This window comes from Enterobacter sp. Res13-Sevr-PEC09-46, from assembly GCF_015672585.1.
Classification (GTDB): Bacteria; Pseudomonadota; Gammaproteobacteria; order Enterobacterales; family Enterobacteriaceae; genus Enterobacter; species Enterobacter hormaechei_C.
In genome coordinates, this window is sequence record NZ_JADABR010000035.1 from 1 (window position 1) to 43,572 (window position 43,572).

At 48.0% G+C, this 43,572-nt stretch carries 47 protein-coding genes, 3 tRNA genes and 1 pseudogene; 29 read left to right on the plus strand and 22 right to left on the minus strand.

Annotated features, from left to right (window positions below):
• From IMQ56_RS22050 to IMQ56_RS22075, 6 genes and pseudogenes are all read right to left on the minus strand, one after another.
• Positions 1–425 (minus strand): annotated as a pseudogene (locus IMQ56_RS22050) (hypothetical protein); the annotation flags it as partial.
• Positions 422–1,099: a metallophosphoesterase gene (locus IMQ56_RS22055; protein WP_001354545.1), complete on the minus strand. Its 678-nt coding sequence runs from the start codon at positions 1,097–1,099 to the stop codon at positions 422–424. The gene IMQ56_RS22055 and the pseudogene IMQ56_RS22050, both read right to left, overlap by 4 nt.
• On the minus strand, positions 1,096–1,722 hold the full coding sequence (locus tag IMQ56_RS22060; protein WP_000484112.1) for a hypothetical protein: 627 nt from the start codon (positions 1,720–1,722) through the stop codon (positions 1,096–1,098). Before IMQ56_RS22060 ends, IMQ56_RS22055 begins: the two co-directional genes overlap by 4 nt.
• A 501-nt stretch (positions 1,723–2,223) precedes the next feature.
• Positions 2,224–2,379, minus strand: a complete 156-nt coding sequence (locus IMQ56_RS22065; RefSeq protein WP_000096174.1) for a hypothetical protein — start codon at positions 2,377–2,379, stop codon at positions 2,224–2,226.
• Positions 2,380–2,445: 66 nt separating this feature from the next.
• Entirely contained in the window at positions 2,446–3,024 is a 579-nt protein-coding gene (locus IMQ56_RS22070; protein ID WP_000943609.1) for a VRR-NUC domain-containing protein, read from the minus strand.
• Between the two features lie 2 nt (positions 3,025–3,026).
• Positions 3,027–3,272, minus strand: coding sequence for a hypothetical protein (locus IMQ56_RS22075; RefSeq protein ID WP_000840931.1), 246 nt, complete (start codon positions 3,270–3,272; stop codon positions 3,027–3,029).
• Between the two features lie 146 nt (positions 3,273–3,418).
• Between IMQ56_RS22075 and IMQ56_RS22080 the strand changes: the two genes are divergently transcribed.
• From IMQ56_RS22080 to IMQ56_RS22105, 6 genes are read left to right on the plus strand one after another with little or no spacing between them, the layout of a single operon-like run.
• Positions 3,419–3,796 (plus strand): hypothetical protein, encoded by a 378-nt coding sequence (locus IMQ56_RS22080; RefSeq protein ID WP_000235786.1) that lies wholly within the window; start codon positions 3,419–3,421, stop codon positions 3,794–3,796.
• Between the two features lie 9 nt (positions 3,797–3,805).
• On the plus strand, positions 3,806–5,023 hold the full coding sequence (locus IMQ56_RS22085) for a hypothetical protein (RefSeq protein ID WP_023155374.1): 1,218 nt from the start codon (positions 3,806–3,808) through the stop codon (positions 5,021–5,023).
• 3 nt (positions 5,024–5,026) lie between these two features.
• Positions 5,027–5,755, plus strand: a complete 729-nt coding sequence (locus IMQ56_RS22090) for a hypothetical protein (protein ID WP_000896801.1) — start codon at positions 5,027–5,029, stop codon at positions 5,753–5,755.
• Positions 5,742–6,527 (plus strand): hypothetical protein, encoded by a 786-nt coding sequence (locus IMQ56_RS22095; protein ID WP_000602717.1) that lies wholly within the window; start codon positions 5,742–5,744, stop codon positions 6,525–6,527. The genes IMQ56_RS22090 and IMQ56_RS22095 overlap by 14 nt, the downstream gene beginning before the upstream one ends.
• 1 nt (position 6,528) lies before the next feature.
• Positions 6,529–7,545 carry a hypothetical protein gene (locus IMQ56_RS22100; RefSeq protein WP_000212015.1) on the plus strand — a complete coding sequence of 339 codons (1,017 nt, stop codon included), beginning with the start codon at positions 6,529–6,531 and terminating at the stop codon, positions 7,543–7,545.
• Positions 7,538–8,170 carry a hypothetical protein gene (locus IMQ56_RS22105; protein ID WP_000535203.1) on the plus strand — a complete coding sequence of 211 codons (633 nt, stop codon included), beginning with the start codon at positions 7,538–7,540 and terminating at the stop codon, positions 8,168–8,170. Before IMQ56_RS22100 ends, IMQ56_RS22105 begins: the two co-directional genes overlap by 8 nt.
• A gap of 46 nt (positions 8,171–8,216) precedes the next feature.
• On the opposite strand, the gene IMQ56_RS22110 is transcribed toward IMQ56_RS22105, so the two are convergent.
• The 10 genes from IMQ56_RS22110 to IMQ56_RS22155 form a co-directional block, all read right to left on the minus strand.
• On the minus strand, positions 8,217–9,215 hold the full coding sequence (locus IMQ56_RS22110; protein ID WP_023155375.1) for a hypothetical protein: 999 nt from the start codon (positions 9,213–9,215) through the stop codon (positions 8,217–8,219).
• Positions 9,215–10,579, minus strand: coding sequence for a replicative DNA helicase (gene dnaB, locus IMQ56_RS22115; protein WP_196065255.1), 1,365 nt, complete (start codon positions 10,577–10,579; stop codon positions 9,215–9,217). Before dnaB ends, IMQ56_RS22110 begins: the two co-directional genes overlap by 1 nt.
• Positions 10,580–10,865: 286 nt before the next feature.
• A tRNA-Ile gene (locus IMQ56_RS22120) sits at positions 10,866–10,941 on the minus strand.
• Positions 10,942–11,051: 110 nt separating this feature from the next.
• Complete coding sequence (locus IMQ56_RS22125) at positions 11,052–11,216, minus strand: DUF3927 family protein (protein ID WP_000234831.1); 165 nt, start codon at positions 11,214–11,216, stop codon at positions 11,052–11,054.
• Positions 11,216–11,641 (minus strand): tellurite/colicin resistance protein, encoded by a 426-nt coding sequence (locus tag IMQ56_RS22130; RefSeq protein WP_000900640.1) that lies wholly within the window; start codon positions 11,639–11,641, stop codon positions 11,216–11,218. Before IMQ56_RS22130 ends, IMQ56_RS22125 begins: the two co-directional genes overlap by 1 nt.
• Positions 11,642–12,372: 731 nt before the next feature.
• Positions 12,373–12,448 (minus strand) — tRNA-Thr (locus IMQ56_RS22135).
• Between the two features lie 2 nt (positions 12,449–12,450).
• Positions 12,451–12,526: transfer RNA gene (locus tag IMQ56_RS22140), tRNA-Asn, on the minus strand.
• 673 nt (positions 12,527–13,199) lie between these two features.
• A complete protein-coding gene (locus tag IMQ56_RS22145; RefSeq protein ID WP_196065257.1) occupies positions 13,200–15,218 on the minus strand; it encodes a Dam family site-specific DNA-(adenine-N6)-methyltransferase in 2,019 nt (672 codons plus the stop codon).
• Positions 15,215–16,120: a recombination-associated protein RdgC gene (gene rdgC / locus IMQ56_RS22150; protein WP_000472529.1), complete on the minus strand. Its 906-nt coding sequence runs from the start codon at positions 16,118–16,120 to the stop codon at positions 15,215–15,217. The genes IMQ56_RS22145 and rdgC overlap by 4 nt, the downstream gene beginning before the upstream one ends.
• A complete protein-coding gene (locus IMQ56_RS22155) occupies positions 16,113–16,397 on the minus strand; it encodes a hypothetical protein (protein WP_001177860.1) in 285 nt (94 codons plus the stop codon). Before IMQ56_RS22155 ends, rdgC begins: the two co-directional genes overlap by 8 nt.
• Before the next feature lie 462 nt (positions 16,398–16,859).
• Here IMQ56_RS22155 and IMQ56_RS22160 point away from each other — a divergent pair, with 462 nt between their 5' ends.
• From IMQ56_RS22160 to IMQ56_RS22215, 12 genes are all read left to right on the plus strand, one after another.
• Positions 16,860–17,648 carry a hypothetical protein gene (locus IMQ56_RS22160; RefSeq protein ID WP_001561116.1) on the plus strand — a complete coding sequence of 263 codons (789 nt, stop codon included), beginning with the start codon at positions 16,860–16,862 and terminating at the stop codon, positions 17,646–17,648.
• A gap of 39 nt (positions 17,649–17,687) precedes the next feature.
• Positions 17,688–18,110, plus strand: a complete 423-nt coding sequence (locus IMQ56_RS22165) for a hypothetical protein (RefSeq protein ID WP_000007766.1) — start codon at positions 17,688–17,690, stop codon at positions 18,108–18,110.
• 177 nt (positions 18,111–18,287) lie between these two features.
• Complete coding sequence (locus IMQ56_RS22170) at positions 18,288–18,647, plus strand: Gp49 family protein (RefSeq protein WP_001561118.1); 360 nt, start codon at positions 18,288–18,290, stop codon at positions 18,645–18,647.
• A 70-nt stretch (positions 18,648–18,717) separates the two neighbouring features.
• Entirely contained in the window at positions 18,718–19,119 is a 402-nt protein-coding gene (locus tag IMQ56_RS22175) for a hypothetical protein (protein WP_000458377.1), read from the plus strand.
• Between the two features lie 326 nt (positions 19,120–19,445).
• Positions 19,446–20,306 carry a replication protein RepA gene (gene repA / locus IMQ56_RS22180; protein WP_001076427.1) on the plus strand — a complete coding sequence of 287 codons (861 nt, stop codon included), beginning with the start codon at positions 19,446–19,448 and terminating at the stop codon, positions 20,304–20,306.
• A gap of 399 nt (positions 20,307–20,705) precedes the next feature.
• Positions 20,706–21,911 (plus strand): AAA family ATPase, encoded by a 1,206-nt coding sequence (locus IMQ56_RS22185; protein WP_000817632.1) that lies wholly within the window; start codon positions 20,706–20,708, stop codon positions 21,909–21,911.
• Positions 21,908–22,873 carry a ParB family protein gene (locus tag IMQ56_RS22190; protein ID WP_000725192.1) on the plus strand — a complete coding sequence of 322 codons (966 nt, stop codon included), beginning with the start codon at positions 21,908–21,910 and terminating at the stop codon, positions 22,871–22,873. Before IMQ56_RS22185 ends, IMQ56_RS22190 begins: the two co-directional genes overlap by 4 nt.
• A gap of 266 nt (positions 22,874–23,139) precedes the next feature.
• Positions 23,140–24,846 carry a hypothetical protein gene (locus IMQ56_RS22195; RefSeq protein WP_000067710.1) on the plus strand — a complete coding sequence of 569 codons (1,707 nt, stop codon included), beginning with the start codon at positions 23,140–23,142 and terminating at the stop codon, positions 24,844–24,846.
• Between the two features lie 60 nt (positions 24,847–24,906).
• Positions 24,907–26,496 (plus strand): hypothetical protein, encoded by a 1,590-nt coding sequence (locus tag IMQ56_RS22200; RefSeq protein WP_000085146.1) that lies wholly within the window; start codon positions 24,907–24,909, stop codon positions 26,494–26,496.
• Positions 26,497–26,505: 9 nt separating this feature from the next.
• Positions 26,506–27,321 carry a hypothetical protein gene (locus IMQ56_RS22205; protein ID WP_000041761.1) on the plus strand — a complete coding sequence of 272 codons (816 nt, stop codon included), beginning with the start codon at positions 26,506–26,508 and terminating at the stop codon, positions 27,319–27,321.
• A gap of 152 nt (positions 27,322–27,473) precedes the next feature.
• Positions 27,474–27,938, plus strand: coding sequence for a hypothetical protein (locus tag IMQ56_RS22210; RefSeq protein ID WP_001514460.1), 465 nt, complete (start codon positions 27,474–27,476; stop codon positions 27,936–27,938).
• Between the two features lie 11 nt (positions 27,939–27,949).
• Positions 27,950–28,459, plus strand: coding sequence for a hypothetical protein (locus tag IMQ56_RS22215; protein WP_000509939.1), 510 nt, complete (start codon positions 27,950–27,952; stop codon positions 28,457–28,459).
• Positions 28,460–28,575: 116 nt separating this feature from the next.
• Here IMQ56_RS22215 and hokD read toward each other — a convergent pair whose 3' ends face one another.
• From hokD to IMQ56_RS22245, 6 genes are all read right to left on the minus strand, one after another.
• The gene (hokD, locus tag IMQ56_RS22220; protein WP_001352007.1) at positions 28,576–28,731 is read right to left on the minus strand and encodes a type I toxin-antitoxin system toxin HokD; all 156 of its coding nucleotides are present in this window, start codon (positions 28,729–28,731) and stop codon (positions 28,576–28,578) included.
• Positions 28,732–28,912: 181 nt separating this feature from the next.
• Positions 28,913–29,158, minus strand: a complete 246-nt coding sequence (locus tag IMQ56_RS22225) for a hypothetical protein (protein ID WP_001369095.1) — start codon at positions 29,156–29,158, stop codon at positions 28,913–28,915.
• Positions 29,159–29,208: 50 nt separating this feature from the next.
• Complete coding sequence (locus tag IMQ56_RS22230) at positions 29,209–30,054, minus strand: helix-turn-helix domain-containing protein (RefSeq protein WP_001408987.1); 846 nt, start codon at positions 30,052–30,054, stop codon at positions 29,209–29,211.
• A gap of 29 nt (positions 30,055–30,083) precedes the next feature.
• Entirely contained in the window at positions 30,084–30,884 is an 801-nt protein-coding gene (locus IMQ56_RS22235) for a phage antirepressor KilAC domain-containing protein (protein ID WP_001187875.1), read from the minus strand.
• Positions 30,885–31,047: 163 nt separating this feature from the next.
• Complete coding sequence (locus IMQ56_RS22240) at positions 31,048–32,091, minus strand: phage antirepressor Ant (RefSeq protein ID WP_000743159.1); 1,044 nt, start codon at positions 32,089–32,091, stop codon at positions 31,048–31,050.
• Positions 32,088–32,309, minus strand: coding sequence for a host cell division inhibitor Icd-like protein (locus IMQ56_RS22245; RefSeq protein WP_000245703.1), 222 nt, complete (start codon positions 32,307–32,309; stop codon positions 32,088–32,090). Before IMQ56_RS22245 ends, IMQ56_RS22240 begins: the two co-directional genes overlap by 4 nt.
• Before the next feature lie 580 nt (positions 32,310–32,889).
• Between IMQ56_RS22245 and IMQ56_RS22250 the strand changes: the two genes are divergently transcribed.
• From IMQ56_RS22250 to IMQ56_RS22300, 11 genes are all read left to right on the plus strand, one after another.
• A complete protein-coding gene (locus IMQ56_RS22250; protein WP_024245582.1) occupies positions 32,890–33,207 on the plus strand; it encodes a hypothetical protein in 318 nt (105 codons plus the stop codon).
• Positions 33,208–33,214: 7 nt separating this feature from the next.
• Entirely contained in the window at positions 33,215–33,994 is a 780-nt protein-coding gene (locus IMQ56_RS22255) for a hypothetical protein (RefSeq protein WP_000765490.1), read from the plus strand.
• 209 nt (positions 33,995–34,203) lie between these two features.
• Positions 34,204–34,770 carry a hypothetical protein gene (locus tag IMQ56_RS22260; protein ID WP_000188919.1) on the plus strand — a complete coding sequence of 189 codons (567 nt, stop codon included), beginning with the start codon at positions 34,204–34,206 and terminating at the stop codon, positions 34,768–34,770.
• Positions 34,771–34,780: 10 nt separating this feature from the next.
• On the plus strand, positions 34,781–35,392 hold the full coding sequence (locus tag IMQ56_RS22265) for a hypothetical protein (protein ID WP_000523980.1): 612 nt from the start codon (positions 34,781–34,783) through the stop codon (positions 35,390–35,392).
• Between the two features lie 14 nt (positions 35,393–35,406).
• Positions 35,407–36,288: a morphogenetic protein gene (locus IMQ56_RS22270; protein WP_196065259.1), complete on the plus strand. Its 882-nt coding sequence runs from the start codon at positions 35,407–35,409 to the stop codon at positions 36,286–36,288.
• A gap of 81 nt (positions 36,289–36,369) precedes the next feature.
• Positions 36,370–39,762, plus strand: coding sequence for a lytic transglycosylase domain-containing protein (locus tag IMQ56_RS22275; protein ID WP_000440170.1), 3,393 nt, complete (start codon positions 36,370–36,372; stop codon positions 39,760–39,762).
• Positions 39,762–40,118 (plus strand): hypothetical protein, encoded by a 357-nt coding sequence (locus IMQ56_RS22280; protein WP_000002800.1) that lies wholly within the window; start codon positions 39,762–39,764, stop codon positions 40,116–40,118. The genes IMQ56_RS22275 and IMQ56_RS22280 overlap by 1 nt, the downstream gene beginning before the upstream one ends.
• Positions 40,115–41,548 (plus strand): bleomycin hydrolase, encoded by a 1,434-nt coding sequence (locus tag IMQ56_RS22285; RefSeq protein ID WP_000047918.1) that lies wholly within the window; start codon positions 40,115–40,117, stop codon positions 41,546–41,548. Before IMQ56_RS22280 ends, IMQ56_RS22285 begins: the two co-directional genes overlap by 4 nt.
• Entirely contained in the window at positions 41,548–42,384 is an 837-nt protein-coding gene (locus IMQ56_RS22290) for a hypothetical protein (protein ID WP_001189832.1), read from the plus strand. Before IMQ56_RS22285 ends, IMQ56_RS22290 begins: the two co-directional genes overlap by 1 nt.
• A 78-nt stretch (positions 42,385–42,462) precedes the next feature.
• A complete protein-coding gene (locus IMQ56_RS22295) occupies positions 42,463–42,897 on the plus strand; it encodes a hypothetical protein (RefSeq protein WP_001286325.1) in 435 nt (144 codons plus the stop codon).
• An 11-nt stretch (positions 42,898–42,908) separates the two neighbouring features.
• Positions 42,909–43,572, plus strand: a 664-nt coding sequence (locus IMQ56_RS22300; RefSeq protein ID WP_196065261.1) for a phage tail protein, incomplete at its 3' end; no start/stop codon positions are given.

Genomic DNA, 43,572 nt, shown 5'->3' on the forward strand with positions numbered 1-43,572 from the left:
ACACAACGAGAAATCCAACCTTCCGGATCTTGCCAGAATGAACTCCAGATATGCGCTTTAACACTATTTGGTATCCACAGGGCACCGCTGCCACGATATTGTGGATGGTAAAAATCCCTAAGCATGGTGAAGCTGGTTGGTGGATGCTCTAGGATTGGGCGTATATCACCGGCAATAACCGTGTCCAAATCCAGATAGAACAGATCATCGGTTATATCCGGTCGGAACAACTCGATTTTCGCCCACCAGCCACGGCACTTTTGCCACTGGTTGATCAATGGGACAACTTTGACGCCAGGTACATGTAAACGCTTCAGGTCTGTCAGGCAAATAATTTCATAGCCTTTTGGCAGTTGATTAACCAGCCACTGCACATCGGAAGCGTTATAGTCACCACCAGAGCGAAAAACTAAAGCAATCTTCATGCTGCACCATCACCTTTCACTTTCATCAATGTCAGGTTTCCGCAAAATACGGCACCAGTGTCGATATACTGCTGATTCCAGAATGTCTTCGGGCTTTTCACCGGAGTGTGACCAAAGATAAAACGATCTGCGCCCGAAATTTCGCCACCAATATCATCCATCGAATCACTGATACGCTCGCGCGCCCAGACAACGTTGAAAAGCGGCACCTCCTTACCGAATTGGTATTCATTATCCGGATAGTCGGCATGGGCTATAACGATAGTTTCTTGCCCGGTGTTCAACTCAATGATATAGGGCAGACGCTTTACCAGCTCCACCAGCGCCCAGGCTAATATTTCCTGATCAGTGTCCAGCATGAAGAACCATTGTCCGCCATTCATTAGCCAGTTATTCACGTTGCCATCTGGACTTAACGCATCAATCATCAGCCGCTCATGGTTCCCCATCACTGCCCTGAACCAGGGCATCTGCAATAGTTCCAGACATTCGACATTTTCAGTACCGCGATCGATAAGGTCGCCGACCGATATCAGTAAATCCTGCGCCGGGTCAAAATCCACACGATGGAGTTCGGACATCAGTCTGGTGTAGCAACCATGCAGATCACCAACAACCCAGACATTCCTGTATTTGGTACCGTCGATACGGTGATAAATTGTGGGTGCCATCATGTATTCTTCAGCCATTCTTTAAGAGTCATCTGCGGAATACCTCCCATTTTCCCGCATGAAACAACGTCAATCCGTTCACGCGCAGACTGGAATAACAAAGGCAGGTGACTTAGATTTTTTGGCGTGCCGCCGGAGTGAACGCGTGGTTCTTGTGTAGCGTCAACGCCCACCAGGGCGACATGTTTGAATCCGATATGGAAAGCCAGGTTCAGAGCGCCATATGCACTATTGCCGCTGGCAATTTCATTCTCATCTTCGCAAAGTCCGAAATGTGCGGACCAGCGCCACGCCCACCACTCGGGAGAATTCGTATTTTTTGGCTCCATGCCACGTTCAGCCACACGACGGAAGCACAGAACGCCGTCTCTGACTTCACGTTCTTTAACATCGGGTAGTGCCATGCAATAACAAACACCACGGCGACGGCGGCCACGACCAACGCGCCGCATATTGTCTGGCGATGGATCAAGTGTGAAAAAATAAGAAGCGCGGTTCAGCCAGTCGATGGCCCCATTGACCGCTATAATCGGCACTCCGCGCGGCGCAACAAAGTTTGCGGCGCTTGGGCCACTGCCGACGATAATAACGCGATCACTGCCTCTAAATTTATTCTTGGGAAACATTGAATTGCACTGCTCCTACTTGCATTCAAAATATGTAAATCTGCGTGTTTTTTGCGGGTATCCAGGAACTGCTGTTGCCATTTTGAAATAGACACCTGCGTTGGATTCCGTAGTGCTTGAGGGTGCGCGCCATGCCAATGAAGGCCGTTTTGCAGAGAACAGTCATAGCCGACTAATACCACTACTTCAGCCCCTGATTCAGCAGCCAGACTGATAGCCTGCGCGCCGCTATTTACCCCTTCCGCCGGTCCACAATATCGCCTGTACTCCAACGAAAATGATTTCGCCGCCGCCAGGTTGGCTGTCACTTTGCGGAATCTCCCTCCCGGTATGGTGGATCCGTATTGCTTCCACCATGACAAATCACCGGCGTATAAGGCATAAATGTCATCGAACATCTGCCAGGAATTGTTAACCGCGATGATTGAACAGCCAGTTTTTTCTATAGCAGCACAGTCCTCACGAGTGAGTGACGGACCGCTACCGACACAAAAAACAGTCCTAGTCGCCCTGGGTGGTATGTTCATTCTCAGCTGCAAATTCAGCCTCCAGGCGAGCATTCATTTCAGCGATTACAGGGTCCACTACAGCATCTGTTTCCTGTTCATTACGCGGCATGACCGATGCCAGCGACTCATAATTAACCTTGGATGACACGATTATTCTCCCGATGTTAAAGTGCACTACCACAAAGAGCGTACATGCACTAATTAATTTATTATTTTAAGCAGCATACAACCACTTGTCGCCGTTCAATACATGCTCAATAGCCTCACCCTTTTTAAGGCTTATGTATTCCAGGATGGCGGTTATCGCTTGTTCTGCACCATACGCAAGAACGACGTAGTAACCTTCCTCTCTAAGCCTGCGCATCCAGGCGATCTGCTCTTTCGTCGGGGCTTTACCATTTGGTTCTTTAAGCTCAATTCGCATGCCGTGATAAATACCGCATGCTTTATCGAGACTCATGTCCGGATAACCTTTTTTCTGCCCTTCAGCCTTCATTTTCCCGGCGGTTGCTTTTGAACGTTTCCCTCCGTTAGGCGTTGCATGCAACAGCTCATAGATGTCAGGGTGCTTGCGTTCGAAGTAATCAAAAATGAAAACCTGCTCGAAGTGCTCGCAATTTCCGTCGCGCAGGTCTGGGTTCTTTGCAAGTGCTGCAAGTGCCTTCGCATGTGGAGAAACTTCTTTTACCGGCGCAAGCGATAAGAATGGATCCTTTTTGGTTTTTGGTCTGGACCGCCCCTTATTTCGACGCTCACTAAAAGCCTGAAACTCTTCCTCAGTAAAGCGCAACATAATCAGTCAAATCCTGCCGGTCGCATGCCATATTTACGCTGTTTTGCGGCCTGCTCTTCCCTGTGCCATTGCGCACATTCAGCGTCACAATAAATGCCTGATTCAATCGATTCATTGCAGTAACGACACTTCCCTGTAAATACCTGGCTCACGACCTGTGCCTGCTTTCTGATGTTATCGATGGCCATGTCTTTGAGAGCTTCTAACTGATTCATGCTCAGCTCTGCATCATCAACACGTTCTGCCAATTTTGTTTCCTCGTGAAGAACCTACTTAAGGGCAGAATGATACATTTCACAATCAAAATTGCACTAATAATTTTCTTTTATTGAGTTAAATATTCAACAAATGACTAGCGGTAGAATCACCATCATCTATTTCTGGCAGGCTGACTATGGCTACATCAATCACTACAACCCAAAGCACCCGGCAATATCCTCTGTCGCGGTATGACGACCGCAACATAGCCGATCCAATACTCAGGGCAGAGCTACGCAAAGAGGTGATGCTTATGTGTGAATCGAACGACAAGAATCTGACGATTTATTACGTTCTTCCCGATGAGCAATATCGCCCGGATTTGCTGGCTTACCGTATGTGGGGCATAGCAGAGCTACGCTGGGTTGTGACGCTCGCCGCCGGGCTTGAGGATGAGTCTCAGGGTATGACTGTTGGCAAAAAATTAAAACTCCCACCTGCCACCTGGATCCGCGAAATGATTCGCCATTTCCAATACGACGGCCAGGTAATAGGGACATTATCCATTGCGTAAGGGAAATGAATGCCAACTGAATATGCTCGCGACAACCTTGGTCGCTATCAGACTGATGGATTAAGTGCAAAAGACTTTAACAAGGTCTTCGATCTTATCCGTAAACAGCAGCGTCAGAATCGGCGAAACGCGCGACGTACACTCACCCCAAGGATTATGGGGATGCGTAACCGCGAACTTGAGGCATTCCTCAGCCTTGGGAAAAAGAAAGATGGCACCTACTTTACGCCCGAAGATATACGCAGTTTCAACACCTCAAGGCAGGCTCATAAAACCAAATTCAAGAGCACGGTACCCGGCATTACCTATGCTCAGCTGGTGGCGCAGTCCACCAGCATTGATATAAAACGCGCTAACAACAAAGTTTCTGATGGCACAGGGATCAAAGCCGCGACATTCCTCGGGCTAAAACACAACCTTGCATTGATATCTGTTAATGCCTCGGATGAGTCGGTCCACCAGCATCACCGTGTCAGAATTCGATTTGAGGAATGGGATAAAGCCGTTGAGGAAATTGCTGAAGACGGTGCGAAAAAAGCCCGAATCGCTGCCGTTCTCTGCAAGGGCCGGGTATCTTTCGACTGTGATTGTGGACGCCATCAATACTGGTATCGTTATATGGCCACGGCTGGTAACTATGCTGTCGCGCCGCCAAAAGAGTATGCATTCCCCAAGATCCGCAACCCTGATCTGACTGGTGTGGCCTGCAAACATGTGTTGCACGCTATGACGCGTTTTCAGTCTCCCACATGGCACAAGGCCATCATTATTGCCCTGGAAAAAGCAGCTGAACAGGTAGCCTTCGGCGATGACAAGCGGAAGACAACAACCTATTTCAAAGGCGAACTGGCTAAATCGCTCGCGCGCAACCGGACAACAACGACGGATCAGGCTAAAGCTGCGCGTGAGTATGAGCTGTATCTGAAATCTCAGGATGCATTAGGCAAAAAACTACGCGCAAAAGATAGCGCCACGGACAACGTTCGCCGGTTGTTAAAAAAAGCTCGCACCACGGCAAACAGGAAGAATGCCGAACTAAAAGCATCGCGGGTGAGGGAAGCCCAGGCTCGCGCTGAAGCCGACGCTCTCAAAAAAGCCCTGCAAACGCAGGCGAACAACCTCATAAAGTTTTTCATGAGTCAGGGAATGGACAAGGCCGCTGCCACTGCGCAGGCGCGAAGCATTCTTGAGACACAAATTAACGAAGCCCGTAAACGGAAAGGATAATCGATGGCTGGTTTCTTTGATGACATGTTTGAGGACACAGAACCATCACAACAAGTGACTGGTGATAACCTCCCGGACACCGAATCGGATCCGGATATTCCAGGCGAAGGTTCTGAACTGATTGAAGAGGAAGATATTGATGCTGAAATCGAAACCGATGGTGTTAACGTTGGTAATATTGTTGATCCTGTGGAGGACAATCACCTTCCCAATCTGGATCACGGCCTGCTTAGTGATTCTGGTGTGCGCCACCGTTATCAAGGTCATGCAGTTTTTAATAACCTTGTGCGGATGGACTGGCTCAAAGCAATCAAGCTAGACCCTGACTCATTCGATGCGGTTCTGTATCGCGCAATACCTTACAGAGACAAAAATGCACCTGAAACGGCATCTGAAATAATAGAACCGAACCAACGCATATATGACTATCAGGATCCAGAACTGATAACGGCCCTCGACTGCCCGGATGAGATGGACGCCTTCTACGCGCTATACGACGGCAGTGATAATACGGGAATTAGCGACAGTGCTTTAATCCTTCGGTTGGCCGCCGTTAATGTGCCAGTGGGTTCTATGCTCGAATGGCTGGAACAGCTGTCAGACGGCACAACCATTCGCCGCTTCTGGTACATCCATAAAATATTCAATTACGGCACTGCCAGGGTAGGCAGTTTGTTTTATTGCGTGCCTTCACGCGCCTTTGAAGGGAATTTCATCGGTGATTCTGAATAATCAGGAATGGCTACTGGCCATCTTTAAGAAAAAAGGTCTTACTCCAACCGGTAAGCTGGAATTTGCCACTATTGATGGCATTGATTCGGCGCTCGCACAGGCTTTAAACGAAGCATTCGACTCACAAGTTGTCAGCTTTAATGATCGCACTAACCAGTCATTCAGGGAGTTCCTGAAACGCACACCAAGAGATCGCATAACGCTCGGCACTTTTAGTGATGTGAAGGAGTGGTTGTCGTCATTTGAAGCCGATCGCGCCGGGCGCAAAGATACAGCCTCTGCTGGCCCAGTAAATAAGCTGGCAATGCCGCTTGTGAATCTGTCTCGTTCTCCCGCGTTTTCAATTTATGAAGGTGAATTGTGCCGGGATAATTACGATGAAGGGCATGTCACCAATGAAAATGATGAGATTGAAGCCCTGGTATCGACTATCCCTTTCTCACTGGAATATTCGCTATGGATCGCCAGTGACGAGAAGGAATCTCTTGGGATGGTTACAACTGCATTAGCATTCTGGCTACGAATGTATGCCAGCCTCGGGCAGGCATCTTTCACTCACATTGCCAATGTCGGCGGTTATGAGATACCGGTTACCTGTTACATAGAAGGGCAAAAATCAATCGCATTTCAGGATCTGACCACCGGCACCGCCGACAACAGGCTGTTCGCGGTTGGATTGAACCTCACCGTTGTGGCGGAACTTCCTATCCTGGCTTATATGCAGCAAACCACCGGCACCATAACGGTAAAAGCGAAAATTCTGGAGGAATGAGATGGCCACAAAGACCACCACAGCCCCGGAAACTGATTCAAAACGCACTCAGCTATTCCTGCAATCTGTTTCAATTGGGCAGAACGAAATCCCTCGCGAAATGATCGTAGGATGTACCTATGTCGAACCTGGGGAGCTATCTGGTCCCCAGCTTATGCTCATGATCAGGGATTCAACGGCTTACGTGGTCAATAAGCTGGGGGTGAAATTTGGTACAATACTGACAGTTTCACTTGGTGATCCGGAAGGTCATGGCGGCATCCTCTTCTCGGAAGAGTTCTTTGTTCTTAAAGCGCCGCGCAAGGACGATACTGTACTGATTTACGCGTTTAGTAACCCGGTGCGGTTATTAAAAGTTCCGTCCACCAGCGCACAGTATTTTGTTGATAAGCCACCATCAGCCGTAGTTTCCTCTCTTGCCCCTGGTCTGAAGGTAAATGCTGACTCATTCAGAAAAACATCCACATACCACCTAAATGTTGGAGAAAAACCGACCAAGGTATTGCAGGAGATAGCCCGGGATACCGGTTCTATGTGCTGGGCATCCAGGGGGACGATCAATTTTAAAAGTATGGAAAAAATGGCAAACGCCGCTCCATCGCTTACTTATGAGTCCGCCAATCCCAACACATCCGGATTTACAATTAGTCAGTTCAACATCCTGAATGCCGATTATGAATACCAGCGCCGCCACAATTACAGAATGGCCAGTTATGACATGACCAAAGGTGTGGTTTACTCAGGTAACCAGGAAGACCCCATTAAATTTACGAGCAATCCCGATCCTACCGCGCTGGCGAACTACAACAAATTCATTCTCCCCCGCCTCGATATGCTGGTGGAAGGAAATGCCGCGCTAACTCCGGGTACGACGCTGAAAATTGTCGTGCATAACACGGCAGGTGACGGAGAACTCGATGAATCTATCCCTGACAAAATGATAGTGATGTCCGTGACTCATTTCGAAGACCGCTTTCGTTTTGTCAGCCGTGCACAGTTAGGAGTGGTGAATGGGTAGTTTGACAGGGAAGTATCGGGCTGTAGTGATAAGCGTCGATGACCCTAAAGGTCTGATGCGTACACAAATACGTGTTGTCGGCATGATGGATGGGTTACCAGATGCTTCATTGCCGTGGGCAGAAGCTATATTGTCCAATGCAAACACGTTTTCACCATTTCTGCCCGGCGATAAAGTATGGGTAGAATTTCCCTACAATGGGGATTCTCGATGGCCATTGATAATCGGTTATGCACAGGATGCATCCGGTGGCGCTCCCAATGTGCCGCCTGAAGCGTCAGGACAAGGTGAAGGCTATGTACCGCCTGAAGTCGAAGGTGCACCAGCACAACCATCAACCAGCGCCAAAAAAGACTTTATTTCGTCGCGGAACGGACTAATGGAGGTCCGGACGGCGGGCGGAGCCTGGGCCGTTACGCACTTGAAAAGTGGAACAACAATCGGGTTCAACGAGGCCGGGGAGTTATATGCCATTTCTCAAGGTCCGGCATTCATCTCTTCCGCAGGAAATCTCGATATAAAGTCAGGCGCGGATGTCGCCCTGAAGGCGGGGGGAAGTATGGCGATAGAGGCCAGCGGGAATCTATCCATAAAAGCCGCTCAAGTCTCTGTTGACAAGGCTTAATAAAAGCCCGGCGTTCGGGCTTTTCTGTTATGACGGGTTCAATTTTTTATCCGTTACCGCACGACGGTTTCTGCGTGATAAACGTCTCAAGCATCTTTTCCGCAATTGCCGACCAGGTGTGACACTGGACCTTTTCAGCATTTTTCACGCGATCAACGCGAGCAATAACCTCATCCCAATCAATCCGCGACTTGATAACCATATGGTTCACCAAAGCCAGGCGATCTGGCGGAAGGCAATCGGGAGGCGTTAATACCAACGCCCCGCACATTGCCGCCTCAAGAACAGTTAATCCAAGGCTTTCGGGATGCGTAACGATAAAAACGTCACTCTTACGCAATTCAGCTGCAAATTCGGTTGCTGGCACCGGCGTCCGCCTGTATGGAGTTACCGAAATATTCCCCGGATCAATGGTAACCAATCCGTCATCAGTCAACGTTCTGGCCTCATACGGAACGGTCAGACGCTGAAGGTTCATAAGGATACTTAAGGAGTGATCAAAACCACTAACATCAAATGCAGCGTGGTCTACAAAAATACGCAGAACATCGTCCGTTTTGGTTTCCAGATGGAACAGCTCCTGATTCGCTGCCCATCCAACATGTTTGTTAAAGCGATTATGACGTTCTAACCGACCGGGATTATCCAGGTACCGCCAGGTATCATCGCGGACAGTAAAAGTAATATCGACTGGTGCCGAATCCAGCATAGAACCGTCATATACCTGGGCTACCCATCCAGAGAATCGGCGACACAGTTGCATGCCTATTTCCCTAGGTACCGTAGTAAAATACCTCAATCCTGGTGCCAAAATGGCCTTCGCAGAACATGCTGTCGCAGCAGTCAACACAGCTTCAACATAATCCTCGGGGCTTTCGACGCCAGGGGAATATGGACGATGGTATTGCAATGTTACCCCTGCCTCACTAAAGGCGCAGGCCAGGTTATAAGACCACATTTCCGTATATGTTTTCACATCACTGATGGCTGCAAATTTTCGCCCAATGATCAGGATGTTCATCGGCTTTTCCTCATTCCATTGCATTAATAATCCTCTTGCCAGTCAGCACCGGCATAGTTATCAAACCGTGAGTATTGGCCGTTAAAAGCCAATCTCACCGTGCCAATTGGGCCATTTCGTTGCTTTCCGATAATTACCTCGGCAATGCCCTTCATTTCGCTATCCGGGTGATAAACTTCGTCGCGATACAGAAACATAATCAGGTCTGCGTCCTGCTCAATTGCTCCTGATTCACGTAAATCTGAATTTACCGGTCGTTTGTCCGCACGCTGTTCAAGCGATCGATTAAGTTGTGACAATGCCACCCCCGGTACTTGTAATTCCTTCGCCAACGCCTTCAGTGAGCGAGAAATCTCGGCAATTTCCAGCGTTCGGTTATCTTGCAGCTCGGGGACGCGCATAAGTTGCAGGTAGTCGATCATAATCATGCTCAAACCACCATTTTCTTTATAAACACGACGAGCGCGGGAACGTAGCTCTGTCGGCGTCAGGGCGCTTGAGTCATCAATAAAAATATTCTGCTTGTCCAACAGAATACCCATTGCGCCAGAAACCCGCGCCCAATCCTCGTCGTTAAGTTGCCCTGTCCGAATACGAGTCTGATCAACGCGTGCAAGAGAAGCCAGTGAGCGCATCATCAGCTGGTGGCTCGGCATCTCAAGGCTAAAAACCAATACGGGCTTATCGTTACGAACTGCGGCATTTTCGACGAGATTCATCGCAAACGTGGTCTTCCCCATAGATGGGCGGGCGGCGACAATGATGAGATCGGACGGCTGAAGCCCTGCCGTCTTCTTATTGAGATCGGTAAATCCCGTATCAAGCCCCGTTACACCATCATGTGGTCGCTGAAACAACTCTTCTATGCGAGATACCGTTGCATCGAGAATGCTGGCGATATCTTTTGGACCACTACCGCTCTTTTGTCGTTTTTCAGCTATTTCAAAAACGCGGCGCTCGGCCATATCCAGCAATTCATTGCTGCCCCTGCCATCCTGCGCATATCCAGCTTCGGCTATTTCATTTGCGACGGAAATCATTTCACGAACAACCGCGCGTTCACGAACGATATCCGCATAAGCACAAATATTTGCCGCGCTGGGCGTGTTCTTTGACATCTCCGCAAGGTACGCAAAACCACCGGCGCGTTCTAATTTACCGTTCTGTTCAAGTGCTTCAGCAAGTGTTATCAAATCAATCGGTTTGCCATGACTTAATAACCTCTCCATCTCACTGAAAATTTCACGATGAGCACTGGTATAAAAATCATCAGCAACTATACGATCTGCAACTTCATCCCAGCGGCAGTTATCAAGCATTAAGCCACCAAGTACAGCTTGTTCTGCACTAAGGGAATTTGGCATGGATTCAAGAGGGGATGCAGACATTAGCACTCCACCCAGGCGTGCTGAATGTCAGATATAATCGGCATACTCAAATCACTCCTAACGATATGAGTCATCACCAGAAAATCAGGATTAATGCGCCGGACTCTTCCCGGCTGTCACACCGAATCGCCAGGATGGTGAATCCCTTTACCCGAGAAACAACAAACGGTGGCTTGCACATTCCGGCTACCTGGTTCGTTGCCTGAGCTAGGGGCAAGGTTCCCCCCTTTTAACGTCACCAGACCGCTAACGACGCATGTGCCAGACGCCGTGTTACAACCAAATATGGTGGCCCCTACCGGACTTGAACCGGTGACCGTGCGATTATGAGTCGCCAGCTCTAACCACTGAGCTAAAGGGCCGGATTACTGTTTCCTGAGTGCTTCTATGACGCCAGCAATACCGCCTACAACTATGCCAGCAATGACAACGAGAACAATTGGATGCTTGTCAGCAAAATCCCAGAAGCCCATCACTGATCCTTAGAAGCTGTTTTTAATATCGGCCATACCAATGTTACAGCTACTGCTACCAACGCCCCGTCGGATAAAACCGACAGGATTGTGCTGGTGAAATCCACCAGCACAGATAGCACGAGAAAAACCAAAGCCAGAATTAGACGTGCTTTTATAACCATCAGATATACTGTTCCAGTGGCAATTGAAGAGCCTGGGCAATTTTCTTCAATTGCTCCTGCTCTTCTGCCCCAATGCCATCCTGGTCAGCAATATCAATGCATAGGCACAGAACATCTACCGCATCATTAGTTCCAGACACGTCAGCCAGTTCACGTAAAGCCTGGGCATTCGCTCGGCGCGGCGAGGCTTCATATTGAGCGCGAATATTGGCGCTCATCTGGGCAATTTCACCGGAGAACGGCGCAAAGGCAGGAAGTGCTGCAATGGTTTTTTCCAATACTGCAATTTCTTTCGCATCGCAGGTGCCGTCAGAGTATGCAATGGAATATGCGCCCCAGACAGTCGCTTCCACCGCATCACGGTTTTCCATCTTCTTGACTCCGCCAGCCGCTTTGCGGAATTTCTTTTTGAGAATGCCGAGCATTTATTAACCTCATTACTGGTTGGGAAATAAGGTTGCGGTGCCGGGTGCCTCCCGGTGTCCTTTAGCTGGTTATCCACCGTGGACGGGGAAATAAGGAGAAATAATGGACAGATATAACCATTTCCCCGCGTGCGCTTAGCCGCATTCACCGCAACGGAAAGAGCATTCCTGGTGGACCTGTAGATTGGGATATGAACCCGTTACAGGAGAATGCTCTTACCTGTTACGTGCTCCGTTTCGTGGAGCTAACGGCGGGTGATCGGGCCGCACCAGACTGGACTTATTTCAGCGTTATGCTCATGCCAGAGAATCAAACTGTGATGGTCGGTGCTGAACTCCGACACAGGGTTGTAGCAAGCCCCGCAAAGCGCGCACTACTGTAGTTGCGGCACATCAGCCTGTGCATTCACCACAATGTTGAGAACACTGGTTGTCACGCTGCAACGCAACATTTATTCGTAGATTGGGATATGACCCCGTTACGCCAGTGTTCTCAACGTTGTAGTGCCGGTTACGGTTCCGGCCAGGCCTCTTCCTCAACGGGGTGTTCTCCATACGGACTACCGTTTATTGGTCGTTCCTGCGGTTTATGTTGTGAAGCCAGATGCTTATCTTCTGGTTGCTTCAAAGAGCTGCACTTCATCACAACGGTAAGGGTACTTCGTAGGGATTCGAACCCTCTGCCAAGCTCGGCGATCTCCGACGTCGCAAAATACCCTTACCTGTTGTGCTGGTGCCGATTAACGGACTCGAACCGCTGACATCCTGCTTACAAGGCAGGCGCTCTACCAACTGAGCTAAACCGGCATTGGCGATGGTGGATGGATTTGAACCATCGACCCGTTGATTAACAGTCAACCGCTCTAACCGCTGAGCTACACCATCACTTGCCGGGTACGTCTCCGGCGAGGGCTTCCACCTCCGTATGCTTTTCGGCGCACCGCGCCCTGGCTGCAATTCGGTAACAGGGGATGCACAACCCTGGCTTCCAGCGTGATTAGCGCCTTCAGCATGACGGGATATACCCGTAAATTCGTGGAACTGTACCCAAAGTGCTGTTAAGCACCGCTGTTACGCTGAAAAGAAAACGCAACAGGAAAGGACGCTGACCAACAGATGGCCCCTTCTCGTTCATCTGGTTAATCACACCAGCGCCCTTACCTGTTGTGCCTCCCCGTTCCCTAATACACAGACGGGGACACTCTGCGGTCGATTTTTTTGACGGGGGACGACTCATACCCCGTGGCATCTGGTTTCTTAGGCCGCTACCATCATCAGATCATCGTTTGCATTTACTTTAATGGTCAGTTTCTAAACCGCCGCAAAGTCGCTAACCATTACGAAAACCCTGAAAAAAACGCCCACCCGAAGATGGGCAAACTGGAAGCTCGTAACGCACTTCGGCGTTGCCACTTAGGCGCATGGTCAACCTGGCAACTCGGTGGTTTGTCTGGGAGGACTAGGCCCAGCCATGCTTACCGCCGCGCCTGTCGCGGCTAACAGCTAAATCGCTCTATAAATCACGATTCATTGAGGCGATATTACACTAATAAATTTATTAGAGCAATATACCCAAAACGTCATGAGCTACACCTCGAGTGTCCCCCTTACAAGACACAGAACGTCTGGCAAAAAGATGTTCCACTCTGAAGCCACTGTCATGATAAAGCTCTCTGATGTTTGGCGCGCCACTGTTAGTAATGAGAACCTTTGCACCTCGACGATGAGCATCCGTCAACAGAGACACCAGGCGTTTTTGCTCTTCAAACTTAAAGTCATGACCGGAATAGTTCGTGAATCCCTCTGTATTTGGAAGCGGTTCATACGGCGGATCGCAAAAGATGACATCTCCTTCTCCGGCAGCTTCAATCACCGCTGCAAAATCACCGCATACAAACTCAGACCGCCCTTCCGCACCGAGGAAGGCTTCCATCTCCTGTAATGGGAAATACGGAGTTTTATACTTCCCATAACCGACATTGAACTCACCGGCCTGGTTGTAACGCGTCAATCCGTTAAAACAATGTCGGTTCAGGAACAAAAACGCCGCTGCGCGATGTAAATCATCATAGACTTGTTTGTTAAACGCATTCCGTACTGCCAGGAATCCCTCCTGGGTGTTGTAGTCCTGGAAGAACCGATGTGCCAGAGTGATAAGTGAATGCGCCTCGCGTTGCAGAGTCTTGTAAAAGTTAATCAGGTCAGCATTCACATCATTTAGCAGATTTTCCTGGTATCCGGCATTCATGAAGACAGCTCCACCACCGACGAAAGGTTCAATCAGGCGCTTCCCTTCTGGCAAATAGCGAAAGATTTGTTCCAGAACACCAAATTTTCCACCAGCCCATTTGAATATGGACCGTTCGAATTCTGCCGCTGGTTTAACTTTTCGCTCTTTTGTTTCACGCCCTTCATTCTGCCGACATGCAGCCTTGGTTATCCGCTCGCCAATCCAGCGCATTACTGGTATCGCCATACTATTGCCGATCGCTTTGTAACGCGGTCCGTCAGCTGCAAGCATTGCAGCCTCTTCTTCGTTCAAATCAGGAGAGTTTTTGCGAAGGTATGCCAGTTCATCTGAAGAAACTTTTTTACGCTTTTCCGTAGGGATCAATGTATGTCCATCAGGAAAACCTTGCAGCCTTTCACATTCGACAGGGGTAAGACGGCGCATTCTACCGTCGCCGAGCAATACAATTGGTGCTTCATGGTTACATGTCAAAGTTGGTGCCGAATTATCGGTTTTTATCTCAGCCCCTCCTTGCCCATGTGCCATGGCAACTATGTTTGTATCATCGCAAGATCTGATAGCGATGTCTGAAGTATATCTGGTAGTTTCCTTCCCCTCGCCTCTGCTCGGCGCAATATTCCGGCGCACGCCTTCGAACTCAAAAAGTACCGTTGCGGGATCGAGGTCTGTTCGAGCACTTGCGACAACAAACACGCGTCGGCGTCGTTGTGCCACTCCGAAGTATTGGGCATCAAGGATTCTCCAGGCCACCTTTCGCTGCGGTCCATAAATACAACCACACTGCGGCCACTTTGGAACATGGCAACCGGTTTTGCCATCCCACCGCCAGAACGCGTTGCTTTTTCCTGATTCAGGTCGATCACCTGGTTCAAATGGCACATCTTCTCCAGCCAATCCAGCAAGGAAACATCCGAAGGCGTTATCTGCCGATGACAAGACTCCTGGGACATTTTCCCAGACGATAACGGCTGGTTTGAGAAATGACTCAGCCCGTTTGTCGTCAATTGCATTTGCAAGCTCCACATACTTTAAAGTTAGCGCGCCACGCTCATCATCAAGCCCACCACGTAAGCCCGCGATACTGAATGCCTGACAAGGCGTACCCCCGACGAGCACATCAGGGGATTCGATTTCCCCAGCCAGGACTTTTTGGGCAAGTTTTGTCATGTCGCCAAGGTTGGCGACATGGGGCCAGCGGTGCGCAAGAACGGCAGATGGAAAAGGCTCGATTTCAGCAAACCACGCCGGACGCATACCCAACGGTTCCCAGGCAATACTCGCGGCTTCAATTCCACTGCAAACAGATCCATAGCACAGCTCTTTCACTGCTTAGCCTCTCCACCAAGGGCATTTACCAGAGCATCAACCAGGCACGAAATTTCACTGGTCAACAGGAAGAAATCTGCGTCCAGTCGCTGCGCAACATCTTCACTATCAATATCAGAGTTCTGCTCAAGCAATTCATCCGCAAATTTGACGCTGGTAAGGCTGAAGTTATGGTCCAGTGTAAATTTAATGCGGTTCTGCCAGTCGAGTGCCAACTTAGTGACGAGCTTGCCAGCTTCCAGGTGTGTGGAAATTTCATCGCTTCCCAAATCCTGCTTTTTCACTCGGGCAATACCGCCATCCTCAAGCACTGCCTTAAGTTCTGCCGCATCCCCCATTTGAAATCCCTGTGGAGCACTACCATCACGTACCCAGTCGGTCAGCGTTAATTCAATGGGATTTTCAACACTCAGGGGAACAACAGGAAGAGAACCAAGAGACTTACGCATAAGCGCGAGCATATCCTCTGCCTGCCGCGCGCTGGCATTGATATAGATACGTTTAGTTGAACCGTCGTAGATCGCCTGGATAACAGAAAACTTTGAAAAAGCCCGTGGCAGAAGAGAATGCAGAACTTCGTCTTTCAGGGAGTCCTTCTCTGTTTTCTTCAGTTTACGCGCTTGTTCTTGCTCAAGTTTTTCAATTTTTTCTTGAATAGCTCGCTGGATAACCGGCGGGGGAAGAATTTTTGTTTCGCGCTTTGCTTCAACAAGGATAAAACCATTTCCATGCATAGCGATAACTTCGGAATTATCACCAAATGGCGATACAAAACCGAACTTGGCCATATCCTGACTACCGCATGGCGTGAAAAGGATCATTTTCTTTTTATCTTCTAAGTCGGTCAGATCCGCCTCACGAGAAAGTTTATAAATAGTAATGTTTTTCCAGTGCTTAAACATGTTGTAACCCTTGAATATCAACCACAGAAAGCTCGTCTTTGTAGAAAAAGGCCAGGTTGTGGCACCCCCTCGTTTGAGCGTATGAGCTGGGACCAATTTCGTTCTTCCAGACAAATGGCTTCAAATCCGTACGGCGAAGCATAAAAACGCGATTTGTTCCGCTCTGATTCCCAATGAGGCAAAAGCCTTCTTTCACCTTGATAGCCTGCAAGTTGTCGAGTTCACCGCTGGTTACACGGCTATCGAACTCCTTGCGGCTTATTAGCTCCATCTGCATCTGACGACTCCAAACAAATGCCCATTGAAGGGCGATGGCTGAATGGTACCGAAAACACGACATAAAAAACAATATTTATTAGAGCAATTTTGTAATAAGTAAACGCCATACAGACCACAAATAACCTAAGTTAAAATAACGAAAATCAGAGCAAATCATTGGTGGTGATGTGGCGAGTATTGCAACAAAAGACAGCATTTGTTCGGGGCACGGAGGATTCCCATCCAGGCCTCCCGTAGAGAGCGAACCACTACTTAAAGTCAACGGAGTCGAAGTGTTAGTTGATGGTAAGCAATATGCACAGCATACCGATGGGAACAGCACGCACGGCGGGCAAGCTATATCAACCAGGGCATGGTTTACCGTCAACGGGAAAGGGATCGTATGCGTTGGTGATCCTGTTTCATGCGGCTCTACCGTTGCAGCCGGAGACGGCCTGGTTCAGGTAAGTTAGGAGATATCATGCTGGAAAAAGACTACCAGTTATCCGCATATAAAAAATTGTCCGCCGCCGGTGGGATGAAAACACCTGGTGCCATAACATCGGCACGAAACAGTGCTAACACAGCAAAACTGCTTGCAGAAGAATTGACCGGATTAATTCTGGATACAATTGTCTATCCCGACACTATTACCAGCTATGTTTCAACGATCAGAACAACCGCAACTGGTTTAACGAATATTGGAGGGCTGGCAACTCAGCACGCGGACCTGTTGGCTGGTTATGCTGATCTGTCAATGCTCCTTCAACTCGATATTGGTTGGGATGTTTACTGTCGTGCTAATGAGCGAGAAGTTTCAGAACTGCCGATCTCTATTGCCATTGGTGACGCGACTACAACGAAATCGCTTGAGGACTCTGTAAATGCGCTTAATACGTCGAGTTTAGTCGCTGCTATGGGGGACATTAACCAGACCCTTAACACAGGCTCAGGAAGCTCGTCAGGCTCTGATTCAGGTGGCGGCGCAGTCACTCCCCCACCAGCACTGACAGAACAACAAGTTGAAGCACTGAAGGAAGCAACTGAACAATTTGGTGCTTTTTTCGACCAGACAACAGTACCGGTAGCAGCATTGCAACAGCAGTATGAACGAGCGAAGGAAAGCGCCAGCGTAGCCATAACTGCTTATAACCATGCTATCGGTACCGCGCTTGCGGAAGCATCAGCAAATAAGGCCAGCACAGCCAGCGCAGTCGCCGCTTTGGTTCCTGATTCTGTTCTTGATGAATTAAACAAAGCGGCACAGTAACAAAGGACTTCATTGATAATTTTTCTTCAGGAGGAAGACATGTCATTCTTTTCTACGTTAAAAACAGCTTTGTCTTTGAAGGAGAAACTTGCTGCTACTGGTGTTCTTGTTCTGATTTGCGCACTTGTTGGTGCCGGGTTTGCATGGGAACGTCATCAGCTAAAGCAAGCCTTGGATAAAATTGGCAGTCTTGATCAGGCTGTTAAGGAACGTGATAAGTCAATAATGGATCTTAACCAGACCATTGAGACGATGAACAAAGCAGATCAACATTTTCACAGCCAGGAAGTGAAAAATGAATCAGAACAAGCCAAGTATGCTGACAGGCAAATGGAACGAAAAGCAGAAGTTCAGAAACAACTGGTTGCGGCGGGTAATGTTCGCCAGCGCATTCCTGCTGACACTCAGCGGTTGCTCCGGGAGTCGATCAGCGAATTTAACGCCGACGCCGACAAAGGTTAACCACCCTGCCCCCAAAAGTGCGTTTATGTGCAGGATGCCAGAGTTTAGCAGTGAATATTTTGATGATCTGCCAGCGTATATCCTCGATACAGAAACGATGCTGATGGGAATTAACAGGAAGAATCGCAACGTCAATGATTACAACCGTGCTATCAGCGGTAACTAAAAGGAAAAACTATGTCCGATATGGAAATTGAAAAAGAGATTCTGGCCAAAGGCAAAACAGCACCACGCCTGACTCCTGATCACATCGAGAGTGTGATTGCCGAAGAGCATTATTTCACAGCTTTTGACGGCATTCGCGCTGCGCATGAAGGCGTTCGTGAGGTGCTGTCTGTTCATCCCTCTACGCGTAGCCTGACCATCTGTGTCTTGGTGCTGTGCAATGGATTCATTGTTACCGGGGAAAGCGCCTGTGCCAGCCCTAAAAATTTCGACGCGGAGATTGGCCGTAAGGTGGCCCGTAAGAACGCCATTGAGAAAATCTGGCCGCTGGAAGGTTATCTGCTGAAGCAAAAGCTCAGCGAGCAGATTTAATCAACTGTAGAAATCGTAATATCAACACTCATGACTTTACTTTGGCAGGAAGCCACTAAGGACAAACAACATGTTTGCGGTTAAACAAGAAATAAACAACGCTACTTCTTTGTTCGAAATTGAGAGTATTACCGTTGGATATCCTGGGTCAGATCAATTTAAACAGGCGTTCGAGATTGCTGAAGAACTGGGTATCAAAACGCCTGATGCGATTGAATATATCCCTGTTGCGTACGAAGATGAGGAGATGACAAAGGCAATCGGGGAAGAGCAAACTTTGAGTACAGAGCGTAAGGATGTACAGCGGGATGACTGTATCGCCGTGATTTGCTCTGGGGTTGCTTCTGAAATGTTCCCCGACCTCCCTGCCATAGGAGGTGTTGGTTATCAATTCCTCTACAAAGGTGATACGTTACGCATCTATACAAGTAGTTTGTTGATCGAAGAAGTAGGTACGGAAAACGACAACTAATTCGCTTCAACTCTTCACAGAAATCGGTCCTCAGTGGCCGGTTTTTCACTTATCCACATTATCCACTGGGTAGATCCAATAATTAGGTCCATACAGATCCCAATTAGATCCATATAGATCCCTGATCGTTGCAGGCCGCGCCACGTCTGGCTTAGAAGTGTATCGCGATGTGTGCTGGAGGGAAAACGATGTGTGCTGGCGGGATAAAAATGTGTGCTGACGGGTTGCTAATGTGTGCTGGCGGGATATAGGATGTGTGCTGACGGGAAAGCCTGGGTAGTTATCACCACTTATAAAAGCTATCCACATAATTCGGAAAAAGTAATATGAATCAATCTTTTATCTCCGATATTCTTTACGCAGACATTGAAAGTAAGGCAAAAGAACTAACAGTTAATTCAAACAACACTGTGCAGCCTGTAGCGTTGATGCGCTTGGGGGTATTCGTGCCGAAGCCATCAAAGAGCAAAGGAGAAAGTAAAGAGATTGATGCCACCAAAGCGTTTTCCCAGCTGGAGATAGCTAAAGCCGAGGGTTACGATGATATTAAAATCACCGGTCCTCGACTCGATATGGATACTGATTTCAAAACGTGGATCGGTGTCATCTACGCGTTCAGCAAATACGGCTTGTCCTCAAACACCATCCAGTTATCGTTTCAGGAATTCGCTAAAGCCTGTGGTTTCCCCTCAAAACGTCTGGATGCGAAACTGCGTTTAACCATTCATGAATCACTTGGACGCTTGCGTAACAAGGGTATCGCTTTTAAGCGCGGAAAAGATGCTAAAGGCGGCTATCAGACTGGTCTGCTTAAGGTCGGGCGTTTTGATGCTGACCTTGATCTGATAGAGCTGGAGGCTGATTCGAAGCTGTGGGAGCTGTTCCAGCTTGATTATCGCGTTCTGTTGCAACACCACGCCTTGCGTGCCCTTCCGAAGAAAGAAGCTGCACAAGCCATTTACACTTTCATCGAAAGCCTTCCGCAGAATCCGTTGCCGCTATCTTTCGCCCGAATCCGTGAGCGCCTGGCTTTGCAGTCAGCTGTTGGCGAGCAAAACCGTATCATTAAGAAAGCGATAGAACAGCTTAAAACAATCGGCTATCTCGACTGTTCAATTGAGAAGAAAGGCCGGGAAAGTTTTGTAATCGTCCATTCTCGCAATCCAAAGCTGAAACTCCCAGAATAAGTGTGTGCTGGAGGGAAGCTGCATTAAAAAAATGTGTGCTGCCGGGAAGGCTTGTCCAATTTCCTGTTTTTGATGTGCGCTGGAGGGGGACGCCCCGCAGTTTGCCCAGACTTTCCCTCCAGCACACATCTGTCCATCCGTTTTTCCCTCCAGTGCACATGTAATTCTCTGCCTTTCCCTCCAGCACACATATTTGATACCAGCGATCCCTCCACAGCACATAATTCAATGCGACTTCCCTCTATCGCACATTCTGGTCCTGCATCATCCCTCCAGCACACATCTAATAGCCTCATCGCCATTTCTTTACGTGCAATAATTGACGCACGAATCAAAAAAAGTTGCACGTAGCAGAATCAAGCGTACAATTCACTCATACGAAATGATAAGGAGATGATGATGAAACGCGATTACGGCGGTGTCGGCACCATAGCTCTTCGTGCAAGCGCATTACTTAAGGCCATGAGTCAGGATATTGAAGATCAGCGCAAAGAGTTCAATCAGACCGAGTATTATCAGACGTTCACTCGTAACGCTGTGGCAAAGTTGCCGAAGCTGAGCCGCCGCATTGTTGAGCAGGCCATCAAAGAGATGGAAGATGATGGGTACCAGTTCAACAAGAAACAGGTCGGTAACGTTGAACAGTACGCGCTGACCATCCAGAACGTCATTGATATCTATGCCCACCGTAAGATCCCCAAATATCGCGACATTCACAAATCGCCTTACGTTATTTTTGTCGTAAACCTGAAGGGTGGCGTATCCAAAACGGTTTCCACAGTCACGTTGGCGCACGCTCTGCGTGTGCATCAGGATTTACTGCGTCACGATCTGCGCATTCTGGTAATTGACCTTGACCCTCAGGCATCCAGCACAATGTTCCTCGACCATACTCACAGTATTGGTTCCATCCTGGAAACCGCCGCGCAGGCGATGCTGAACGACCTGGACGCGGAGACGCTACGCAAAGAGGTGATTCGTCCGACCATCGTTCCTGGCGTAGACGTGATTCCAGCCTCTATCGACGATGGCTTTGTTGCCAGCCAATGGAAAGAGCTGGTTGAAGAGCATCTTCCCGGACAAAATCAGTACGAAATCCTTCGACGCAATATCATTGATCGTGTTGCGGATGATTATGACTTTATCTTTATTGATACCGGTCCACACCTGGATCCGTTCCTGCTCAACGGTCTGGCGGCCAGCGATTTGCTGCTTACCCCTACCCCACCAGCCCAGGTTGACTTCCACTCAACACTGAAATATCTCACCCGTCTGCCAGAAATGCTGGAGCAACTGGAGGAGGAAGGCGTAGAACCGCGTTTGAGCGCCAGCATTGGTTTTATGTCGAAGATGACCGGCAAGCGCGATCACGAGACATCACACAGCCTTGCGCGTGAGGTTTACGCCAGCAACATTCTGGACTCTTCTCTGCCTCGTCTGGATGGCTTTGAGCGATGCGGCGAGTCTTTCGACACCGTAATCAGTGCCAACCCGCAATCGTATCCAGGCAGTGCAGAGGCGCTGAAGAAGGCACGAACCGAGGCCGAGCGTTTCACTAAGGCTGTGTTTGATCGAATTGAGTTTGTTAGGGGTGAGGCGGCATGAAAAAAATAGTTTCCCGTGGACGAGTGCTGGGCAAGAATAGCTCCGAGTTTGCTCGCATGCTTGAAGGCAGTGAAGGCACCAAAACCTTTACCCTAAAATCTGGCCGCCAGGCTAAATTTTTGCTTACCGTTGTGCTGAGTGGTGAGATTGAGTCGCGCACGTTCGTTGACCCGGCAGTTAACGGCCGCGATCAGTCTCTGCTCACCCCTGAGTCGGTAAGCGATATTTCCCGCACCATTAAATTGCAACAGTTCTTCCCGGCTATCGGTCGTATGGTTGGGGAGCGCATTGAGGTATTGGACGGATCACGTCGCCGCGCTGCGTGTATCTTCAATGAAACGAAATTTGAGATTCTGGTGACGAAAGATGAGATCAGCCTGGCGGATGCACGCCAGCTGGCCATTGATATCCAGACAGCCCGCGAACACACCCTGCGCGAACTGGGTAAACGCTTCGAGGTTATGTATGGTAAGAGCATGACCAAAGAAGAGATCGCCCGCGCTGAGAACATTTCAAAGGCTAAAGTTACGCGCGCGTTCCAGGCGGCAGCGGTGCCGGATGAGATGATTGCTGTCTTCCCTGTTGCCAGCGATCTCGCCCTGCCAGATTACCAGTTACTGCTCCAGATCTCCGAGGATGCCAACGCTAAAAGCGTGCCTATTGAAGAGCTGGTTGATACAGTGCGCGAACGAATTGCAGAGACTGAGGGCGCGAAAGAGGATAAAGCGAAGATACTGGCTATCTTCAAAGCGGAAAGCAAAAGCCTGAAGCCCGCGCCGGTTAAATCTGTGGTGGTTGAGAAGCTGCGAGACTTCTCTGACCGTCGCCAATATGCCCGAAAGAAGTCCGATCCGAAAAAACGGGTTGTCGCCTACGAGTTCTCCAGACTCCCGTCTGAAGTGCAAACTGAAATTGACGAAGCAATAAAAAAAATCATTGGGAAAATGTCTGCTGGGGAATAATCCCGCTGGTGGGAGGCGGCTTTAGCCCCCTCCCCTGTCTAAAATGTCCCGCGCCTATTTCATGTATAAACATATGATATATATAGATATTTATGAAAAATTTCAGACTGAAATTCCCACGGTTTCACGCCTGTTTTACTTGCCCCCCTCCCCCGCACAAAAAATTTAAAAAATTACTTTTAGCGAGAAAGTCAACAAGTGACTTTCAATAAAATCTCTTCCGAAAAGGGATTCACACAAGTGCCTTGTGTTTAAGGAAGAGTAAATTGAGTAACTTACGCGAATACCAGAATCGTATTGCAGATATCGCAAAACGCTCTAAAGCTGTGCTTGGCTGGGCAAGCACTGCGCAGTTCGGTACTGATAACCAATTCATTAAAGATGATGCCGCGCGTGCCGCATCTATCCTTGAAGCTGCACGTAAAGACCCGGTTTTTGCGGGTATCTCTGATAATGCCACCGCTCAAATCGCTACAGCGTGGGCAAGTGCACTGGCTGACTACGCCGCAGCACATAAATCTATGCCGCGTCCGGAAATTCTGGCCTCCTGCCACCAGACGCTGGAAAACTGCCTGATTGAGTCCACCCGCAATAGCATGGATGCCACTAATAAAGCGATGTTGGAATCCGTCGCAGCAGAGATGATGAGCGTTTCTGACGGTGTTATGCGTCTGCCTTTATTCCTCGCGATGATCCTGCCTGTTCAGTTGGGGGCAGCTACCGCTGATGCGTGTACCTTCATTCCGGTTACGCGTGACCAGTCCGACATCTATGAAGTCTTTAACGTGGCAGGTTCCTCTTTTGGTTCTTATGCTGCTGGTGATGTTCTGGACATGCAATCCGTCGGTGTGTACAGCCAGTTACGCCGCCGCTATGTGCTGGTGGCAAGCTCCGATGGCACCAGCAAAACCGCAACCTTCAAGATGGAAGACTTCGAAGGCCAGAATGTACCAATCCGAAAAGGTCGCACTAATATCTACGTTAACCGTATTAAGTCTGTTGTTGATAACGGTTCCGGCAGCCTACTTCACTCGTTTACTAATGCTGCTGGTGAGCAAATCACTGTTACCTGCTCTCTGAACTACAACATTGGTCAGATTGCCCTGTCGTTCTCCAAAGCGCCGGATAAAGGCACTGAGATCGCAATTGAGACGGAAATCAATATTGAAGCCGCTCCTGAGCTGATCCCGCTGATCAACCACGAAATGAAGAAATACACCCTGTTCCCAAGCCAGTTCGTTATCGCGGCTGAGCACACGGTACAGGCGGCGTATGAAGCACAGCGTGAATTTGGTCTGGACCTGGGTTCCCTACAGTTCCGCACCCTGAAGGAATACCTGTCTCATGAACAGGATATGCTGCGTCTTCGCATCATGATCTGGCGTACTCTTGCGACCGACACCTTTGACATCGCTCTGCCGGTTAACCAGTCCTTTGATGTATGGGCAACCATCATTCGTGGCAAATTCCAGACTGTATATCGCGACATTATTGAGCGCGTTAAATCTTCTGGTGCGATGGGGATGTTTGCTGGTGCTGATGCAGCATCTTTCTTCAAACAGTTGCCGAAGGATTTCTTCCAGCCAGCCGAAGACTATATCCAGACTCCGTATGTTCACTACATCGGTACCCTGTTCGGTAACGTGAAAGTGTACGAAGTACCTGCTGGTATTTGTAAGAACTTAACGACAGAGAACATTCAGTTCAGCTCGATGGATGTGCTGTGCTACGTCCGTGATGAAAATCCGGGTAAAGCAGGCTTCGTGACTGGTGATGCTGTCCCGGCTATCCCGTTCCAGCATCCGACCACTCCGGCGCTGGTCAACCGTACCACACTGTGGGGTTCGGCTATCAACGATATGCACCCACGCAACGGCGCTGATTACTTCACTCGTGTAACGCTGACAATGGCCAAAAAAGGCGGGCTTAACTTCATTAGCGGCGACACGATTGATGCCGGTGACTCTGAGTAATCAGGGGAAGTTCTCCGTTTAACATAGCGCCCCCGTGCGGGGCGCATAACAGGGAAAGTTATGTCTCAATATTCAATTCAACAGTCATTAGGTAATGCATCCGGCGTCGCGGTTAGCCCGATCAATGCCGATGCGACGTTATCTACCGGTGTTGCATTAAATAGCAGCTTGTGGGCTGGTATTGGCGTATTTGCGCGTGGCAAGCCGTTTACTGTTCTTGCGGTTACTGAGTCCAATTACGAAGATGTTCTCGGCGAACCGCTGAAGCCGTCTTCCGGCTCACAGTTCGAACCAATTCGCCATGTATACGAAGCTATTCAGCAAACATCTGGTTATGTTGTTCGCGCTGTTCCGGATGATGCGAAGTTCCCGATTATTATGTTCGATGAATCAGGCGAACCGGCTTACAGTGCGTTGCCATACGGTTCTGAAATTGAACTTGATAGTGGCGAAGCCTTTGCTATCTACGTTGATGATGGTGATCCGTGTATTTCACCTACCCGTGAGTTAACCATCGAAACGGCAACAGCGGACAGCGCGGGTAATGAACGCTTCCTCTTAAAACTGACCCAGACGACTTCGCTCGGCGTGGTAACGACCCTGGAGACACACACTGTGTCTTTGGCGGAAGAAGCGAAAGATGACATGGGCCGCTTGTGTTATCTGCCTACGGCTCTGGAAGCCCGTTCTAAATATCTGCGCGCGGTTGTTAATGAAGAGCTGATTTCGACAGCGAAAGTAACAAACAAAAAATCGTTGGCGTTCACTGGCGGTACCAACGGCGATCAGTCGAAAATCTCAACCGCTGCGTACCTGCGTGCGGTGAAAGTGCTGAACAATGCGCCGTACATGTACACCGCTGTTCTCGGCCTGGGGTGCTATGACAATGCGGCGATCACTGCGTTAGGTAATATCTGTTCTGATCGCCTGATTGATGGCTTCTTTGATGTCAAACCGACATTGACGTACACGGAAGCGATCTCTGCTGTTGAAGATACCGGTTTACTTGGTACCGATTATGTAAGCTGTGCTGTCTATCATTTCCCGTTCTCCTGCAAAGACAAATGGACCCAATCCCGCGTGGTCTTCGGTCTGTCTGGCGCGGCGTATGCGGCGAAAGCTCGTGGCGTCAAGAAAAACTCCGATGTCGGCGGTTGGCATTACTCACCGGCTGGTGAAGAACGTGCCGTCATAGCTCGTGCATCACTTCAGCCGCTGTATCCTGAAGACACCCCGGACGAAGAAGCTATGGTCAAGGGCCGACTCAATAAAGTATCTGTAGGTACTTCGGGCCAGATGATCATCGATGATGCTTTAACTTGCTGCACGCAGGACAACTATCTGCATTTCCAGCACGTCCCATCCCTGATGAACGCAATCAGCCGTTTCTTTGTCCAGTTAGCCCGACAGATGAAGCATAACCCGGACGGCATTACTGAGTCTGGCCTGACTAAAGGGATGACCAAACTTTTGGATCGCTTTGTCGCCTCCGGCGCTCTGGTGGCTCCTCGTGATCCTGATGCTGACGGTACAGAACCGTATGTGCTGAAAGTTACGCAGGCGGAATTCGATAAATGGGAAGTAGTCTGGGCCTGCTGCCCGACTGGCGTAGCCCGTCGTATCCAGGGCGTACCGCTGCTTATTAAGTAAGGGAATACAATGAGCAAAAACTTTTTTCAATCCGGGGCATTTTTGGGGAATGGACTGTCTCGTTTCGCTTTGAACTCTGATCCTGTGCAGCTGATGGAGTCTGCCCGAGCAAGCGCTGAACCGCCAACAGATCCGGTTATTAATAATAATCCGGAACCGGCGGCACAGACTAACGATAACGTTCCATCTGCCCAGGCTCCTGAGCAAATCCTGGAAGGGAAAGACGGTAAAGAATGGACCGTCGAACAGGCGCACCAGATGATTCTGGAAGCTGCAAATCGAAGTGCTATGCAAAATGCGTTGAGTGATGCGGCCGACGCCGTTTTCGCCTGGGCTGATAGCGGTGATCTGACTTTCGACTCCCTTGATGGTTTCGTTCAGGCTATCGCTGGTATCTCTGATGACGACGACTCCGAAGTTACAGAAGAACAGGACGATGCCTATAACGAAGCATGGGCAAATGTTGCTGACTTCCTCGCAGCATGCGGTGTAGATGATGACCTGATCGAAGCACTGGCTGACGATGAAGACGACGACGCAGCTGCTGATGTTGGTGCCTCTATCGCTGGTTTAGATAGCGACGACCGCGACGAACTGGAAGCGGCGTTTGTTGTTGCTGGCACTTCTGATGAAATGCTGACTGAAGCATTTAAGAAGGTTGTTCGTAACGGTGAGATCAAACTCATCCGTAAACGCCTGCGTAAAAAACGTCTGACTGCGGCTCAAAAATCGGCGCTGAAAAAAGCGCGTCGAAAAGCCCAGACCGGCGCGGCAAAACTTGCCCGCAAAAAGTCAATGAAACTGCGCCGTAAGCGCCTTGGCTAAAGGAGGAGGCCGGAGAACTCCGGCCTTTAACTTGAATGGCACCTATTCCTTATGGGGTTTACAGCCAGGCTGACGGTGTATCGCCATATCTGAAAGTTACTTTAACGAACTCTCAGTACCAGGTTACCGGATATATCAGCCAGGGAGCGGCAATGAACATGGCCCAGAATTGGGAAGCGCCGTTTACCGGTATGTCCATGGGATCTGTTGCTGGTGCCTTCAGTGGTTTTGCGCAGGTTGGTACTGAAACAACGTCGGTTGCCCGTTGGAACAGCTTAATGGTTTGGGAAGGGGGAACACCGCCGACTTTCACGCTGCCAGTAACTTTCATCGCTTTGTTTGACCCATTCACGGAGGTTTCAGGAGCTATCGCCGCATTGTCAGCGATGATTAGCCCGGAACTTAAAGATGCCAGTATTGGTGGTCGAATCCCGGAGCGTGTGACGCTAAACATTGGTCGCCGGATCAACATCATTGATGTCGCTATCCAGGACATAAGTTTCGATCTCGATGCGCCCAGGGACAGCAATGGACATTTCCTGAAAAACACCGTCAACCTCCAGTTGACCGGTTCTTCGATATATAACAGCTCCGATATTGTTCGGGCGTTCCAGTAAAAGGATTTTATATGGGGCACAATAACACTAAGGGAAACCGTAAATTTATTAAGGGCCGCTATACTGCCAACGCGGCCAAAGGCGAACGACTGGTATCTTCTGAATTCCAGCTCACTTTTGCAGGCCATGAAGATATCAGCGTACTGGTTCGCACGTCGCAAATTCCTGAAATGACCCGCGAGGATGTGGAGGACTATGGTCCGAATGGTGTGAAGTTCAACCAGCACGGTCCAATTCGAAACTCAGGGGAAATCCAGGTCCAGTGCGTGGAGACTATCGAAGGCGATATTCTTCAGTTCATTAAAGATCGCATTGCGGCGAAGGACTATGTTGATATCACGATGGCTGCTACCCCTGAATCCAAATCTTCCGGGGTTAACGCTGTGACAAAAGCTGCTACAACAATTGAAATGTTGGACTGCAAAATCTACAGTGATGCAATCGACTTTAGTACCGAAGATGTGACTGCCGCTGTGCGCCCGTCACTTCGTATCGTCTACAACTGGATTGAGTGGGATTAAGAGTCATCCCTTGTATTTTAAAGCTCCTTCGGGAGCTTTTTTATTTGGAGAGGAAAGGGTGCATTGAGGATACCTGACACACGAAGAGTGGCGAGGATCTCTCCCCGCCAGGTCTCTTACCTTTCAGATTCGTAGGCTGTGAAGACAGTGACCTCCGTCTGGCCGGTTCGGATTCGTACCTCGCAGAGGTCTTTCCTCGTTACCAGTGCCGTCACAATGACGGTTAAACAGATGACGATCAGAGCGATTAATATCGCTTTTTGCTGCTTCATAGCCTGCTTCTCCTTGACCTTTTGGTCGGTAAGAGGCTAATCTACGTATGCTAAGCATAGATATTGCCTCAGATTAATGTTAAGCGTCTTGCAGGACGCGTAATGTTATCTGGGGCTTTCTTCTATCTGCTTTTCGGGTAATGCCTGAAGCAGATAGCCTCAAGCACCCGCAACGATTGTATCAATGTCTGGCTTTTTTTCTATAGAAATCACCTGGAAGGGTGAATATCCACATCAGAAGAAATGTTGCAGCAAACATGATCCCTAATGGCCAGACCGCGCCAAAGAAAATCCATACTAAGATCTCCTCTGCTTGTTCTTTGCGGTCGATATCGACAAGCATTTTTCGGCTGATCATGTATACACAGAAACCAATACAAACATATCCTGCAAAAGCGATCGCTAACTGTAAAAAATCAGATTGCATCTCCGACCTCAAACTGAAAACGCCAGGTGACTCCAGATTAGAGCAATCTATCACCCTCTAAATCCTGCCGGTATACCCCATTGTTCGTTATCTTTATTTTTGGCTAAAACCGCATTAAGAGCTTCGTTTACCGTCATGCAATGCGGCAAATTATCGAAGTTTGATACCCCGCCAATATCAGGAGAACGCTTGTTCTTCAGGTAAGCATATTTCCGCGCTGCCGCCTCTACTTTCTGCTTGAACTCATGTTTTTGAGCGCGTTTTTTGGATAACCGCAGATTGTCAGCCTTTGCTTTTGCCTCGGCGATCCATGAAGTCAGTTTTTTGAGGCTGGTCGTTTCGGCACCGCCGGAAACTGATCTTTTTGTTTTTTTAATTTGTGACTTCTTATTCTTTATTGCCACGTCATCCTGACAGGGGGAGGGGGTATCATTTTGACATGGGGGTGTGGATAAAAAATTAAATAAAGCCAATGTCTTAGCGAGAACAGCTTTAACCTTGGTTGCCGCTGAAGAGATCTTTAATTTGCTTTCAATCAGCGCATTTTTGGCTTGTTGTGCGAAGGCCAAAAAGGATGGTGTAAACCGGTACAGGTTAGCGCGACGTTCACGGTGATCGCCGATAACAATCTCTACAGATAGAATTCCTTTGTTTACAGCTTCACGGAATGCACGAACGACGGTTGATTGGCTATAACCAGTTTCTGCCGCGATCAGGCGGTGAGGCTTGTGAATGAAGTATTCACTGGTTGTTGCCGCGAGATTTGCACATTGCGACAGGATATGCCCGGCGCTACGGGATAGACCGGAGTGTGTTACAAAGCAGGCCAATTCATAGCCAGAAAAAGTAAAATCGCTCATCGTTATACAGCTCAGGAAAGTGACTTTAGCCAGCATTACAATGCTGGTGGTTCTTACTACGTCTGTTAGCGCGTTGCCGCGACAGGTACCAGCACACCAGCATCAAGCAATCGCTTCATCAGCCACTGCTGACCTTTGCCGGTTATACGAGTCGTGAAAGAAATCCTGCTTCCATTGCTTGTATCGATCACGGTTTCTTTAAGGGTGAAATACCCACGGGATATGTATTCTTGTTTGGGGACGTTCCTGCGTTCACCGGTTGCGATCAGAATTCCGTTATCACGCAACCAGGTGAAGAGATAGTTTTGGCCCAGGCCGAGCACTTTGGCATAGTTGCCGATTAGAACTCCGCTGGCGGTAGCAACGCGTTCGGCGAATTCGACTTTAGGTGCATCCATAAGCATTTTTTGCTCCAGCCGTTGCTTTTGCTCTGCCAGGTCGGCAGCCAAACGGAGAGCTTCAGGGAGACTCTGCGGAATAGCAGGTTGTAATCTTCCGGCTCGATAGTCGATAAATGTCTGGTTTACCTTCAGCCGAAACGCGGGAGAAATCCAGCCTGCGTACTCCACAGCGAGCAATTCATGGGCAAAAGTGCCGCCGCCACGGCCTTCGAAAGAAACTATGCAATTCTGCATAGTTTCTTTTTCAAGCTCTTCGATGAGCTGTTTGGCTGACAGCGTTCTTAGCCATTGAGCTGGCGCTTTATGGGCACCGAGTCCGCTCGCTCTGTGTAGAGCATTAAGGTTGTAACGGCCAGCGCGGTCGGTCGTAATTTCAACACCACAAATAACAGGCAGAGTGGTTGAAGGATCGACATTTTGATGAAGGTTTGATATATTCATATCCGCATTGAATGTTTGTTGCATTTTTTCTCCAAATTTGCATCAACCTTCAATCACCAGCTCGAAATGGTGATTCTTTGCACTTAGAAAACGAAATTTATTAGAGCAAATTTTTCTGACTCGATCCAGATCGGGTTGGTCGATCTGCTCAGAAACCTGCCAGTTTGCTGGCAGGTTTTTTCTTTTGTTAACCTATTGCTACTGGTTTTAACAAACCAGCATCAAGTAGCTTGCGAGTTAACCACTGCTGGCCTTTACCCGTTAATTGGGGCGTCAGCCGTATCTGGTAGCCATTTTCATCATCCAGCACCACTTCTTTCACCGTGAAATATCCGGCGTTGATGTACTGCTGGCGCGGTACGTTTTTGCGCGCACCAAAAGCCATGAGAATGCCGTTCTGGCGCAACCATGAGAAAAGGGCGTTTTGCTTAAGTCCAACGACCTTTGCAAAGTTCCCGATCAGGATTCCATTAGCCACTGATACCCGGTCGGCAAAATCGACTTTAGGGGCTGCGGCCACCAGCTGTTGTTCCAGCTGCAATTTCTGTTCTGCCAACTCGGCAGCCAGGCGTAGGGCTTCTGGTAATGTTTGGGGGATCGATGGGGTAGGGGAGTTTGCCTGCTGCAATTCTTCCAGTTTGTCGATCAGCGAACGGCGGACCGCTTTCGATTCGCGCGCGGCGACTCGCAGGGCTTGTTTGTAGGTCATGGTTATGACAACCATAGGCGTACCGCCACCTGGCGGCACGGTTGCACTTTTTGTGTAACCGTCCTCACCTTCTAATTCGTCGAGTATTTTTTCGATGAATTTGTTGTTCCGAACCTCTGGTTCCCCACATAACTTACGCGCTTCATTGACCATCTTTAACAGTGTCAGGCTGTCGATTGTGTCTCCGGTGGTGGGGATGACATTCACGGCTGGTGCTGGCGTTGCTGAAGCAACAGGTGCTGGTTTTTTAACATTCAAATTATTACTGGTCATTCTATGTGCCTCCTTTCTCATTTCTGCTGCCACCGTTGCGTAACGTAGACGTCCTTGTTCAATCAAATAATCCCTGATCTCGGCTATCAGTAGCCTGTTGATCACAGCCTTATCTGTTCGGGTATAAAAACGCCTGGTTATCATGAAATAGTTGGCAATTGCGCCGGGGATCTCCCGTGTCGGTATACAGGCAGTATGCAGGGCGATCGCTTCGGCTATGTCATTACGGGTGACGAGAGGTTTTTTCATAAACCCCCCTGAACGTCGGCAGAGAAGGGGAGGCTCCAGTAACTAAGTGAATTGCGCGAGTTAGTTGAAAAACGGGCAGTAAAAATGCAGGGGCCATCAGGCAATTGAGAGCGTGCTTCGTCTTCAGTTGCTGCGATAACGAAGTGATAGTGGTGTTTTTTACAGGAATAGAAACGCCAGATGAATTCTGGGCGTGCGCAAGGATTGGCATTAACCATAGTTACGGCCTCACAATCAGGTTTAACAACCTGCTACCCGCTGCTAAACAGGTGGCAGGACGTGACGGGGTTAGCAGACTGGCGATTGTGAAACCAGCAGGCCGAAGCCTCCCCATCACGCCCCACCATAATTTGGGCGTAACGCGGTTTTACGGACACAAAAATACCGCAATATCGGATATCTGCGGCTGTCCGCACAATCATTCAGGCTGCTAAACCCGGTCGCAGAATTTGCTACGACGGCGGAACTATAAGCCTGAACGATTAAAAGGTCAATATGATGCGAAAAGATAGCATTCGTGACTTAAAAATACAAATTTATTAGAGCATTATCTGCTTAATAAATACACAATTGGATCTGATAACCTCTTTTTTTTAAAGGCGAAAATATGTACCCTAAATGGGTTATAAGGCAGGTGAGGTTATAATGAGAAAACTATTACTATCGTTATTATTTATGGCTGGGACTGTTAATGCAGCATCAAGCGTAAAGGAGATTTGTACCGATTATACGAAATACCTTTGGCAAGTTTACGCCTTTGCGATCAATGACTATTAATCCATGCGTAGGAGTGGATTTATGCTGATTCGTTTGTTTTTAGTGCTTTCCTTTTTAACATTTAATGTTTTTGCTGATGAAGTTGACTTTTCGAAGGTAGATTGTAATTCAGTGGAAACAAGAAAAGCTCTTATTGAAGAATATAACGAAATATTATCGTCATATGGAATAACAGTGGTTGATTCTTATAATCAAAAAACTATTCAGAAAGGAATAAATAAACTGATCTGTTATGGGGCTTACCAATATTCAGATGGCTCTTCGGAGTATGTTATTTATAAAGCATACCCAAATAGTCTTGGTGAATTAATTAGTGAGTTTAAACCGATTAATGAGTGAATGGAAAATGAAATTATTTAATGTAATAACATTTTGTTGTGCTATTTTTGCTGGAAGCGCGATAGCTGATAATAAATTGCCAGATTGGCTTTCTACCTCAAAGAAAGATTATGATTTAGTAAGGGCATTCTATTTGTCTGGATTTGCTTCGAAAGCAATGAACAATCAATTTGGTTATCATTTGCCATCTGAGTTGGTTAATGATTTTAAAGATAATGAATTTGCTGCTCAGGAAAAATGGAACACAATTCCAATTGTGTATGGTGAAATAAAATCCATAAGAATGGTGAATAATAAACCAATTGTAGAGTTATTTACTCCAGGGGAAAATGCAACGCCACTAAATTATATCAAATTGAAAATATTGGATTCAAAGCAAGACTCTCTGTTAAAACTAAAAAAAGGGGATGATATATATGCAGTGTGCTCAGGTGCTAATTTTAGCTTAGTGCCAATTCTGAGCAACTGCACTCCTGCAACAGACGTCATTGATGCTGCACTCTCTTTTTCTGGTGAATATATGTTCCCTGCTTTTGATTCTTTTTCGCCTACTAAGCAAAACGTCAAATATATATTCACAAATCAAGATCCTGTTCAGATGATGAATTTTATAGGGTACCTATCCTTAGTCGATACAACGAAGGATAAGAAAAAAATGGATATGGTTCGTAAGTGTACGCCTTGGAAGCCGGAATGTTCACAACAATTCGTTGATGTAATGGAAGGATTTGATAGCATCATGTATAAATATGAGGGAGAATTTAAAAATTACATAGAATTAAAATAGTATTTGAAAGGATAGTCAATTTAAGTTTTAAAAAAACGCCCATTAAAGGGCGTTTTATTGTTTTACTCAAAACAACCTGATTATGTGATAACCATATCATATCCCTCATTCCACCTACACTGATTACCCCCCAGACAACAATATTCCTACTCAATGAACAAATGACTACTCGTAGAATCGGTTAACACACCAGATTCTACGAGGTTTCAATGACACCACGACAATTACTCGAAGACGTCAAATCCCGCTTCACACCTTTGATTGCGGATGAACCTGCCTTACTGGAATCCCTGCTAAGAAAAGCATTGGGAACCTACCAGGATAGAGCGGGGCACATCAAGCGGATACGCTTCACTGATCAGGCCAGTAAATCACTTGCTTGCCCTGCTGATTTTCTTGCGCTCGTATCGGTTACAGATCACACCGGCGATCTTGTCTACTCCGACGTTTACGATGGGAATATCGAGCTTGAAGATACCCATCGAGCGGTATACCCACTGAATGTGTCATATCTGGCTAATTTGCGTGATATGGATCTGGATAATGGAGAAGTGCCACCTGAAATCATTGGGTTACTTTCTGACTATCTGGAAGTGCTAATCGCGATACCTAACACTGATCGCCTGCGAAGAATATCTATCGCGGGGAAACTCGATGCCAGCAATTTATCCGACGAGAACACGCTGTATCAGCGGAAGCTGGATCTGGAAGAGAAAATGAGCGCAACAAGGGCAATTATCCCGGGAATTGTTCTTTTCTCATCCATGTTGAAGTGAGGGGGCTGATATGGGGCTTAATGTTGCTTCAGTAAAGTCTTATGTATCTTCGGCATTAACGACGACATTATTTGGCTCCGGCGTTGGTGAGCGGGAAGTTGGTAAGCTGACGTCAATCATCATGAACAAAATGCTGTTCGCGCAAGGATGGCAGTTCTCTGTCGAAGTTGATGGACTGGAGGGAGCAGACTTCTTTGCCAAAGATATTACCTACCACGATTACAGCATCGAATATGAAACGATTAAAATCGGCGGAGGGAATATCCTTCAACCAACGGAGCGTTCGCCAGGGCAGATAACAATGATGGTCAGGGATACCGTTGATGGCCTCGTTTTGGACTGGTTTAAGACGGCAAAAAGTCGGGTGATTAATCCAGACGGTACCGGGAATATACCGTCTAAATATTTGCTCAATGTGCGTATTTATCGGTTGCTGTCTTCCGGCTTAACCAAACTGGAAAATGAGATGACTGTATTCCCGGTCACTACCGGCGATGTCACCTATGCGCGGGATCAGGTTACGGAATTTAAGTCATTCCCAATGACCTTCGCATTGCACAGCACGTTTAACCAATCCTCAAGTTCTTTGGCTTCCCTTCTGGGCTTTAGTTTTTCTCTTTGAATTAAGGAGCAAGGATGCTTTTACCCCTTTTCCCGCTACCATCGCGGCCAACTGAATTGATCCAGTTCCGTCAGCCAAATATTGCTGATGCGATGCGTTTCAACTCGATAACACCGGAGGAACAAGAACAACAGACAACGGCGTATTTAAAAGCCTTGCTGGCTGAACCCGCGAAACATGATCCCCTGACATGGACGGCGCAGGACCGGATTACCGCGTTATGGTGGATATTTACCGGCTCCCGTGAAACACCGGTCGAGACATTCACTTACACCTGTAAACATTGCGGTAAAGAGCATTATTACGATTGCGATATGAATGCTCTGGCTGAAGATATCCAGGTCCTGGAAGTGGAACCTTTCATTGACGATATTGAGGTGTCTGTAGAGGGAGTACCTTATCAATGGCGTATCGTGCCGCTTGATGGTTGGGCAATGGAAATGCTGGAGATGCGCCGTGCAGCATTGCCACCTGAAGACGACGCGGAATTCAAAGAAGCGATCGTTGATTTGCGTTTTTGGGAATTCGCTTATCAGTGTGAGCTTTATAACGATGTTAGCGATACTCGTGAAGATCAGGCTGAGCGTCGTTATGAAACGATTAAACGGATGGCCATTGATACTGAATTTATGAAGCTGGCGGCACACATCCGACTGGCTCATGAAAAGCTCGAACATGGTTTACCGTGCTACATCGATAAAGGTGAAATGCGTCTTCGTCTCCCGCCGCATAAATGCCCAAATCAGGATAAAAAGGAGTCCACAGAGGGTGCGTATACCCGTCTGTGGGTGCCCTTTCGGGCTACCGACTTCATTCCACAGGTGGGGATTGAAAAGCTATCAGACCTTAGTGTCCAACCTGGTTTTGTATGGGGGTATACCGATTCAGGACGCTGAAAGGCTTACTGAATCCTATGCGTTTTTCCTGTTGGAGAAACTGGAAGAAAAACTTAAACCGAAACGGTAGGCGATAAGATCATGGAAAGAAAAAACGCCAACATTGACGATGTTATAAGGACAGTTGAAACCGCCAGTGCAAAAGAGCTGGAAGAGCTTGCAGGTATCCGGGAAGCTGTTGAAGATTTGAAAGGGGGACGCGTTGCAACTGTTGATCCTGTCTCTCGCAGTGTGTCGGCATTAAATCGCACAATCGAAAATTCCCGGCCAGACTTTGTGGCCAATGCGCCATCAGTGGACCCTATTGTTGAGGCAATGAAACGGCTTAATTTAGGGGACGTTTCTCGTGTAGTTCAGGAAGATGTTGCTCAACAGGAACAGCGGGCCAAATCAACCACACCAAAGGGTAAAAAACGACGCAGGAAGGCTATACCAGAGGATGTAAAGGCACAACGGACCGAAGCAGCCGAACACGCTCGCGAAATGTTCGGTCAAAAAGGCGGTGCGCAAAAAAGCCAAAACCAACGCGATGCGCGTGGTCGTTTTATTGGAAAGTCAGGGAGTAAGGCCGCAGCGGAAGATGCCCGTGCTGAACGAGCAGAAAAGGCCAGGCGAAAAGAGGATGATGAGCGTCTAAATGCTGAATCAGGTTTATTAAAAAAACTGTCAAAAGTAGCTGAAGGCATAGGTAACCCTTCAGAGACTCGTGCTGTCGATGCGTTAGGTTATGCCGTTGCAGGTCCATTGTGGGCAGCAGGGAAGGAGCTTGGCGGGATATCAAAAGAAGTTGGCGGATCGCTTAATGGTGCCAGAAAGTCTATTGCCGATGTGATTCGTGGCAATGACGATAACAGCCGTAGAAAAGGTTTTTTTAGGCGTAAATCGCAAAATAGTGCCGATGTCGTTCAGGTTAACACCCAAAAACGGACGGTTCAGGAACTTCAGGAGCAGACCAGCGAAATTAAAGAGGGCAATGACAAGATTCTCAGCGCCCTTGATCAGATAGCCAAAAACACCGGGAAAAAGAAGGGCGGCTTGCTGTCCAAACTATTTAGCCTGTTAGGGAAGGGGGCCGGTGGCGTCGCGTCGTTGTTAATGGGGCGTGGCATGCTGAAAAAAGCTGGAGCACTCGCTTTTGGCGCTCTGGGGGCAAAGAAACTTGTAGGAATGCTACGCGGTGGTGGTAAGAAGACTCTCGCCCATGAAGGCGGAGATTTGGCTGCCCGGGCAGCAGGTAAACTTGGATTAAAGGCAGTTGGTAAAGGGGCGTTACGCGCAATTCCCCTAGTCGGCACAGTGGTTGGAGGTATTTATGATGCGGTAACCGGTTGGAATGATACAGAAGCGCAACGTCGAGCGTTTGGGCTTAAATCAGGACAAGATCCATCATTCCAGCAAAAAGCCGCTTATACGTTAGCTAATATTCTTGATATGGGGGGACTGGTATCTGGTATTAGCAGCGCCATTGGTGAGGTTCTCAAATCACTTGGATTTGAGGATATCGGCAATATGTTGCAATCATTTTCGACGGAAAGTATTGCCCATGCCATTGATAGTGGGATTACCAACTTAGAAACATATATTTCTAACCTTGGCGACACCATTTCTACCAAGTTCGATGATTACACAGCAAAGATTGGTGATGCTGTTTCAGCATGGTTTAGCGATACATCTAATAAGCTGCTTGAAAAGCTGGATGCCATCAAAGACTTCTTTACTGTCGATAACCTGAAACAGGTTTTCAGTGATGCAATTGATAGTGCAATTGATTTCATTAAGAACCCAGGGAAACACATTAAAGAGGCGGCTGGTAATATTTGGGATGGGGTTAAAAATTTACCAGGTAAAGCATTAGATGCAGCGGTTGATGCCGTTAAAAATACCCCTGCGGCAATGATTGTATCAAAAATACCCAATCCGATCGGCGAGGCTAATGCGAAAGAAATCACTCCAGAGTTAAAAGCTCCGGTTAATAGCCACCAGGAGACATCTGATTCTAAAACTGAATCCGATGCCAAACAGACTAATATTGTTACCCGCGTGATAAATGCGGCACTGGACACGGCGAAAGATAGCAATAAAACAGTTAAAGAAACTGCTAATCAGATTATCAATGCAAATGCCGTAGAAACGGGCAATAGCGCGTTGCAGAAAATTGATAAAGCTATTGGTCAAAATAGCTCGTCATCATCGTCGCTTAATACCACTGGCACCAGGAATGACATTCAGAAAGCTGCGGATACCTACAACAATGGCAACTTGGATGTAAAAGTCGGAAGTCTTGGCGCTGAAGGTAAGGCAAATCTCGATAAGTTGGCTCCGTATTTTGCCGAACTAGAGAATAAATACGGTCTTCCAGAAGGCACTCTTTACGCGATTGCTGCAACTGAATCTGGTGGTAATCCGTATGCAAAATCCCAAACCGGTGCTCTGGGGATGTTTCAGTTCACGGGGATTGCTCGTGAAGAGACTGGCTTAGCTGAAGGTGAATCGTTTGATCCTGTGAAATCGGCAGAAGCTGCGGCTCTTCTCATGAGCAAATATCTGAAGCAAGCCAATGGAGACTTAAACGAGGCCATCACTGCATATAATGCTGGGTTTGGCACTATCAATAAGTGGAAAAAAGGCACAGGTGACTTATCGAAAGAAAACCGTGAGTACGCGATCAAGGTCAATACTCATCGTGCTCGCTATTTAGGTGGTGAAATCTATACACCTGGAGCAGGAGCACAGGGTGGGGCGCAATATGGAGTGAGGGGACCACTGCCTGATAACGCTGTTATCGATCAGTCTACTGGCCTGGCGTTTACCCCTGGTGATAGCCCGTTTGAGAAAGGCGGTCTGGTAGACAAAATTGGCAATGCTGTTGGCGTTAACGATCTGGTCAACAAATTCATGAATGGCCGGGGTATGCGTCGGGAAGTCGTTCAGGGAACGCTCGAAGAACGTGCACGAGGGAAGGGGACCGCAACAGCAGCTGGCAATGTGTATGTTGATACTCCGATGCCAGTTGAAGAGGCGCGTCCGGTGGCCAGCAACTCAAGTTACTTTGACCAACTCGGCGCACAAATGGGGATTGATGGGCTATTTGATAAACTCCGCAACTCGCCGGGGATGCGGAAAAATAATGCGCCTGAACCAGCCTCCACGTCCCAGGTGACGACTGCCGCCAACGATTTGCAGCAACCAACCGGTCGTATGCAGATAGACGGACAGGTTATTAGTGACCTTGGCGGCTCCGGTGCCAAGCCGACAATGCAGTTGGCTGATAATACCGTTTCACTTGATGGTGAAACGAAGCGGCTGTTTGCGCAGATGACCTCATTGCTTGCCAGGATTGAAGAGCACACTAAAGACTCGGCGAAAGGCCAGGGAACTGTCGTAAAGGTCAGCACGCCTCAACCGGGCGTTATGCGCACGGTGCCACTGTCAATTGATGATCCGTTGATGAATGACTACGCGAGAGTTGATTGATGGCCAACAATAATGAAATTGATCCTTTACTGACGCTGGAGTTATCCGGCGTAAAAACGTATGAGTCCCAGGAGGAGGCCTGGGGCGCTCGTTTATATGAGTGGCTAAACACTTATCAGGGTGAGGTATACGGAGATCCGTCATGGGGCAATGTTTTACCGCAGTTTAAACACGAACCGACCAACTTGTCGCATGTTCAAATTGCGGTTGAGGCAATGCTGTTGCAAAAACTGACGGTAGATTTACCTGACATACCGATTTCTGGCTTGTCAGTAGCCGAGGGAGATGCTTTTGATAAGTTGAAAATATCCATTCGTATCAGGGATATAACTATCACACAGGACGTGGTGCTATGAGTAAAACAACACCGACTAAAGACAGTATTCGTGCAGAGTTTGAAGAGCTTGTCGAGAAAGATTCATTCTGGTCGAAGTTTGTCGGCTCTCAATTTGTCTCGATGCTGACATTGTTTATTACCCAGATTGTCTACAGGTGCTTTCAGTATGCCGATGCGGCGCTGGCTGAAGGCTTTATATCGACCGCGACGCGGCGTTCCTCTATCCTGGCAGCGGCAGAAACGAATAGTTACGTTGGTACCAAGCCAACACCGTCATCGGGGATGATTGAGATCACCGCCACAAGTGAAGATGCCCCAGCGGTAATCCCCAAAAACATGCCTTTAATATCTGACGACCAGTACCCTTACATGACTATGGATGTATGCAGGTTGGTTGACGGCACCGGTACGGTAGAAGTGGCACAGTTGGAAATCCAGGAGGTGACATATACCGTTACGGCAGCCAAAGAATTTCTGGAAGTCGTGTTATCAAAGGCTCTCACTGCTGTCTGCTGTAAGCTGGAAGTATTCGTGACGACCGATGGTAAGACCACGCAGTGGTCTTCCAGCACTATGTTCCGGTTAGCCGGTAGTAAAAGCCAGGTCTACGTTGAGTTTTATAAGCCATCCGAGCAGTTGGGGGTTCGATTCGGTGATGGGCTAATTGGGCAAATACCGCCAGAAGGCTCGACCATTACACTTAAGGTATGGTGCACCAACGGAGATATAACCCTGGTTGCTGGCCAAAACCTGACTCCTGTCGATTCTGCGGCTAATTTAGCTAATTTGATTTCAGTTAAGACAACGACACCCATAACCGCAGGTACCGATGCCGAAACAACGGAGATCACACGTAATCGTGCACAATATTACCTTGCCTATGATGATCAGGTCGTATGGGGCGGGGACTATACGTATTTTCTGGTGCGTAACATCCCGGGACTGTCCTGGGTAAAGGCATGGGGCGAAGGCCAGCAAGAGAAATTAGATGGTGCTTATAATGTTCGGAATATCAATAAGATATTTATTTCAGGATGGCATCCAAACAAAAGCCAGTCAGAGCTTGAAGAAATGATCCTGGCTGCCTTTAAGAAGGTGCCGAATGAGTTGAACAAGAAATTCTCGTATAAAGAGGTCAGAAAACTCCCCTTTAAGATCACCATCACTGGGCGGATATCGGCAAGCCTGACCATTGAGAACGTGACTGATGAGCTGAAGTCGGCACTGGAAACAAAATTTGGGCGTGACTCAACTTTCTTTGATCCGAACCGTGTCGGCAAGTACATCCTAATCAAGAAAAAAGACGTTTGGGCATTTATCGAAACGCTGGGTTATTTCCGCGACTTTTATCTGGAATTTGTCGAGTGGAATGAGTCCAACGGCTTTTACGATTTCGTTTATCTGGATACAGAAAACTCCACCTTTAATATTTCGTATGAGGAGGAGTGATGCAGCGTTCCTGGTTTAATAACCGGCTTACATCAGCTAAGCAAAAGTCATTACTTTATAAATCATTGGCTGATTTGGTTCAGTCAATGATGGACACCTTTGTTGACCCATGGTTGGAGCGAATTACCAACCGGAAGTCTATTTTCTCCATGAGCAAGGAGGATCTGGAGACTAGGACAAATGAACTTGGCCAGTTTTTTACTATCAGGACGTCGAATTCATCTTCCGTTCCGATGTTGTTACAACAGCGGTTTGATGAGATCCATTTTAAGGGTACTGAACGCCCTATAAACCAGACAATTTATCGCGAATTTAACGGTATATCGGTTTTATGGGATCCCATATATGCTCCGGTGGACTTTGAACGTCATCCCTATGGCACGGTCCTGATTCCAGAAAGCACACTGGAAACCACCGGCGGCACATTCGGCGAGATGTTTCTGACTTCCAGAGGAATGATCAGTATTCCCATAAACGACCTGGCCCGGACAATGGGTATTACTGGAACGATAGATCAGTCCGCAATTACAGAAGAAATTCTCAGAAAGTTTAATCAGTTCGTAAAGCCTCTACTGCCACTGCATATAGTGTTTGATGGGCTTACGCTCTATTTGTCGGTTGTTGTAAATGAACAGGCCGACATGATCACTTTGAATGAGATTTCTGATACCGAAAAAGCATTCTGCTGGTTTGAAACTTCGGATACAACTTCGCTTACTGAAGTTACGTCGATTAACGCCCCGATCACTGCAACGCCGGGCGGCACTATTGTGAAAGCAACGCCTACGTTTGATCGCACCCGCGCAGATGATTTGCTGTTGGATAGCGATGCGTGACAATCACCCCGTCCGCAGGGCGGGGTGACAAGTTACTTATCTTACAATGAGGCTTCACAACATTGATTAGGGAAAATCATGTCTGACGTCTCAACAAACCTCTATAAGAGTCAGTTGTTGGACTATTACTATCAGCGGCGCGCTGAATCGTCCATTAACAAAGGCTCTCGATTTTTAATCAGCAAGGCCGTTTTCGGTACCAGTTCACTGGTTACTAAGAAAGGAGATGGCACTTATGAGATTGGAGAACTGCCAAAGGCTTTCGATCTGGCAGAACTGACCAGTCAATTTTGCACCATCAACCTCGTCCCAACCTACTCAGGCGGGATAATTACTGTCCGAATGGACCTTGATCAAAGTCAGTTGCAGGAAGGGAAAAACTACCCATTCAACACTCTGGTTGTTCTGGATAACGAGAATAAGCCAATCGCCATTATTTGTGTCCAGGAAGACTCGCTGTATGTGGGCAAAACATATACCGCAGTTATGGCCATAAACTCGACTACAGCATAAGGATATGCTTGATGAATGACGTTACAGTTGTTACATCGGTTACTTACCCATCACCCGAGTCGTTGGCTCTGGTGGCTGATGTGCAATACCACGAACCATATCTGTCAGCCGCTCTAAACCGAAAATTCAGGGGAATTGTTGACCCGGGATTTTATGCTGGTTTCTTGCCTAAGCCTGGCGGTGGGATGAACCTGTTAATCACCTCAGTGGATGGAGATAAAACCGCTGGCGCGGCGTCAGTGGATATTGGTGAATTCTACCAGGTAACTATTCAGCATCGTAAGGATATCTCTCTTGCACTTAACGCAGGCAAGAAATATGCAATTGTGCTGAAGGGAAGATACCTTCTTGGAGAAGATACCTATCAGGTTAATACCGCGTCACATATTCATGCAGCTGAATTTGTTGCCAGAACCTATACCGATTCATATCAGTTAGGTGATGGGGAACTGCTGGTTTGTACGGTGAATATCCCTGCTGGCGTATCTACCATTACTCAAGAGATGATTGATACATCCGAGCGTATCAACCGCACGATCGGCATTGATATTTCAGACTCTGTAACCAGTACCAGAAGTGATGTTGCTGCGAGTTCGCTGGCAGTTAAAAAAGCCTACGATCTGGCGAAAAGCAAGTATACGGCGCAGGATGCAAGCACAACGCAAAAGGGATTAG

Excerpts from the sequence above, each read along its gene's own strand:
- IMQ56_RS22130 (WP_000900640.1), bottom strand. The coding sequence starts at position 11,641 with ATGCTCGGCATTCTCAAAAAGAAATTCCGCAAAGCGGCTGGCGGAGTC.
- IMQ56_RS22185 (WP_000817632.1), top strand. The coding sequence starts at position 20,706 with ATGAAACGCGATTACGGCGGTGTCGGCACCATAGCTCTTCGTGCAAGC.
- IMQ56_RS22105 (WP_000535203.1), top strand. The coding sequence starts at position 7,538 with ATGGGTAGTTTGACAGGGAAGTATCGGGCTGTAGTGATAAGCGTCGAT.
- IMQ56_RS22080 (WP_000235786.1), top strand. The coding sequence starts at position 3,419 with ATGGCTACATCAATCACTACAACCCAAAGCACCCGGCAATATCCTCTG.
- IMQ56_RS22265 (WP_000523980.1), top strand. The coding sequence starts at position 34,781 with ATGGGGCTTAATGTTGCTTCAGTAAAGTCTTATGTATCTTCGGCATTA.
- IMQ56_RS22235 (WP_001187875.1), bottom strand. The coding sequence starts at position 30,884 with ATGCAACAAACATTCAATGCGGATATGAATATATCAAACCTTCATCAA.
- dnaB (WP_196065255.1), bottom strand. The coding sequence starts at position 10,579 with ATGTCTGCATCCCCTCTTGAATCCATGCCAAATTCCCTTAGTGCAGAA.
- IMQ56_RS22085 (WP_023155374.1), top strand. The coding sequence starts at position 3,806 with ATGCCAACTGAATATGCTCGCGACAACCTTGGTCGCTATCAGACTGAT.
- IMQ56_RS22090 (WP_000896801.1), top strand. The coding sequence starts at position 5,027 with ATGGCTGGTTTCTTTGATGACATGTTTGAGGACACAGAACCATCACAA.
- IMQ56_RS22230 (WP_001408987.1), bottom strand. The coding sequence starts at position 30,054 with ATGCTGGCTAAAGTCACTTTCCTGAGCTGTATAACGATGAGCGATTTT.
- IMQ56_RS22110 (WP_023155375.1), bottom strand. The coding sequence starts at position 9,215 with ATGCAATGGAATGAGGAAAAGCCGATGAACATCCTGATCATTGGGCGA.
- IMQ56_RS22245 (WP_000245703.1), bottom strand. The coding sequence starts at position 32,309 with ATGGTTAATGCCAATCCTTGCGCACGCCCAGAATTCATCTGGCGTTTC.
- IMQ56_RS22295 (WP_001286325.1), top strand. The coding sequence starts at position 42,463 with ATGTCTGACGTCTCAACAAACCTCTATAAGAGTCAGTTGTTGGACTAT.
- IMQ56_RS22210 (WP_001514460.1), top strand. The coding sequence starts at position 27,474 with ATGAACATGGCCCAGAATTGGGAAGCGCCGTTTACCGGTATGTCCATG.
- IMQ56_RS22070 (WP_000943609.1), bottom strand. The coding sequence starts at position 3,024 with ATGTTGCGCTTTACTGAGGAAGAGTTTCAGGCTTTTAGTGAGCGTCGA.
- IMQ56_RS22190 (WP_000725192.1), top strand. The coding sequence starts at position 21,908 with ATGAAAAAAATAGTTTCCCGTGGACGAGTGCTGGGCAAGAATAGCTCC.
- IMQ56_RS22170 (WP_001561118.1), top strand. The coding sequence starts at position 18,288 with ATGTCCGATATGGAAATTGAAAAAGAGATTCTGGCCAAAGGCAAAACA.
- rdgC (WP_000472529.1), bottom strand. The coding sequence starts at position 16,120 with ATGTTTAAGCACTGGAAAAACATTACTATTTATAAACTTTCTCGTGAG.
- IMQ56_RS22155 (WP_001177860.1), bottom strand. The coding sequence starts at position 16,397 with ATGCAGATGGAGCTAATAAGCCGCAAGGAGTTCGATAGCCGTGTAACC.
- IMQ56_RS22125 (WP_000234831.1), bottom strand. The coding sequence starts at position 11,216 with ATGGTTATAAAAGCACGTCTAATTCTGGCTTTGGTTTTTCTCGTGCTA.
- IMQ56_RS22225 (WP_001369095.1), bottom strand. The coding sequence starts at position 29,158 with ATGCAATCTGATTTTTTACAGTTAGCGATCGCTTTTGCAGGATATGTT.
- IMQ56_RS22285 (WP_000047918.1), top strand. The coding sequence starts at position 40,115 with ATGAGTAAAACAACACCGACTAAAGACAGTATTCGTGCAGAGTTTGAA.
- IMQ56_RS22250 (WP_024245582.1), top strand. The coding sequence starts at position 32,890 with ATGCTGATTCGTTTGTTTTTAGTGCTTTCCTTTTTAACATTTAATGTT.
- IMQ56_RS22165 (WP_000007766.1), top strand. The coding sequence starts at position 17,688 with ATGTCATTCTTTTCTACGTTAAAAACAGCTTTGTCTTTGAAGGAGAAA.
- IMQ56_RS22100 (WP_000212015.1), top strand. The coding sequence starts at position 6,529 with ATGGCCACAAAGACCACCACAGCCCCGGAAACTGATTCAAAACGCACT.
- IMQ56_RS22280 (WP_000002800.1), top strand. The coding sequence starts at position 39,762 with ATGGCCAACAATAATGAAATTGATCCTTTACTGACGCTGGAGTTATCC.
- IMQ56_RS22205 (WP_000041761.1), top strand. The coding sequence starts at position 26,506 with ATGAGCAAAAACTTTTTTCAATCCGGGGCATTTTTGGGGAATGGACTG.
- IMQ56_RS22215 (WP_000509939.1), top strand. The coding sequence starts at position 27,950 with ATGGGGCACAATAACACTAAGGGAAACCGTAAATTTATTAAGGGCCGC.
- IMQ56_RS22160 (WP_001561116.1), top strand. The coding sequence starts at position 16,860 with ATGCTGGAAAAAGACTACCAGTTATCCGCATATAAAAAATTGTCCGCC.
- hokD (WP_001352007.1), bottom strand. The coding sequence starts at position 28,731 with ATGAAGCAGCAAAAAGCGATATTAATCGCTCTGATCGTCATCTGTTTA.
- IMQ56_RS22175 (WP_000458377.1), top strand. The coding sequence starts at position 18,718 with ATGTTTGCGGTTAAACAAGAAATAAACAACGCTACTTCTTTGTTCGAA.
- repA (WP_001076427.1), top strand. The coding sequence starts at position 19,446 with ATGAATCAATCTTTTATCTCCGATATTCTTTACGCAGACATTGAAAGT.
- IMQ56_RS22255 (WP_000765490.1), top strand. The coding sequence starts at position 33,215 with ATGAAATTATTTAATGTAATAACATTTTGTTGTGCTATTTTTGCTGGA.
- IMQ56_RS22260 (WP_000188919.1), top strand. The coding sequence starts at position 34,204 with ATGACACCACGACAATTACTCGAAGACGTCAAATCCCGCTTCACACCT.
- IMQ56_RS22290 (WP_001189832.1), top strand. The coding sequence starts at position 41,548 with ATGCAGCGTTCCTGGTTTAATAACCGGCTTACATCAGCTAAGCAAAAG.
- IMQ56_RS22060 (WP_000484112.1), bottom strand. The coding sequence starts at position 1,722 with ATGTTTCCCAAGAATAAATTTAGAGGCAGTGATCGCGTTATTATCGTC.
- IMQ56_RS22275 (WP_000440170.1), top strand. The coding sequence starts at position 36,370 with ATGGAAAGAAAAAACGCCAACATTGACGATGTTATAAGGACAGTTGAA.
- IMQ56_RS22200 (WP_000085146.1), top strand. The coding sequence starts at position 24,907 with ATGTCTCAATATTCAATTCAACAGTCATTAGGTAATGCATCCGGCGTC.
- IMQ56_RS22240 (WP_000743159.1), bottom strand. The coding sequence starts at position 32,091 with ATGAAAAAACCTCTCGTCACCCGTAATGACATAGCCGAAGCGATCGCC.
- IMQ56_RS22270 (WP_196065259.1), top strand. The coding sequence starts at position 35,407 with ATGCTTTTACCCCTTTTCCCGCTACCATCGCGGCCAACTGAATTGATC.
- IMQ56_RS22055 (WP_001354545.1), bottom strand. The coding sequence starts at position 1,099 with ATGATGGCACCCACAATTTATCACCGTATCGACGGTACCAAATACAGG.